Below are 56,316 nucleotides of genomic sequence, written 5' to 3'. Positions count from 1 at the left end.
GTATCTGAGTGGAAAGTGGAGTTGGTTGTAGCTGATGAGCATATAAAGCCGGCTGTCGCTGCGTTGCGAAAGGCTCACCCTTATGAAACGCCCGCCTATGAAGTATGGCAGTTGGCATCAATCTAAGGGCGCACTTTTATTCCGGCCGGCAGCAGGTGTTCGTGGCTGATGAAAAGGGCTCATGGACGTATTTCGATCAATGTTCCGTCTTTAACCAGTGTCCAGATTTCACGCATATCCGCATTGGTTAATGCAATGCAGCCATTAGTCCAATTCAGGGACGAGAAATACCATTCCGGATACTCCTCATCGATAGGGGTTCCATGAATCATGATCATGCTGCCCGGTGGCACGCCTGCTGCCTTGGCGCGTGCCAAATCCTGCGAGTTGGGATACGAGATGTGCATCGACAGGTTGAACTTGTCGCTCGTCTTGCGCCAGTCAATCCAGTAAAAGCCTTCCGGGGTACGTTGGTCGCCTTCGCGAAACTTGGGCCCTTTAGGGAATTTGCCCAGTGACACCCGGTAGGACTTGATGGTTTCTCCTTTACTGAGTAGCTCAAGTTTGTTCATCGACTTTATAACCAGCACTTTGTCGATCGTCCGACCATCGAGTGTGGTCGTTGTGCTGGCAAAGCAGAACGCAGAGAAAAACAGGCAACAGAAAGCAGTAAGCCAATACATCCGGCGCATTTGAAAAATAATCCCTAGCTAAACGACTGCAGAAGGCAGCCAAGGCGTGCTGCTGTTCACTCTTATATATCAGCTGGAACTAGCGTTCCAGCATGGGTGCGATGCCTTCATGATGCACAGAATAGTGACCCGTCCGGCGGTCGGCAAAAAAGCATTCTAGGGTACGCGCGATGGTCGGAAAAGCGAGTGACGACCAAGGGATATCTGCTTCGTCAAAGAGCGCTGTGTCCAGGCTTTCTTCGCCTATGCCGAACGCTCCATCCAGGAGCTCCCCACGAAACAGCATGTATACCTGATTGATATGGGGCAGGTCGAATAAAGTATAAAGCTTGAGGTTGCCAACCTGAGCGCAGGCTTCCTCCAGTGTCTCACGCGCTGCAGCCTGTTCAATCGTTTCGCCGTTCTCCATGAAGCCGGCTGGTAATGTCCAGTAGCCTCGACGGGGCTCAATGGCTCGGCGGCACAAGAGCACTTTGTTCTCCCAGACGGGCAGACAGCCGGCCACGATACGAGGATTTTGATAGTGGACTGTATGACACTGCGTACAGACGTAGCGAGGGCGCGTATCCCCCTCAGGGATGCGTTGAACCAGCGTGCCGCCGCAGTAGTTACAGAATTTCATGAAGCCTCCTCGTAGTCCTGTCATCTTGCGTGGAGCTGAGGCAGCAAGCAAGGGGTTGGGCAAGCTGGATATTCCATGCCATGATGCCTTAAGAGTAAGCGTGTGGAGAAAGCATCGTGGATGAGTTGCTCCATCGATTGCGGCACTATAGACCGCGTCACCTGGAGACTGATCGTACACACCCCGAAGCCGCCGTGTTATTGCCAATTATCCGAGGCGATGATCCTGAGCTGGTTCTGACGTTGCGTGCCAGCAATCTGTCGACGCATGGGGGGGAAGTCGCCTTGCCGGGCGGCCGGCGTGATCCGGAAGACCCGGACCTCGTTCATACTGCCTTGCGTGAGGCCTATGAAGAGATTGGCTTGCCACCAGGGTTGGTAGAGGTAGTGGGGCCCTTGAGTCCTTTGATTTCCCGTTATGGAATCAAGGTGACGCCCTACGTAGGCATTATTCCCGATTATGTTGAGTACACTCCGAACGATGCTGAAATCTCGGCCGTTTTCACTGTGCCGCTCAGCTTTTTGTGTGAAGTGCCGCCTGAGGTGACACCTAGAATCGATGAGCAAGGCCGTTTGTGCTATGTCCCTAGCTATCAGTATGGCGAATATCGAATCTGGGGGCTGACGGCCGTTATCATCGTGGAGTTGGTTAATCTTCTCTACGATGCAGGTATTTCTCTCTATGAGCCGCCTTATCCTGTTGAAGAGTGATGTGTTGATGCACTTCTGCGATCAGGCCCAGTAGAATCCTGGTGACAATAAGCTATCAGGCCGGTGCCTGTACGGGATGGCAGCCTTGGACATGATCGAAAACGAAAAGCCGGTTCGCTCCCCCTGCGTTCAGGTCTGTGTGCTGGATGAAGCTGACATTTGCACAGGGTGTCAGCGTACCGTTCAAGAAATATCCCAGTGGGGGCGCATGACCAATGCCGAGCGGCATGAGGTCCTGCGGTTGTGTGAGGAACGTGCCTGCGCCGCCGGGCAGTATTTCTAAGGGTGCGTTAGAGCGTAGTCCAATGTGCTTCGCTGCTATCAATAGCCCGGCTAACCAACGACCTGTATACCAGAGGAACCTGCATGACCCAGATTGGAACTCCATTGTCACCTACGGCCACTCGCGTTTTGTTGTGTGGTTCTGGTGAGCTTGGTAAAGAAGTTGTCATCGAGCTACAGCGTTTGGGTGTGGAGGTCATTGCCGTTGACCGTTATGCCAATGCTCCGGCCATGCAGGTTGCTCATCGCAGCCATGTTATCAATATGCTGGATGGCGCAGCGCTTCGTGCTGTTATCGAGCAGGAAAAGCCCCATTACATCGTTCCTGAGATCGAGGCAATTGCTACGGCCACGCTCGTTGAGCTTGAGAGCGAGGGGTATACCGTTGTCCCTACTGCGCGTGCTGCACAGCTGACGATGAACCGGGAAGGCATTCGCCGCCTGGCGGCAGAAGAGTTGGGTTTGCCCACGTCGCCGTATCACTTTGCGGATACCTTCGAAGAATATGCTGCTGCAGTTGAATCCGTAGGGATGCCATGCGTAGTGAAGCCGATCATGAGCTCGTCGGGCAAAGGCCAGAGTGTTATCAAGACCCGCGACGATATTCAGGCTGCCTGGGACTATGCTCAAGAAGGTGGCCGAGCAGGTAAGGGGCGAGTGATCGTTGAGGGCTTTGTTGACTTTGATTACGAAATTACCCTGCTGACAGTTCGTCATGTCAACGGAACATCGTTCTGCGAGCCGGTTGGTCATCGTCAGGTTAAGGGTGATTATCACGAGTCTTGGCAACCTCAGGCAATGAGCCCTAAGGCACTTGCTGAGTCTGAGCGTGTTGCCAAGGCGGTCACCGAGGCGTTAGGCGGTCGTGGCCTGTTTGGCGTTGAGCTGTTTGTCAAAGGCGACCAGGTCTGGTTCAGTGAAGTGTCTCCTCGTCCCCACGACACAGGCCTGGTAACGCTTATTTCCCAGGACCTTTCAGAATTTGCACTTCATGCGCGCGCTATCTTGGGCTTGCCGATACCGGTTATTTGTCAGTTTGGCCCTTCGGCGTCCGCCGTATTGCTTATTGAAGGCCATTCTACTCAGACAAGCTTTGGCAATCTGGGCGCAGCGTTAAGTGAGCCGGATACTGCTTTACGTTTGTTTGGAAAGCCTGAAGTGGCTGGGCAGCGCCGGATGGGCGTGGCGCTGGCACGAGACGAGTCGGTTGAGGCTGCCCGTGAAAAAGCAACTAAGGCAGCGCAGGCTATCAGCGTAACGCTTTAATCTGCTAGGTGAATAGCCCTGCGTAAGGCAGGGCTATCACTGTATTACAGCTCTCTGTCTCGTGTTTCTTTAAGGCATAGCACTGCGATCAAACTGATCAGCGCTGCTACAGAAACATAACCGCCTACCCAGCTCAATCCGCCAGTATCGGCCAGCTTCTGCGCAATATAAGGCGCTACCGAAGCGCCTAGAATGCCGCCTAGGTTGTAGGCAGCCGAGGCGCCGGTGTATCTGACGTGCGTAGGAAAAATCTCAGGCAGTAACGCGCCCATAGGCGCGAAAGTCATGCCCATGAGAAAAAGCTCTAGTGCCAGAAAGAGGGCGATGCTACCTGTCGAGCCATGTGTAAGCAGCGGCTCCATGGCAAAGCCTGATAGCAGGGCAGCCAAAGCACTGATGGCCAGAACCGGCTTGCGACCGTAACGATCAGCCAGCCAGGCGGAGAGCGGGGTGGCAAGCGTCATGAACAGCACGGCAAAGCAGAGAAGCCCTAGAAAGCCCTCCCGACTAAAACCTAATGTCTTGACGCCATAACTCAATGAAAACACTGTCGAGATGTAGAAAAGTGCATAGCACACTACCATGGCTAAGGCGCCTAGAAGCATAGGGTGCCAATGTTTGGTGATCGCCTCGGTCAGGGGCAGGCGAAGCTTTTCGTGCCGCTCCATAGCTTTGGCAAAAACCGGAGTTTCAGTGAGCTTGAGCCGGACATACAGGCCAACCATTACCAAGGCAGCGCTCAAGATAAAAGGAATCCGCCAGCCCCAAGCCTTGAACTGTTCGTCTGTTAGGAGGACAGCTAACGCAAGGAACAGCCCATTAGCGGCCAGGAAACCAATGGACGGGCCTAGCTGAGGAAACATGCCAAACCATGCGCGCCTGTGTTTGGGGGCATTTTCCGTCGCTAGCAGCGCCGCGCCGCCCCACTCTCCGCCTAGTCCAAGTCCTTGAGCAAACCTAAGAACGCATAGTAGTACAGGCGCCCAGCCGCCGATGGTGGCGTAGCCAGGCAACAAGCCAATCAGTGTCGTTGAAACACCCATGAGTAACAGTGAAGCCACCAGGGTGGACTTGCGACCAATGCGGTCACCGAAATGGCCAAACAGCGCCGAGCCAAGAGGGCGAGCCAGGAAGGCTATGCCAAAGGTGATAAAGGCACTGAGTGTTTGCGCAATTGCAGAGGTTTGTGGGAAGAACACTGGGCCGATGACAAGCGCAGCGGCAGTGGCATACACATAAAAATCATAGAACTCGATGGCTGTACCGATAAAGCTCGCTGTTGCGATACGGGCCGTAGAGTTTGCTGGAGCAGCAGGCGAAGCCGGTGCCGCCTCATAGGTTGCAGTAGCAGTCATTGGATTTCCCAGGCGCTGTCGTTTTTGTACGGCCTGACTCGTACGCTTGGCCTGGGTAAGGCACAGGTGCGTAATCATCCAGTGCGGATGCGAATCGTTGGCCTGTTATGACGCGACCCTATCGGCGAAGGGGTAACCGCTGATCGAGACGTTTAGCTGGGTAAGCAATTGGATTATGGACAAGCCTTGCCGTTTCCAGCAAGGCTTGTGAATGACTAGAGCGCCTGAAGGCTAGGCTCAGATATGAAGAATAAATTCACGGACCAGCTTACTGCCGAAGTACGCAAGCATAAGCAGGCAGAAGCCAGCCAGTGTCCAGCGGATGGCTTTATGCCCTCGCCACCCCATGCGATGGCGTCCCCATAGCAAAACGCCAAACAGCACCCATGCCACACAAGACAGTACCGTCTTGTGTACCAGATGCTGAGCAAACATGTCTTCGAGGAAAAGCCAGCCGGAGATTAGAGAAAAAGACAATACGGCCCAGCCCGCCCAGAGAAAACCAAATAACAGACTTTCCATGGTTTGCAGAGGAGGGAAGCTTCGAATGAGCCCGGATGGATGCTTATTCTTGAGTTGCCTGTCTTGGATCAATAGCAGTAACGACTGGAAAACAGCCAGCGTTAACAGACCATAGGCAACAATCGAGAGCAGGACATGAGTTAATATGCCGGGCGTAATATCGATTGGCTGAACAGTGCCCGATGGTAATACGTTAGCCAGAAGCGTTGTAATGGCGCCCAGCGGATAAATCAGTACAAGTAACGTCTGCAACGGCATGCGGATGCAGCCAAGCAGAATCAGGAGAATGGCTACCGCTGCAATCAGGCTCGACGCATCGAAAAAGTCCAGCGAAAGATTGCTTGGTAGAATCAGCTTAATGAATAAGGCCGCGCCATGGGCGAGCAAAGCCAGCACGCCCAACGAGACCAATAGGGTGTTATTAGGGCGTTTGCGCGTGGTCAGACACACACTTTGATAGGCCGTGGCGACACTATAGAGAAGGGCAGCCGTCAGGCTGGGCAACAGGGATGACATAAATCCTTGAGTCACTGAGCCGAAAGCGGATGAGTTTGGCACAGATACCAGTGTTCAAGGAAGACTGTAGACGATGCCAGCCGACGCCCTCTTCGTTATACTTCACAACCTGCCGCCAGTTTTGGACGCATTTGCATGTTTGAAAACCTGACAGATAGACTTTCACAAAGCCTTCGCCACATTACTGGCAAGGCAAAACTGACCGAAGACAACATCAAGGATACGCTGCGTGAAGTGCGCATGGCGCTCCTTGAGGCGGACGTGGCTTTGCCTGTCGTCAAGGATTTCGTCAACAAGGTCAGAGATCGCGCCGTAGGCACTGAAGTCTCCAAGAGCCTGACGCCTGGCCAGGCTTTCGTGAAAATCGTTCGGGCCGAGCTTGAAGAGCTGATGGGGGCTGCGAATGAAGATCTGGCTCTCAATGTCTCTCCGCCAGCTGTTATTCTCATGGCGGGTTTGCAGGGCGCGGGCAAGACCACTACGGCAGGCAAGCTGGCGCGCTTCCTGAAAGAGCGCAAGAAGAAAAGCGTCCTTGTTGTTTCCGCTGACGTTTATCGTCCGGCAGCGATCAAACAATTGGAAACGTTGGCCCATGATGTTGGGGTCACTTTTTACCCTTCCGATATCAGCCAGAAGCCTGTAGCGATCGCCGAAGCTGCTGTGCGCGAAGCCAAACTCAAGTTTATCGACGTTGTGATCGTGGATACCGCCGGTCGTCTTCATGTCGATGCGGAAATGATGGCTGAAATTCAGCAGGTGCATGCTGCTATCAAGCCTGCCGAAACGCTCTTCGTAGTAGACGCCATGACCGGCCAGGACGCGGCCAATACCGCTAAAGCCTTTAATGATGCGCTTCCCTTGACCGGTGTAGTGCTTACCAAAGTCGATGGTGATGCTCGTGGCGGCGCGGCATTGTCTGTGCGTGCTATTACCGGCAAGCCGATCAAGTTCCTGGGTATGGGGGAGAAGAGCGAGGCGCTGGATCCCTTCCATCCGGATCGCATTGCTTCCCGGATTCTGGGTATGGGCGACGTGCTCAGCCTTATCGAGCAAGCTGAACAGAATCTAGATAAGGAAAAAGCTGAAAAGCTTGCCAAGAAGCTCAAAAAAGGCAAAGGCTTTGATCTGGAAGACTTTCGTGACCAGCTGCGCCAGATGAAAAGCATGGGTGGTCTTGGTTCCCTTATGGATAAGCTGCCTACCATGATGGGCGGTGTCAATTTGTCCCAAATGGGAAATGCGCAGGGAGCAGCTGAAAAACAATTCAAGCAGATGGAGGCCATTATTGACTCCATGACGCCGGGCGAGCGCCGTGATCCAGACATGATCAGCGGCTCGCGCAAGCGTCGAATCGCCATGGGTTCTGGAACCCAGGTACAGGATGTAGGGCGCCTCATCAAGCAGCATAAACAAATGCAAAAAATGATGAAAAAGGTGACCTCCAAAGGCGGCTTGTCAAAGCTCATGCGCGGCATGGGTGGCATGTTCCCAGGAGGAATGCCCAAGCTATAAACCCCCAAGTTGCTGCCGTTGGGCGAACAGCCCTGCATAGGATAGGGAAAAAGAGTTTGCAATCGCTCGGATTATCCTTAGAATATGCGGCCTTTCGGGCCTGAGGCCCAGCGTGCGTAACATTTGTAAAGCACCGACTACAGGAACAAAGTTCACATGTTAACCATCCGTCTTGCCCGTGGTGGCTCTAAGAAGCGCCCCTTCTATCACCTGACTGTGACCAACAGCCGTAACGCCCGTGATGGCCGTTTCGTTGAGCGCATCGGTTTCTTCAATCCGGTTGCTTCCGGTAATGAAATTCGCCTGTCTGTTGACTCCGAGCGCGCTAGCTACTGGCTGAGCCACGGTGCACAGCCTTCTGAGCGTGTTGCTCAGTTGCTCAAGGACTCTGCTAAGGCAACCGCCTGAAGTCTATGAGTCAGACGCCTGCGCCTGAAGAGGACTTGGTTGTCCTCGGTAAGATTGTCTCGGTGTACGGCGTGCATGGCGAAGTGAAGGTCTATTCCTTCACCGACCCCTTGGACAATCTACTGGACTACAGTCATTGGACCCTGCGTCGTGATGGCGAAATCCGCAAAGTGAGTTTGGTAAAGGGCCGCCTCCATGGCAAAGTCCTGACTGCCAAGCTTAGAGGTTTGGATGATCGCGAAGAGGCACGAGCCCTGGCAGGGTTCGAGATTTGTGTGCCTCGCCATGAGCTTCCAGGCCTGGACGAAGGTGAATACTACTGGTACCAGCTCGAAGGGCTGAAAGTGATCAACCAGGAAGGGCAATTGCTCGGTGTGGTGGATCATCTGCTTGAGACTGGTTCCAACGATGTCATGGTGATTAAGCCATGTGTCGGTAGCCTGGATGATCGTGAGCGCTTGTTGCCCTATGTTTTGGAGCAATTCGTTAAATCGATCGATCTGGCTGTAGGTGAGATGCGAGTCGACTGGGACGCGGATTTTTAAATCATGCGTGTTGACGTTATCAGCATCTTTCCTGAGGTATTCGCAGCCGTCCGTGATTTTGGTATCACCGGTCGTGCGGTAAAGCAAGGGTTGCTACAACTCCACTGTTTGAATCCACGGGACTATACCGAAGATCGGCATCAGACTGTCGATGATCGTCCTTTCGGGGGCGGTCCTGGCATGGTGATGAAGATCCAGCCATTGGAGCGGGCATTGCATGATGCGCGCAACAAAGCTGAAGGTCAGGTAAAGGTGATTTACCTTTCTCCCCAGGGGCGGCAATTGACGCAGCAAGGGGTGAAAGAGCTAGCGAAAGAAGAGCACGTCATTCTGATCGCTGGTCGTTACGAAGGCATTGATGAGCGCTTTATTGAGGCGCATGTCGATGAAGAATGGTCGATTGGTGACTATGTGTTGTCTGGCGGCGAGCTGCCGGCAATGGTCCTGATTGATGCGGTAACGAGACTACTGCCTGGAGCGTTAGGGCATGTAGATTCCGCCGAGCAGGATTCCTTTACGGATGGTCTGCTTGATTGTCCTCATTACACTCGACCTGAAGTGTATGAAGGGCAGCGGGTACCTGATGTGTTGCTCAGTGGTAATCACGAGCATATCCGGCGTTGGCGTTTGCAGCAGTCCCTCGGAAGGACCTACGAACGGCGCGCTGATCTTCTGGAAAGACGCTCGCTTTCTGGAGAAGAGCAAAAGCTGTTGGCGGAATACCTTCGCCAACGGGACGATAGTTAACGTATCGATGGCAGGTCTGACGGCTTGTCTTAGGAGCACACTAGCATGACCAACAAGATTATTGCACAGCTTGAAGCTGAACAAATGAACAAGGAAATCCCGGCTTTCGCGCCTGGTGATACCGTGATTGTCCAAGTAAAAGTAAAGGAAGGCGACCGTCAGCGTCTGCAGGCCTTTGAAGGCGTTGTAATTGGCAAGCGTAACCGCGGCCTGAACAGTGCTTTCACCGTTCGCAAGATTTCCAACGGTGTAGGTGTAGAGCGTACCTTCCAAACTTACAGCCCCATTATTGACAGCATCAGCGTCAAGCGTCGCGGTGATGTTCGTAAAGCCAAGCTGTACTACCTGCGCGAACTGTCTGGCAAGGCAGCACGTATCAAGGAAAAGCTGGCTTAATTCAGCGATTTCACAAAAAAGCAGCCCTCGGGCTGCTTTTTTGTTGCGTGTATGAAAAGCAGTAGGCGTGATTCAAGCGAGTTGTTAGATGTCTATGTCCCTGAGAGAGCAAGAAATCGCACGTCGAACAGAGCTATCTGAAACACGTGTAGCCAAGGCGGTGTTTCCTCCTGATACGAATCATCATCACACATTGTTTGGCGGGCAAGCCCTGGCATGGATGGATGAGGTATCTTTCATTACCGCAACACGGTTCTGCCGTTTGCCGCTGGTAACGGTATCAACTGACCGTATCGACTTTAATCATGCTATTCCTGGGGGCTCTATCGTTGAGCTGATCGGGCGGGTAATAAAGGTAGGTAATACCAGTATTAAGGTAGGTGTCGAGGTTTACCTCGAGAGTATGTATAACGAAGGCCGTGAGTTGGCTATTAGCGGTGCGTTTAGCTTTGTTGCAATTGACGAAGAAAAACGACCAGTTTCTGTTCTGCCTGACTTTCCTCAACATACTTGAGTTGTAGCATTGCCAATGCGTAATCATCCTTACATCAATAGATTTTTGGATGCCTTATGGCTTGAGAAAGGGCTGTCCGAGCATACGCGTGACGCCTATTCCAATGACCTGGGCCAGTTCAATGTTTGGTTGACGGAGCGGGGCGTTTCTCTTGAAAACGCTGGTCGGGAGATGATCCTGGATCATCTGGCGTGGCGGCTGGACAAGGGCTATAAGGCCCGCTCGACGGCACGTTTTCTTTCAAGCGTTCGTGGCTTTTACCGGTATGCCGTTCGTGAAGGCCTTATAGACACTGATCCTACGCTTCAGGTAGATATGCCCCGTCTTGGAGCCCCCTTGCCCAAAAGTTTATCGGAAGCAGATGTCGAGGCATTGCTGGCTGCGCCGGACCCTGAAGATCCGCTGGGTTTACGTGATCGGACCATGCTGGAAGTGCTATACGCGACGGGCCTTCGAGTTAGCGAGCTGGTTGGGCTTACGCTTCAACAGGTTAACCTGCGGCAAGGCTCTATGCGTGTGTTTGGTAAGGGCAATAAGGAGCGACTCATTCCTCTGGGTGAGGAGGCCATTAATTGGGTGGAGCGCTATCTTAGGGAGGCACGTGGTCTGTTGCAGAACGGTATGGCATCGGATGTGTTGTTTCCAAGCCTGCGAGGGACGGAAATGACTCGGCAGACCTTCTGGCACAGGATCAAGCTGCATGCGCAAACGGCCTGCATTGACAAGCCTCTGTCGCCACATACGCTGCGCCATGCCTTTGCAACCCATCTGCTTAATCATGGTGCCGACTTGCGTACCGTACAGATGCTCCTGGGGCATTCAAGCCTTTCAACGACACAAATTTATACGCATGTTGCCCGGGCTCGCTTGCAGGCCTTACATGCCGAACATCATCCTCGCGGTTAAATGCGATGTCGGCCTCTGTGGTAGGCTGGCAGCTATTGTTTACAGGAGTTATTCATGCGCATTACTCGTTTTGTGCTGGCGGTTTGCATGGGGCTTGCCAGTACCTTTGCAATGGCTGAATCCGAGCAGGCTATCCGTAAGACCCTGAGTGCATTACAGCCAGATCTTGGCATTGAGTCGATTGCAAAAAGCCCTTTTGAGGGCCTTTATGAGGTCCAGCTCAAAGGCGGTCGTGTCCTCTATGCCAGTGCAGATGGGCAGTACATTGTTCAGGGTTATCTGTATCAGTACAAAGACGGTAACGCCGTTAATCTGACCGAGCAGGCTGAGAATGCTTCGGTGGCCAGGCAGATCAATGGCTTGGACAAGCAGCAAATGGTGGTTTTCCCGGCAGTAGGCGAGACGAAGACTCACATTACGGTCTTTACAGATACCACCTGTCCCTATTGCCAGAAACTACACGCCGAAGTGCCAAAATTGAACAAGCAGGGCGTCGAGGTTCGTTACCTGGCATTCCCGCGCCAAGGATTGGACTCGGCAGGATACAAGCAGCTCGAAGCGGTGTGGTGCTCCAAGGACCGGGCTGAGGCAATGGAGCATATGTTCGAGGGCAAGGAGATCAAGGCAGCGTCCTGTGATGACCCCATAGCCAAGCAGTTTACGTTGGGACAGCAGATTGGTATTCAGGGTACACCTGCCATTATTCTCGCCAATGGTCATGTGATCCCGGGTTATCAGCCGGCTTCTGAGCTAGTAAATGACGCACTGGCAGCCGCTAAATAGGTATAGTGCAATCATGACGGCCGAGCTTAGCTCGGCCGTTTAGTCTTGACGAAAAGCCTGAGCGATACGTGGCAGCCAAGGAGCTTGCTTGAGGTAAACTCCGTTTCTAAGTTTTTATCAGCCCGGGTGTTCTACCGAGGCCTATAGCAGGGGAATAACGCGTGAAACCGGTAAAAGTGGGTATTTGCGGACTGGGTACCGTGGGTGGCGGTACTTTCAATGTGCTCAAACGAAACGCTGAAGAGATTGCGCGCCGTGCTGGCCGTGGTATTGAGGTGGCACAGATTGCTCAGCGTCGTCCTAATCCCAAGTGTGATACCGGTATTACCCCGATTACCGACGATGTATTCGCCGTAGTCGATAACCCTGAAATCGATGTGGTTGTCGAGCTGATCGGCGGCTATACGGTTGCGCGTGAACTGGTCATGCGAGCGATCAGTAATGGCAAGCATGTTGTTACGGCGAACAAGGCCTTGATTGCGGTGCATGGCAACGAGATTTTTGCCAAGGCTCGTGAAAAGGGGGTGATCGTTGCCTTCGAGGCTTCGGTCGCAGGTGGAATTCCTGTTATCAAGGCCGTACGCGAAGGTCTTGCCGCTAACCGTATTAATTGGGTGGCAGGTATCATCAACGGTACCGGCAACTTCATTCTGACTGAAATGCGCGAGAAGGGTCGAGCCTTCGAAGATGTACTTAAAGAAGCTCAGGCGCTTGGCTATGCCGAAGCGGATCCTACCTTTGATGTTGAGGGTATCGACGCGGCTCATAAGCTGACCATTCTCGCATCCATCGCCTTTGGTATTCCGCTGCAATTTGATAAGGCCTATACCGAGGGCATTACTACGCTGACCACGGCCGATGTAGGTTATGCCGAAGCGTTGGGTTATCGCATCAAGCACTTAGGCATAGCGCGCAGCACTGAAAAAGGTATTGAGTTACGTGTTCACCCTACGCTGATTCCAGCTGATCGGCTGATTGCCAACGTAAATGGTGTGATGAACGCTGTAATGGTCAACGGTGATGCCGTGGGCTCAACGCTATTCTATGGTGCTGGCGCCGGCATGGAGCCAACGGCTTCATCTGTAGTGGCTGATCTGGTCGATGTGGTACGTGCCATGACCTCGGATCCGGAAAACCGTGTCCCACACTTGGCTTTCCAGCCAGATGCCTTGTCCGACCACCCGGTATTACCGATCGAGGCATGTGAGAGTGCCTACTATCTGCGTATCCAGGCCAAGGACCACCCAGGGGTCTTGGCGCAGGTGGCAAGCATCCTGTCGGAGCGTGGTATCAATATAGAGTCCATCATGCAGAAAGAGGCCGAAGAGCACGACGGCTTGATTCCCATGATTTTGTTGACGCACCGGGTACACGAACAGCATATGAACGAAGCTATTAAGGCGCTTGAGTCGCTTGAGGGCGTCGTAGGAGCCGTTGTTCGTATTCGTGTTGAACATCTGAACTGATCCAGGCCAGCCGGATGATGGATTCGGCCATTAGCTGCTCTACTTGAAGGTTAAATCAATGCGTTATATCAGCACCCGCGGCAATGCACCTGCGTTGAACTTCGAAGATGTTTTGCTGGCCGGCCTGGCCAGCGATGGTGGTCTTTATGTACCGGAAAATCTGCCGCGGTTTACTCAGGAGGAAATTGCTTCCTGGGCTGGGCTGCCTTATCACGAGCTGGCGTTTCGCATCATGCGCCCGTTCGTCGAAGGCAGTATCAGCGATGCCGATTTCAAGAAGATTCTTGAGGAAACGTACGGTAACTTCGCTCACAGTGCGATTGCGCCGCTGCGTCAGCTTAATGCCAATGAATGGGTAATGGAGCTGTTCCATGGCCCAACCCTGGCATTCAAGGATTTTGCCCTGCAGCTCTTAGGACGTCTGTTGGATCACATCCTGCTCAAGCGGGGCGAGCGTGTGGTGATCATAGGCGCTACTTCAGGCGATACGGGATCTGCTGCTATTGAAGGCTGCCGCCGCTGTGAGAATGTAGATATCTTTATCTTGCATCCTCATCAGCGTGTATCCGAAGTGCAGCGGCGCCAGATGACAACCATCCTTGGCGAGAACATTCATAACATCGCCGTTGAAGGCAATTTTGATGATTGTCAGGAGATGGTGAAGGCAAGCTTTGCTGATCAGAGCTTTCTCAAGGGCACACGGCTGGTTGCTGTAAACTCGATCAATTGGGCGCGTATTATGGCCCAGATCGTTTACTACTTTCATGCAGCCCTGCAACTAGGCGCACCGGCGCGCTCCGTTGCCTTCTCGGTCCCGACCGGTAATTTCGGCGATATATTCGCAGGATACCTGGCTCGCAATATGGGCTTACCTGTCAGTCAGCTTGTTGTCGCGACCAACCGCAACGACATCCTGCACCGCTTCATGAGCGGCAATCAATACTTCAAAGATACATTGCACGCCTCGCTGTCGCCTTCCATGGACATCATGGTGTCGTCCAATTTCGAGCGCCTGTTATTCGACCTGCATGGACGTAACGGTGCGACATTGGCCGAGCTGATGAGCACTTTCAAGGCGACGGGCAAGCTGTCTGTTGAGGATGATCGTTGGGTCGAAGCACGTAAGTTGTTCGACTCGCTGGCAGTAAGTGATGAGGATACCTGCGCAACCATTGCAGATGTCTTCAAGCGTACGGGTGAGGTTCTTGACCCGCATACAGCGATCGGTGTTAAAGCGGCGCGCGAGTGCCGTCGTAGCCTATCGACGCCGATGGTCATCCTGGGGACGGCGCATCCTGTCAAGTTTCCAGATGCGGTTGAGAAAGCAGGTGTTGGCAAGGCGCTAGAGCTTCCCGCTCACCTAAGCGATCTGTTTCAGCGTGAGGAGCGCTGCACTGTGCTTCCTAATGCTATCGAGGCCGTGCAGTCTTTTGTGGCTCAACATGGTAACCGTGGCAAGCCGCTTTAACTAAGGTGCAAAGGTGGATATTGTTCTGATATCCACCTCATTCTTGTCCATGAGTTGAATCATCAATCCTGTTCCCTGCCTGTCAGGCTAGACGGCTGTTGCAAGTCGTTTCGCGGTACACTGGTCAGCTTTCCCCCTGAGCAGACCTTTATGGCCCAGCAAGCCACGCCTTACAAAGTTGAACTTAACCTGACTGATCTGGATCGCAGCGTTTACGAAAACATGCGCTTCACTGTTGCGCGCCATCCCTCCGAGACTGAAGAGCGCCTGGCTGTACGTATCTTGGGATATGCCTTGTGGTATGGCGAGCAGCTCGGCTTTGGGCGCGGCCTTTCCGATGTTGATGAGCCTGCACTCTGGGAAAAGAGCCTGGATGATCGCGTACTGCATTGGATTGAGGTAGGCCAGCCTGATGCTGATCGGCTAGTTTGGTGCTCTCGCCGTGCAGAGCGAGTCAGCTTGCTCGCCTATGGCAATTTGCGTGTCTGGCAGAGCAAAGTAGTCGACGCGGTCAAAATGCTTAAAAACCTGAATATTGCTGCAGTGCCCGTTGAGCCACTGGCTGCATTGGCTACTGACTTGCCACGCTCGATCAGCTGGAGCGTGATGATCAGTGAAGGAACCGTTTTCGTGACCGATGACCGGGGTCAGCACGAGCTTCATCTCGACTGGTTAATGGGTGAGCGTTAAATTCATCCGGAAGCGCTTTAAAAGCCGTAGGCGCAGACTCATCTTGAATCTAGTCATGGCTTTGGCCGAATGTTCGGCCTGTTGTCTCTTTCTGTTGTAACACTTGAGTAATCGATGCGTATCGAACTTCGTTCCCTGCCGGATGAGTTGCCTGATCTGGGCGATCTTCCACCGCTATTGACCCGTCTTTATGCCGCACGTGGCGTAAAAAGCGCTGATGAGCTTGAGAAAGGGCTGGCGCGCTTGCATCCGTATCGCTTGTTCAAAGGGATGGATGACGCTATAGGGCTGCTGGTCGATGCATTGGCCAAGCGTCAACGCATTCTGGTGGTGGGTGACTTTGATGCTGATGGCGCAACGGCTACTAGCGTTGCAGTTCTTGCCCTGCGTAGCCTGGGCGCCGCCTGGGTCGACTACCTTGTTCCGAACCGCTTCGAGTATGGCTATGGGCTGACGCCTGAAATCGTTGCGGTAGCGCAGGAGCGTCAGCCGGATTTGCTCGTAACCGTAGATAACGGTATTTCCAGCATAGACGGTGTTGAGGCTGCCAAGGCGGCAGGAATGCGCGTACTGGTGACCGATCACCATTTGCCAGGGCATGAGCTGCCTGCAGCCCATGCCATTGTCAACCCTAACCAGCCTGCCTGTGGGTTTCCCAGCAAATGCATTGCCGGGGTAGGTGTCATCTTTTATGTGATGCTTGCACTGCGGACGCGTTTGCGTGAGGAGGGCTGGTTTGATGCACTAAACATCAAAGAGCCTAATCTGGCCGAGCTGTTGGATCTGGTCGCGTTGGGCAGCGTGGCCGATGTGGTGCCGCTGGATGCCAATAATCGCATTCTGGTGCATCAGGGGCTAGCCCGCATACGTGCAGGACGGGCCCGTCCAGGTCTTAGGGCGTTGCTGGAAGTGGCTGGACGGCAGCCTGGCAAGATTACTTCTACCGATCTGGGCTTCATTCTGGGACCTCGTCTCAATGCAGCAGGGCGGTTGGATGACATGTCGCTTGGAATTGAGTGCCTGCTGTGCGAAGACGAGTCTCTTGCTCGGGACATGGCCATGCAGCTGGATCAGCTCAACAAGGATCGAAAGCTGATTGAGCAGGGGATGCAGCGAGAGGCGTTGGCACAGCTCAAAGAGTTACCCAAGGATGATTTGCCGTTCGGGTTATGTCTGTTTGATCCCGAATGGCACCAGGGTGTTATTGGCATTCTGGCGTCTCGCCTCAAGGAGCGCTACCACCGTCCTACACTGGCTTTTGCCGATGCAGGCGATGGGATGCTCAAGGGCTCGGCGCGCTCGGTTCCCGGGTTCCATGTCCGTGATGCACTGGATGCGGTAGCTGCGCGTCATCCTGGGCTGATTACTAAGTTTGGCGGGCACGCCATGGCCGCAGGACTCTCATTGCCCCAGGAAAACTTTGGCGCTTTTGCTGTTGCTTTCGATGCTGAAGTCAGGCGGCATCTGGTTGAAGATGATCTGACGGGGCGTCTACAGTCCGACGGTTCATTGGAGACAGAGGATTTTCAGCTGGAGATTGCTCGGGCACTCAAGCATGCCGGCCCTTGGGGGCAGCATTTCCCCGAACCGATGTTCCATGGTGTGTTCGAGGTTGTTCAGCAGCGCATTGTGGGTGAGCGGCATTTGAAGCTGGTGCTTAAAAGCGAGTGTGGTCGCGTCCAACTGGATGGCATCGCGTTCAATATCAACCGCGAAGTCTGGCCGAATCCACAGATTCGCTGGGTCGAAGCGGCCTATCGACTGGATGTAAACGAGTTTCGCGGGCAGGAAAGCGTCCAGCTTCTCGTGGTTCACCTGACACCCAAGTGAAAATAATGGGCGCAATAAAATAGTTGCATTGCTATCGAAATGATCATTCCGGCAAAGTAAGGCTCTAATGGATTCAAGTCCTTGTGCCGAGAGCGATCATGAGCAAACTTTTTGAGCCTTTAACCCTTCGCCAGCTGACGCTTCCGAACCGCGTTGTCGTTTCTCCCATGTGCCAGTATTCAAGCGAAGACGGCTTCGCCAATGATTGGCATCTAGTCCATTTGGGCAGCCGTGCGGTAGGTGGCGCAGGCCTGGTTATCAGCGAAGCTATTGCAGTAACGCCTGACGGCCGCATTACTCCGCAGGATCTGGGCTTATGGAAAGATGAGCAAATCGAGCCATTGCGCCGTATCACGCAGTTCATTCAGTCTCAGGGCGCCGTGCCGGGTATTCAGATTGCCCATGCGGGCCGTAAGGCCAGTACGTGGCGGCCGTGGGCGGGCAGGCACGGTAGTGTTCCTATAGCCGAGGGTGGCTGGGTTCCTGTTGCTCCGTCAGCCATTGCCTTTGATCCTCAGCACACACGGCCTACCGAGCTGGATGCTGATGGCATTGCCGACATCACCAAAGCCTTTGTGGCTACGGCCGAACGCGCGCTGGCTGCCGGGTTCAAGGTTGCGGAAATCCATGCCGCTCACGGTTATTTGCTGCACCAGTTCCTCTCGCCGATTTCCAACCAGCGCAGCGATCTATACGGCGGCAACTTTGATAACCGCATTCGCTTCCTTCTAGAGGTTACACAGGCTATTCGAGCTATCTGGCCGGATGAGTTGCCTGTTTTTGTTCGATTGTCGGCAACTGACTGGGTCGAGGATGGTTGGAACATAGATGAAACGGTAGAGCTCGCCAAACGTTTGAAGCCACTGGGTGTCGATTTAGTTGACGTATCATCTGGTGGTACAGCGGCAAACGCTGAAATTCCAGTTGGGCCGGGTTATCAGACTCAATTTGCGGAACGGGTTCGTAAAGAAGCTGATATTGCCAGTGGTGCTGTTGGGATGATTACCGATGCAGCCCAAGCTGAGCATATTATTCGTACCGGTCAGGCTGATGTAGTGCTGCTGGCTCGCGAGCTCCTGCGTGATCCACATTGGCCGCTGCAGGCCGCCGAGGCATTGCGCGACAAGGTTTCCTGGCCGGCTCAGTATGTTCGAGCGGCGCACCGGGATACCCCGATCCGCAAGCCATTGTCTTTCGACTGATCATAACCAAGGCGGGCATCCTGTCATGCTCGCCTTATCCTCTTTAGAGTCTTCTGGCGCCTTCGCAATATCTCGCAGCAGAAGAGCATTTTGCCGCATGAACCATCTGCTTTCGCATCTTGCCTTATAGGTATCTGCCATTATCTGGAGAGAAATGATGCAAACACGTGGCTTGCTGGATCAATTACTCAAGACAGGTCAGGACATGCTTGCCAAACAGGGCGGCTTGTCTGGCGCACTTGGAAAGCTTAACCAAGGCAATACGAAGCCTCAGACACGTTCGTCAAACAATCCTTTGGGCGGTGTACTCTCAAATGCGGGTGGTGGAGCACTTGCCGCCAGCGTGCTGGGCATGCTTTTACGCAACAAGGGTGCCGGCCGTATGGGCGGCGGAAGGATGGCCAAGTACGGTGGCTTGGCCGCACTAGGTACACTAGCCTATCAAGCTTATACCAGCTGGCAAAAGAGTCAGGCTAATGCGCCCCAAGCCGAACCGCAGACAGTGGATCGCGCTCCGGAAGGAAAGGTTGAGCAGCACAGTCAGGCCATTCTAAAGGCACTCATCGCGGCAGCTAAAGCAGATGGGCATATTGATGATCAGGAGCGCAAGCTCATCAATGATGAGATGAGCGCGCACGCTGATGATCCCGAGCTACAAAACTGGTTGCGTCAGGAGATCAACAAGCCACTGGATCCTGCCGAGATTGCTGCCAGTGCCAAGACGCCGGAAATGGCTGCAGAAATCTATCTTGCAAGCCTGCTGATGGCGGATGATCAGCAGGTGATGGAAAAGGCCTATCTAAACGAGCTGGCACGTCACCTGAACCTGGATCCTACGCTCAGGGCTGAACTGGAAAGCAAAGCCAAAGGCTGATTATGTGCTCAGGCCGTCCTGTTCGGCGGCCTGGTTACTTAAGAAGGGCGCTTGCATAGATGCAACCCTCAACCAACTCGCAGGCATAGTTCGATAGCGTTCTCGCCGTGACATCCAGCAGTGCCGAATGAGGCCCTTCTGCGCTAAAAACAGGTGCTGATAAAGGATCACGATTTCCTAGGCAAGTAGTAGGGGAGAGCAGCAACACCAATTCCTGTCTTAGCGGCCCTTTGCTGAGCGAGCCTAGCTATCTGCGGATGCCGTCACCGTCTGAGTGAATATCAGATAATCCATACAACCCGTCGAGCGATGTTGTGCGAGCTCCTCACGCAAGCGAGGTGGCGATGTCTTTCTAGGTACACAACGCTTACATAGAGCTAATTGGTTCGCGCGATGGCCAGACACTCGCTGGGGCACTCAGTTGTAATAGCAATATCTGCCTTGCCCAGTCGCGCTGTTAGAAAGCCTGTGTCTAAGCTCTCGATGAGGCCAAGCCGAGCCCGATTGGCGTAGTGGGGCGGTATCTGTGTAATGGCTTGCAGCGATGCTTTCTAGGCTCCTGCAAACTATTTGCAAGGGGCGAATGATTTGGGACGAACAAACACTGGCAAAGGCTGCCGGATCGGGGCCGTTTACAGTATACTCGCGGGCTTTTCCACGTTTTCCGCGAGTGATTGCCAGCCATGGAAATCAACCCGATTCTGAACAGTATCAAAGACCTTACCGGACGCACCCAGACCATTCGGGGGTATCTTTGACTACGATCTGAAAAAAGATCGTTTGACTGAAGTTGAGCGCGAGCTCGAAGATCCAAATGTCTGGAACAAGCCTGAGTATGCTCAGAGCCTTGGCAAAGAGCGCGCCCAGCTGGCTCAAGTGGTCGAAACCCTTGACGAGCTTTCCGGCGGCCTGGCCGATGCGGGCGACCTGCTGGAGATGGCGGCCGAAGAAAACGATGAGGGTGCCGTCAATGACGTTGCCACTGAAGTCGATCGTCTCCGTGAGATCCTCGAAAAGCTTGAGTTCCGCCGCATGTTCAGTGGCGAGATGGATCAGAACAATGCCTATCTTGACATCCAGGCCGGTTCTGGCGGTACCGAGGCTCAGGACTGGGCTAACATGCTGCTGCGCATGTACTTGCGCTGGGCTGACAAGCATGGCTTCGACACGACTATCATGGAACTGTCTGAAGGTGAAGTCGCGGGTATCAAGGGCGCAACCATTCATGTGAAGGGCGAGTATGCGTTCGGCTGGCTCAAGACCGAGATCGGTGTACACCGTCTGGTCCGTAAGAGCCCGTTTGATTCAGGTAACCGTCGCCATACATCCTTCACGGCCGTCTTCGTTTCCCCAGAAATTGATGACAATATCGAGATCGAGATCAATCCGGCCGACCTCCGTATCGATACCTACCGCTCCTCCGGTGCGGGCGGTCAGCACGTTAACACCACCGACTCGGCGGTGCGTATTACCCACGTGCCAACCAACACCGTGGTAAGTTGCCAGAACGAGCGTTCCCAGCACGCCAACAAGGACACCGCCATGAAGATGTTGCGGGCCAAGTTGTACGAGCAGGAAATGCAGAAGCGTACGGCCGCTTCCCAGGCGCTGGAAGACTCCAAGTCCGATATCGGTTGGGGCCACCAGATCCGTTCTTATGTTCTCGACCAGTCGAGGATCAAGGATCTACGCACCGGCATCGAGAATAGCAACTGCGATGCGGTATTGGACGGCGACCTGGACGAGTTTATCGAGGCCAGCCTCAAGCAAGGCCTGTAACACTACCTTAAACGCCCTCTCTAACAAGAGAGGGCCGATCCCGTGATGGAAATATCCAGACCATGAGCGAACAACCTTTAGACCAACATGCCCAAGAGCAGGAACACAACAAGCTGATTGCCCAGCGCAAGGAAAAGCTTGCTAACCTGCGCGCCGAACAGCGCATTGCCTTCCCGAATGATTTCCGCCGCGATAACTACTGCGCGGATTTGCAGAAAGCCTATGAAGGCAAAAGCAAGGAAGAGCTGGCCGAAGCGGGCATCAAGGTCAAGATTGCTGGCCGCATTATGCTCAACCGCGGGTCGTTCATGGTCCTGCAGGACATGACCGGCAGGCTTCAGGTCTATGTGGACCGCAAGAAGCTACCAGCGGAAACACTGGAAGCCATCAAAACCTGGGATCTGGGCGACATAATCGCGGCTGAGGGCACACTGGCCCGTTCCGGCAAGGGCGACCTGTATGTGGATATGGACAATGTCCGTCTGCTGACCAAGTCCCTGCGCCCGCTGCCTGATAAGCACCACGGCTTGACTGATACCGAGATGCGTTACCGCCAGCGCTACGTCGACCTGATCGTCAACGATGAGGTCCGTCATACCTTCCGTGTACGTTCCCAGGTCATCGCTCATATCCGCCAGTTTCTGCGTGATCGCGATTTCCTCGAAGTTGAAACGCCCATGCTGCAGACCATTCCGGGTGGTGCAGCGGCCAAACCGTTCGAGACGCACCACAATGCGCTGGACATCGACATGTTCCTGCGTATCGCTCCAGAGCTTTATCTGAAGCGCCTCGTAGTGGGTGGCTTCGAGCGTGTATTCGAGATCAACCGCAACTTCCGTAACGAAGGTGTATCGACTCGGCATAACCCCGAATTCACCATGCTTGAGTTCTACCAGGCGTATGCCGACTACGAAGATAACATGGACCTGACTGAGGAGCTGTTCCGTGAGCTGGCCATGGCCGTTCTAGGAACTACCGATGTGCCATACCAGGGCAAGGTCTTCCACTTTGGCGAGCCGTTTACACGCCTGTCCGTGTTTGACTCGATCCTGAAGTACAACCCGGAAATCAGCGCTGATGATCTACGTGACCTCGAAAAGGCACGTGCCATCGCCAAGAAGGCCGGTGCAGACGTCAAGGGCTTCGAAGGGCTTGGCAAGCTACAGACCATGATTTTCGAAGAGCTGGTTGAGCACAAGCTGGAGCAGCCTACGTTCATTACCCAGTATCCGTTCGAAGTCTCTCCGCTGGCCCGTCGTAATGATGACGATCCGAGCGTCACTGATCGCTTCGAGCTGTTCATTGGTGGCCGTGAAATTGCCAACGCCTATTCCGAGCTTAATGATGCGGAAGACCAGGCCGAGCGGTTCCATGCACAGGTGGCTGACAAGGATGCCGGTGATGATGAAGCGATGCATTTCGATGCCGACTTTGTGACTGCGCTGGAATATGGCATGCCGCCAACGGCAGGTGAGGGCATTGGTATCGACCGTTTGGTCATGCTGTTGACTGACTCCCCATCGATTCGTGACGTAATTCTCTTCCCGCACATGCGCCCGCTGTAAGCATTTGCTGTGAAAAAAGAACCGCCTTTAGGGCGGTTCTTTTGTTTCTGGTGTGCCGGTATTTATCGAACCACCGTTTGCCCAGGCAGTCGATACGCTATCCTGCATATGTCAGGGTTTGTCTTCCCTGTAATGAGGTGGGCATGAATTCACGCAAAGTGAAAAACCAGTATCAAGAGACGATTCGTACGCTTTCCGACCGTATCGTGGCGGCTCAGGCTCCCATCCGGATTCTTGATGCGGTGAAGTGGGATGATGACGTCAAGCAGGGCTTTCTTAACGGTGAAGGCAAGGCACTACCCACAGTAGACCGGGCATACTATGAGCAGCGGCCGCTGGGGTTTGACCCGGATGAGGTAAAAGCCGAGTTTCAAAGTATCGAGCGGGAGGTCACCCGGCACCTTGGTCAGTTTAGCCCGGTCGGGCAAATCATGCGGCGTATGTGCCGTGAGTACCGCATGGTTGTGCGGATGCTGCAAGCACGAGGGACGCGAGATTTTGGCCTGATCTCCCAAGAGCTCTATGGCGCTGCGACTGATGCGTTTCATGCCGGTGACCCGACCCTGGCGGATCTGGGCATGATGATGTCGGACTACCTGAACAACATCGATAAGCGCAGTGATCTGAAAGATGAACCCAAGACGCTAACGGCCAAAGAAGCTGCGCCCATGTTGCAGCAGCGTCTGAATGCAGTGTTTGGGGAGGATGAGGGCACCATCCGCGTGTTCGAGTCCGATGGAATTGTGGCTGATGCCGCTGCGGGGGCGGATTACATCAAGATCCGCGCGGATGCAATGTTCAACGAACGTGATATTCGTGCGTTGGAAGTCCATGAAGGACTGGTTCATGTCGGGACGACACTGAATGGACAAAATCAGCCGATCTGCACCTTCCTTTCCAAAGGGCCGCCATCATCTACCGTTACGCAGGAAGGACTAGCCATTCTGATGGAGGTCATTGCCTTTACCTCCTACCCCTCTCGCCTGCGCAAGCTGACCAATCGGACCCGAGCCATTCATATGGCTGAAGAGGGTGCCGACTTTCTGGACGTCTTTCGTTTCTATGAAGAGCAGGGCTACAGCCTGGAAGACGGTTATCAGAATGCCAGCCGTGTCTTCCGGGGCTCTACGCCTTCCCAGTTGCCATTCACCAAGGATCTGTCCTATCTCAAGGGCTTTATTCTGATCTACAACTATATCCAGCTTGCAGTACGCAAAGGCAAGGTCGAGCAAATTCCTCTGTTGTTCTGTGGCAAGACGACCCTTGAGGACATGCGCATCCTGAGTCAGCTGGTTGAAGAGGGACTGGTTGCTCCGCCTAAATATTTACCGCCGCAGTTTCAGGATCTCAATGCCTTATCGGCTTGGATGTGTTTCTCTAACTTCCTGAACCATCTCAGTCTGGATCGAATCGAAGCGGACTACGCCAATATTATTTGACCATGCCGGCGCTCTATGTCGGTTTACAGGAGTGAAGTCATGCCCAGTCATGAGATTGATTACCGCATCCTAGGCGAGTCCATGCAGGCGGTGGAAATCGGGCTTGACCCTGGTGAGACTGTGATCGCCGAAGCTGGCGCCATGACCTATATAGAAGAAGACATCGACTTCACTGCACGGATGGGTGATGGGTCCGGCGGCGTGCTAGGCAAGCTATGGAGCGCAGGCAAGCGCGTGATGGGAGGCGAGTCCCTGTTCATGACGCACTTTACCAATGAAGGTAAGCGCAAACGTCATGTGGCGTTTGCTGCGCCTTATCCAGGGCATGTTGTGCCCGTCGACTTGTCTGCCATTGGCGGTACGCTTTTCTGTCAGCGCGATGCCTTTCTTTGTGCTGCATTGGGGACGCGCGTAGGGGTCGCTTTTACCCGTCGATTGGGTGCCGGTTTTTTTGGTGGCGAGGGTTTCATTCTGGAAAAGCTGGAAGGCGATGGTCTGGCCTTCATGCACGCGGGCGGCACTGTCATCCGCAAGGAACTCAAGGGAGAGACCTTGCGGCTTGATACAGGATGCCTGGTCGGTTTTACCGAAGGAATCGACTACAGCATCGGATTGGCGGGTGGATTGCGAAGTATGCTTTTTGGAGGAGAGGGATTGGTGCTGACAACCTTGAAAGGACACGGCTCCGTCTGGGTCCAGACTCTCCCTTTTTCACGGCTCGCTGAACGTGTGTACGAGGCGACAACCAAGGCAAAGGGGGAAAAGAGTAGCGAGTAGTCTGTGAATGGCTAACAGAGGTTTGAATGAAAATCCATGTATGGCAAGGAGACATTACTGCGCTGGACGTTGATGTCATTGTTAACGCCGCGAATGAAAAGTTGCTGGGCGGCAGTGGCGTCGACGGTGCCATTCATCAGGCGGCGGGCCCTGATCTTCTTGCCTATTGCCAGCGGTTAGGAGGCTGCCCGACCGGGGAGGCCAAGCTTACACCAGGCTTTAATCTCCAGTCTCGCTTCATCATTCATACCGTGGGACCACTCTGGAAAGGGGGTGAGGCAGGCGAAGCCGAGCAGCTGGCGAGTTGTTATCGAAACACGTTGGCGCTGGCTGAGAGTATCGATGCCCGCACTATTGCCTTCCCAGCCATTAGCTGCGGCGCGTATGAATATCCTGCTGAGCAGGCTGCCTGTATCGCCGTATCGGTTTTGCACGAGCCCAGGCCCGAGGGCAGCTCAATCTGTGAGGTCATATTGGTGGCCTATTCGAGTGAAATGGCTAGCGTCTTGGCTGATGCCAAGGCAGGTCGATAGATAACCAGAACCAATAAAAAGCCCGGTATTAACCGGGCTTTTTGGGTTTGGCACCTATTACATGCGTGGTGCAACCGGGTTTGCGTCGTTGGAAATGGTCACTTCCACACGGCGGTTCATGGCACGATCGGCAGCGGTGGAGTTACTAGCCACCGGGAAGGATTTGCCATAACCACGGGTCACGATGCGGGTAGGCGAAATGCCCATGCTGACCAATGCAGTTTTGATGGCATTGGCCCGGCGCTCGGACAGCTGCTGGTTGTAAGAGTCAGAGCCTGTGCTATCGGTATAGCCTTCAACAATGACCTGACGCTCAGGGTTCTGCTGCAGGAACGTAGCCAGTTGCTGAACATTCGTCATGCCGGCTGGCTTGAGCGTTGCCTGGTTCAGATCAAACAGTACGTTACCAAACGTCACTACTGTGCCGCGTTCGGTCTGCTTGGCATTCAGCTGGCCTTGTAGCTGCTTGAGCTGAGCGGTACGAGCGTCCAGACGAGCCTGGGTACGCTGAGCGTCAACACCTTGCAGCTGCTGTTCAGTCATACGCAGCTTGACGGTCTGCATAGCCAGCTGAATACGCTGGTTAGCGAGGTAGGCCAGCTGATCGACTTTTTCCTCTTTATTGCCTTCTCGGTAGGCCTTGCTCGCCTTGTCTACCCACTCACCTGCATCTTTGGTTTCCAAAGCGGCTAGCTGGGATGCCTGAGGCTGTGCCTGCAGCGCTGCATAGTCAGCTTGGGCCTTTTCAAGGTTTGGGTTCGGTGGGGTGGAACAGGCAGCCAGGGCAATGCTCAAGGCAGATACGGCAGGGATAAGAAACTGTTTACGCATAACATTCATCCTTTAGGCATGAGACGGGAATGAGGGATGGGTCTTACTGCTGGCGTTGATTCTGCTTTTGCTGCAGTTCGCCGTTGATCATCCCTTCCTCGCGGATCTGCTGAATGCTCTTTTGAGCGTCCTGAAGGGCTGCCTCAGCCTTGGCTGCTTGAGTCTTACGGGTTGCTAGGCGCGCATCCCACTCAGCCTGTTCAGCCAAACGCTTGGCCTTTTCATAGTCCTTATTGCTTATCGCTGTTTGAGCCTGGGTCCACTTGTCTTGGGCGGACTTGGTTTCCAGCGGAGCGTACTGGTTACCGCCACCGCTTACAGCTTCATTGACTGCAGATTGAGTAACAGCCATCTGCGCACTAGGCGGATCGCCAGCGCAACCGGTCAATACCAATGCACTGCCTAATGCCAGTGCAGCGAGTTTCAACCCATAGGCCTTTTGTATCGATTTTTTGGCAGTCGATGTATTCATAGGGCTCAGCTCCATTAATAGTCCAAACAGCTAAAGTGTTCCCTGGCTGACAGGGTAGCCGAGGCCTTTTCCTACCTTCGCTAGTTATCGGATCGAAGGTTATTGACAAAAAGCCTCTGATTTACTGGCTAAACGTATGGACCGTCACAGGTCACGAAATGTTCATCCCTTGTCTAAAAATCCATAGCAGGCTAAGCGGTAAATTCATGTTTTTAAGCCGTAACAGCTTGTTCTGGCTAGGGTTATCAAGGCTTTGCCAATCATTTGGGAGAATCGGTTTTGCTGAGTGCATTCAAATGCTTTTTTGATAGCTCCAGAAAACGTGGCGTGGGGCCGGCATCTTCATAGAGCGGGTCACCTAACTCATCTGTGGCTATGACTTTCTGGCCTTTGACATAAGGAAAGTTGGCTTCGAGCTCTTCTAGCGCTGCACCTACCAACTCAGCCAAAAGCTCTTCCACGCTGCGCTTGGGATACATTTCATGGAGCGCATGCAACCGTGCCGCAGATTCAAGGTCCAGAACCAAGTTGTATTGCGTATGAGCCATACGACCTGTGGCGTTCTGCTCCCACTCCTGTACGAGCTCGCTGATCTTCATGAGAATCTCCTTCGCTTAACCGTTTCGTTGCCGTTCTACAAAAGCTAGACAGCAGAGTGTCGTATGAGGTCCCTGGCGCAGGTGTGCTAGAACAAGAAGTAGAGAACAACGAAAGAGGGATAAACATGGTCGTCGAGATTGATGTACGCCTGCGGGAAGATGTTCATCAACTGGGGGAGCTGCTAGGGCAGACCATTTCTGATCAGTACGGCCCCGCCTTTCTGGAAAAAATCGAGCGTATTCGTAAGGGTGCCAAGGCCTCACGCGGGGGCTCTACACGTGGCGAAAGGCAGTTATCCGAAACGCTCAACGCACTGGACGAGTCAGAATTGCTACCGGTTGCCAGAGCCTTCAACCATTTTCTGAACCTGGCCAATATTGCCGAGGAGTACCACCGTATTCGTCGGCGTAGTGCTGAAGAACCAGCACCTTTAGAAGATCGCGTGCTGGAAGAGGTACTGTCCCGACTCAAGCAAGCTGGGCACACCGGGCAGAAGCTTGCCGATCAGCTGTCTCAGCTCAATATCGAACTGGTTCTGACTGCGCATCCTACAGAGGTCGCTCGTAGGACATTGATCCAAAAGTACGAAGAAATTACCGAGCAACTGGCAGCTCAGGATCATGACGATTTAACGAAGGCTGAGCGGCAAGAGGTTCAGCAGCGATTGCGCCGTCTTATTGCCGAAGCCTGGCATACGGAAGAGATCCGCCGGCAGCGTCCTACGCCTGTTGACGAGGCCAAATGGGGGTTTGCAGTGATTGAAAACTCCCTTTGGCATGCTGTTCCCCGTCTGCTCCGACAGGTGGATGAAACCGTACAAAAAGCAACCGGAAGCCGTTTGCCCTTATTGGCAACGCCTATTCGTTTTGCGTCCTGGATGGGAGGGGACCGTGACGGCAACCCAAACGTAACAGCGGCAATAACACGGGAAGTGTTATTGCTGGCTCGATGGATGGCGGCCGATCTGTATATGCGTGACGTCGACCGCCTTGCCTCAGAACTCTCTATGCAGCGTGCTTCTGCTGAGCTCATGGCAGAGGTAGGTGATACACCGGAGCCTTATCGTGTTTTGCTCAAGCGATTACGCGAGCGACTCAAGGCTACTCGTGATTGGGCAGCCCGAGCCGTAAACGAGCCTCATGTACCTACTGTGGGTGTGCTGGAGCATAACGAAGAGCTGTTGAATCCTCTCAAGCTCTGCTATGAGTCGCTTCATGCCTGTGGCATGGGCGTTATTGCGGACGGGTCGCTATTAGACGCCTTACGCCGTGCCACTACCTTCGGGCTTTTCTTGGTTCGGTTGGATATTCGGCAGGACTCGACTCGTCATGCTTCAGCCATGAATGAGATTACAGAGTACCTGGGCATGGGTAGTTATGCTCAATGGGATGAAGCGAGGCGGTTAGCGTTTTTGGAAGCAGAGCTTTCCAGCCGCAGGCCCCTGCTGGCGCCGGATTATACGCCTTCGGCAGATACCGCCGAGGTACTCGCAACCTGCCGCGTGATTGCAGAGGCCCCTGCAGCGGCGCTGGGCTCATATGTCATCTCGATGGCAGGTGCAGCCTCCGATATCCTGGCAGTTCAGTTGTTGCTCAAGGAAGCTGGTGTACGCCGGCCCATACGGGTCGTTCCCCTGTTTGAGACATTGGACGATCTCGATCATGCCGGGCAAGTCATTGAAAGTTTGCTGGTGTTGCCAGGCTACCGCGAGCGACTTCAAGGCCCTCAGGAGGTCATGATTGGCTATTCTGACTCCGCTAAAGATGCCGGGACCTTGGCGGCAGCCTGGGCGCAATACCGCGCTCAGGAGGCATTGGTTGAGATCTGCAGCCGACAAGGAGTAGAGCTCATTTTGTTCCATGGCCGAGGGGGTACGGTAGGGCGTGGTGGCGGCCCTGCCCATGAAGCAATTCTTTCGCAGCCGCCGGGTTCGGTCAGCGGGCACTTCCGGGTAACGGAGCAGGGCGAGATGATTCGCTTCAAATTCGGACAGCCTGATATTGCACGGCAAAATCTCAATCTTTATCTGGCTGCTGTTCTAGAGGCTACGCTGCAACCACCTCCTGTGCCTGAGCCGGAGTGGCGAGCTGACATGGACCGCCTGGCGGCTGACAGCCTTAAAGCTTATCGCGGCGTAGTACGAGAGCATCCGCAATTCGTCGACTATTTCCGCAGGGCCACGCCCGAGCAGGAGCTTGGTCGCCTCCCATTGGGCAGTCGCCCGGCAAAGCGGCGTGAGGGTGGGGTAGAAAGCTTACGTGCCATCCCCTGGATCTTTGCCTGGACACAAACGCGTTTGATGTTACCGGCATGGCTCGGGTGGGAAACAGCCTTGACTCGTGCCTTGGAGAGGGGGGATGAGGCGCGGTTACAACACATGCGTGAGCGCTGGCCGTTCTTTCGTACTCGAATCGATATGCTGGAAATGGTCCTGGCAAAGGCCGATGGAGATATTGCGCAGCTGTACGATGAGCAATTGGTGCCAGAGCAATGGCGAGCATTAGGGCAGGAGCTCCGCGACCTGTTGTCGCAGGCGGAGCGCTCCGTGCTGCGTTTGACGGGGCAGGGTGAGCTGTTGGCACACAACCCTCAAACGCGTGCCTTTATTGCTGTCCGTAATATTTATCTAGACCCGCTACACCTGCTCCAGATCGAATTGCTGGAGCGTTCCCGGCAGGCTGGAGAGGGCGCGCCGAGTCCCTTGGATCAGGCCTTGCTAGTCAGTGTGGCAGGCATTGCAGCAGGCCTTCGCAACACGGGTTAAGCAGGGATCCTGTTATCCAAAAGTGTCCTGTCTGCTCCTCTTAGCGGAGCGGCAGGACCACTAGCCAGGCAATCCCTCCATTTCATCTGGAAAGTACGAATAAATCCCTGCGACTTTTAGTGGCTTGTGCCCCCTCGTGATGCTGTGTATTTTGAATCCCCTTGACCGTTAAACGGCCAGATAAAACATCGAGACAGCCTGGAATTAGCAATGGCTCTATTTAGCGAGCCACTCCAAGGCAAGTCCTGGATACCATCATTTAAGGAGCGACGTGCATGCGCGTGATACTGCTAGGGGCGCCCGGTGCCGGTAAAGGTACCCAGGCTCGGTTCATTACCGAGAAGTTTGGCATTCCGCAAATTTCCACTGGGGACATGCTGCGTGCCGCCGTCAAAGCCGGGACTCCGCTAGGTCAGCAGGTCAAAGGCGTCATGGACAGTGGTGGCCTGGTCTCTGACGAGATCATTATCGCTCTGATTTCTGAGCGCATTCTGGAAACCGATTGCTCCAACGGTTTTCTGTTTGATGGTTTTCCCCGCACCATCCCTCAGGCTGAAGCACTGAAGAATGCTGGCGTGACCATTGATCACGTGCTTGAAATTGCCGTAGACGATGAAGAGATCGTCAAGCGCATGTCGGGTCGCCGTGTGCATCCGGCCTCAGGTCGTGTGTATCACACGCTTTACAATCCGCCGAAAGTTGACGGCAAGGATGACGAAACCGGAGAAGATCTGGTTCAGCGTGAGGACGATAAGGAAGAAACCGTACGTAAGCGTCTGGATCTTTACCATTCCCAGACCAAGCCGCTGGTGGATTTCTATCAGAAACTGGCTAACGCTGAAGGCACGCCCAAGTGCAGCCGGGTTGAGGGCGTTGGGTCCGTTGAATCCATTACGGCCAAGGTGCTCGAGGCGCTTAAGTAAACGCGCTTCTGCCTGCTATCAAAACGGCCCTTTTCAGGGCCGTTTTTGTATCCAGTGATTAAGCACGATTAAGCCAAAAGGTTACTAAGCCACATAAGAATAGTTGAACTCTCCTTTCCCAGGCTGTGTCGTAATTATGTACACAATGAAATTAGGAGAACGCTATGAGCAGCACAACAGATAAGATTAAAGGCACTGCAAATGAAGTAGCGGGCAAAGCCAAGCAAGGTGTAGGTGACGCAACGGATAACCAGCATCTTAAAAACGAAGGCGATGCCCAAGAGATCAAGGGCAAGGGCCAGAAAGTAGTCGGCGACGTCAAAGATGGCGTTAAGAAAGCCGGCAACTTGTAAGTCATAGAGATTTGATCAACGGCCATCTTCGGATGGCCGTTGTCGTTTCTGGAACTTATACTGGCAGACTTTGCTGTTCTGTCTGGATAACCACTGATGCCTACGCTGTTGGCCATTGATACTGCTACCGAAGCCTGTTCTGTTGCGCTCCTGCATGAGGGAAGCGTCATGTGCCGCTATGAGGTTATTCCTCGAATGCATGCGCAGAAAGTGCTGCCTATGATTCAGGAACTCATGGCTGAGTCGGAGATTGCATTGTCAGCGGTGGATGCCATTGCATTTGGTCGCGGCCCTGGTGCATTTACAGGCGTACGAATTGCAATCGGTGTTGTTCAAGGCTTGGCGTTTGGCCTGGATCGCCCCGTACTGCCCGTTTCCAATTTGGCTGCGCTGGCGCAGCGGGCTTACCGGGAACGTGGTGTGAATCAGGTGGCGGCTGCTATTGATGCACGTATGGACGAAGTGTATTGGGGCTGTTATCGCCTGGAGCAAGAGGTCATGCAGTTAACAGGAGCTGAAGCGGTGCTTCCTCCTGAACAGGTTTATCTGCCGGAAACAGCTACCGGGGAATGGTTTGGCGCAGGCACAGGTTGGAGTTATGTTGGCCGAATGGTAGTACCTGTTACAGAGACCGACAGTAATCTTTTGCCTCATGCTAAAGATATCCTGACACTGGCGGTACCGGCTTGGACTCGCGGGGACGCCGTTCCAGCAGAGGAGGCGCAACCTGTCTATTTGCGTGATCAAGTTGCCACGCCTAAGCAGTCACGTTGAGCTAGCCTCGACAGCAGTAATCGACAAGCGGTAAAACCCTGCGGTGCTAGCGAGGTCAACTAGACAGACTGTTGATTTCATAGCCCGTGTGGTACTAGGGATTGTTTGCTAGAAGCGGACAATCCCATACAGTGTTGATACTGGCAAAAGGGCATTAATCATGCGTATCGATAGCTATACCTCTTCTTATTCGCTTGATCGTCCCGGTCGTAATCGGGCGGACAGCTCATATCATGAGATACAACATGAAGAAGAGGTCCGCCGTGAGCAACCTGTTGCAGGCAATACCTCTTCGCAGGGATTGGGCAATGCGCCGCTGATCCGTCGGGTCGAGTCGGCCCAGCCAGGCGATGAGATTACAAGCGATGCTCAGTTATTGACTGCTCGAGAGTACGTTCTCTATGAACAGTCAATCAGCGCCCGTAGCGCGCGTGCTATTGCCAGTTATGACAGTATTGCCATGCTGCCACGAGATACTGGAGCTGCTCAGGTAGTAGGCCTGGACTTATACGTCTAAATCCAATGCTGCCTTACTATATTGGCTGCCCGTCGTGGAGTGATCCTCACTGGCGTGGCTCGCTCTATCCGGCTTCCACACGTGCTTCGGAATTTCTTCCACGCTATGCTCAAGTGTTTAATGCTGTAGAAGGAAACACAACCTTCTATGCTGAGCCCTCCCTTGAGACGGTGGCGCGCTGGGCCGAGTTAATGCCTGATCACTTCCGTTTCTGCGCCAAGTTTCCCCGTGAAGTCAGTCATGATGGTGATTTGAGGGCCTGCCTGTCACAGGCTCATTCCTTCATGCAGTTGCTGTCTCCTTTGGGAACGCGTGTCAGTCCGTATTGGCTTCAGTTCCCTTCCAGTTTTGGCCCAAGGCGATTAACAGAACTGGCTGATTTCCTCGATGCGCTACCGTCCTCTGGGCGTGTTGCTGTAGAGGTACGGCACGACGATTTTTTCAGCAAAGGCATGGCTGAGCGTGAGCTCAATAATTTGCTGATGGAAAGAAATGTAGAGCGTATTGGGTTGGATTCACGTGCATTGTTTAGCAGCGCGCCTGTATCCGAGGTCATTCGAGACGCACAGGCAAAAAAGCCTCGCGTCCCTGTTCGTGTCCCTGCTTTTACCGGCTCGCCGCAGATTCGCTTCATTGGCCGTCTGGAACTTGAAGCTAACGACACCTATCTAGAGCCTTGGGTGAACAAATTTGCAGAATGGATCAAAGAGGGGCGTACTCCTTATATTTTCCTGCATACACCTGACAATCGGCATGCACCTGAGCTAGCCATGCGTTTTCACGCGCAGCTTCAAGAGCGCCTGCCGGAACTGCCACCACTGCCAGTCATGGCTGAGCCTGTCGAGCAACTAGGTTTGCTTTAGTGGGTCATGACCTTTAACCGTCAGGACAGGTATGCGTTACGTATTCGCTCTACTGTGCTTGGCCGCTATTACCGCCGGGATTGGCTTGGCTTATGACTGGATTCGTGTTCCCACCCAGTGGAATCCGTTCAAGCCGCTTGATATAAGGCAGCCGCCTAATCTTCTGACGCGCTACAAGTTAATGAGATTGCAGCACGATCCTGAGCTTTGCGCTCAGGCGCTGCAGACCTCACCCTTACGCTATGCGCAGATGCCTGCCAATGCAGGTAGCAAGCAGTGTCCCTTGGAAAATGTAGTTAGGGTCCAGCGCTCCGATGTAGCCTTTAGCGGCAGCTTTCTGGCAACTTGCCCTTTGGCTACAGCCTATGCCTTGTTCGAGCTGCACACGCTGCAGCCAGCGGCAGAAGCAGTCTTCGGTCAGCGTGTCGCCAGTGTCGAACATTTTGGAAGTTTCGCCTGCCGCAACATTTACAACCGTACCAATGCCCGTCGTAGCGAGCATGCCACAGCCAATGCTTTAGACCTTGCAGGTTTTCGCCTGGAAAACGGACAGCGCATTACGGTCGCTCGTGATTGGAAAGGGGATGACAACAAGGCCCGCTTTTTACGTTTACTCCGAGAGGGCGCCTGTAAATCCTTCAATACGACACTGTCTCCTGATTACAACAGGGCGCACTATGATCACTTTCATCTTGATATGGGCGGTTTCCATGTCTGCCGCTAAACGTGCCTATCTGCCAGCGCTCTGGCAGAATGCCGTTTTTGCCCGTCCATCTTTCTTGCCATGACTATCGATCCCAGTACTGCTGCCGTTTCTATCCAATCCCTCAATGCTTTATGGCAGGATCAGGCACATGCCCTAGGCTTGCAGTTAAATTTGCCGGTCTCCCAGGAGCCTGAAACCGACTTTGCGCTTCAGTTGGGTGATTCAGGGCTTCAACTGGTTCAGCGTGGTCCCGATGCGCCGGGGCCTGTACGGGTCGATCTTCTAGAGGGCGCAGCGGCTCACCGTCGGCGCTTTGGAGGCGGCAGTGGGCAAATGATTGCCAAAGCAGTCGGTGTTGGAACAGGTATCCGTCCTAGTGTTCTGGACGCTACGGCTGGTCTGGGCCGTGATGCGTTCGTACTTGCCACACTGGGTTGCACGGTCAGATTGGTTGAGCGCCAACCTTTGATTGCAGCTTTGCTTGAAGATGGCCTTCGCCGTGCTGCATACGATGAGGAGGTTGGTGCTATCGTGGCACGCATGACACTTCTCAAAGGAAATGCCATTGAGCTGATGCAACAGATGAGCGAGGCGCCTCAGGTTATTTACCTTGATCCCATGTTTCCTCATCGCGATAAGTCTGCCTTGGTAAAAAAAGAGATGCGTATCTTTCGCCCACTGGTAGGTGATGATCCCGATGCACCCGCCCTGCTTGAGGCAGCTCTTAGACTTGCCACTCATCGCGTGGTGGTTAAGCGTCCGCGCAAGGCACCTCCCATTGAAGGTGCCAAACCTAGCTATAGTCTGGATGGCAAGTCCAGCCGGTATGACATCTATCCTAAAAAAGCATTGGGTAAAGACTAGTTAGCCACTCGGCGTAACCATAGTCGGTAGACCGGCTGCGCAAGAAAGAGGACCAGTAGTAAGCGCAGCACCTGCATGGCTGTTACTAATGGCACCATTAAGTGCAGTGCCTCGGCCGTGAGGCTCATCTCAGCGATGCCGCCCGGTACCATCCCTAGCAGCAGCGAGCGAGCGTCGAGTTCTGTCAGCCAGCCCAGCCCGGCTGCAATGGGAGCAGCAATGAGGATAGCCATAAGTGTAGCCAGGACTGTGCGTGCCATGAAGGCTGGCGCCTGGCGAAAGAAGGGGCGATCAAAATAACAACCTAATGAACTCCCGATTAGCCATTGACCAACATCACCTGCGCCTGCAGGCAAACCGATATTTAGATTAAATGTCACGCTGGTAGCAATGCTAACCAGCAGGGCACCCAACTGCCATGCATTAGGCAGTCGCAGCTTTTGAAAGATGAACGCCAAGCCTGCGCCAACCAACATAATGGGCAGTAACCAGAAATAATTGACTTCAACAGCATGCAGAGCGACAGGAGACTCGCCTGCAAATAGATATTTATAGGCTGCCGGCACACTGAGTAGAACAAAAACCATCCTCAAGCTTTGGGCGGCGGCTACCCGGGCCAGGATGGCGTCGTTTCGCTTGGCCAGATTAACCATTTCATTTGCGCCGCCTGGCATGCTGGCAAAAAAGGCAGTAGCGCGATCTTCACCACTGCGTCGCAATAAAACGATGCCTATCACGCTGGCGGTTACAGTTAAAACAGTACCCAATACGATAACCAGAGCATGCGTTGCAATCTGTTCGACAATGGCCTGGTTGAAGTGAAGGCCGATACCTGTAGCAATTACCCATTGGCCTCCCTTGCGGGCATGAGGCATCTCCTGGGTTAGCCAGCCGCAACAGCGGATGGCTATGACGCCCAGGAGCGAGCCAATCATCCAGGGTAGAGGCCAGTGCGCAAGGCTGGCCAGGTATCCGCCCAATGCTCCGGCCAGGGGAGTCACCCACCACAACCGGAGCGAAGCGGCTAACGTGTGATAAGAGCGCTTCACTGTATCGCTTTTGCCTCTGTCACACGTTGGCCATATGGGCTTTACGGCGAAGAGAGCGACGACGCCAGATTCGAATCATGGGCAGGATCAGCATAACGATGGCTAGCAGCCATACCACCTGGCTAATGCCACTGGACCAGAGAATGTCCATGCTGCCGTTGGAGATTGACAGTGCCCGCCGCAGGTTCTGCTCCATCAAGCCGCCCAGGATGAAACCCAACAGTAAGGGTGACAGTGGGAAATCCAGCTTGCGTAGGATGTATCCAAGGATCCCGATAATGACCATGAGGATCAGGTCAAACGTCGTGGCATGTACAGCATAAACGCCGATTGACGTGATGATGGCGATGATAGGTACCAGCGCCCAGTTTGGTACGGCCAGGATCTTGGTAAAGACCTTGATCATCGGTACGTTCAGAATGAGCAGCATCACGTTCGCGATGAACAACGAAGCAATCAAACCCCAGACGAGCGTAGGTTCATTTTGGAACAGAAGCGGGCCAGGGGTAATGTTGTACAGCGTGAGGGCGCCAATCATGACCGCGGTAGTACCCGATCCTGGAACACCCAGGGTTAGCATGGGAATCATGGCGCCACAGCAGGATGCGCCAATGGCCGTTTCCGGTGCAGCAAGACCACGCAGGTCTCCCTTACCAAACTCTCCCTTTTCACCTGCCATGCGTTTTTCTGTCATGTAGGCGAGGGCACTGGCAAGTGTTGCTCCGGCACCGGGCAGTACGCCCATGACAAAGCCGCTTACCGCACAGCGCAGGTTGGTTAGAAATACCGACTTGGCTTCACGAAAGTTGAACAACATGCGGCCTGTGGCTTTAACCGCATCCTGGCCGTGATGGGTCTTCTCGAGCAGTAATAACACTTCGCTTACCGAGAACAGACCCAAGACCAGTACAACGAATTGAATACCGTCAGCCAGGTGAATGCTGTCGAACGTAAAACGATAAACGCCACTGTTGGCATCAATGCCTATAGCAGCCAGGAAAAGGCCAAGCAGCGAGGCGACAAGGGTCTTGATGGGTTTGTCTCCCGCCATGCCGGCCAGACAAACGATCGCAAATACCATCAGGGCGAAGTATTCGGCAGGGCCAAAGGCAATCGCCCATTTGGCAAGCAGCGGAGCAAAAAGCACCATGCCGCATGTGGCAATAAAAGCGCCAATAAAGGAGCTCCATGCTGACAGGGATAAAGCAACGCCAGCCAAGCCTTTTCGGGCTAACGGATAACCGTCCAGAGTGGTCATGAGCGTTGAGGCTTCACCAGGAATGTTCAGCAGGATCGACGAGATACGGCCGCCATATTCACAACCAAGGTAAACCGCAGCCAAAAGAATCAAGGCTGACTCAGGGGGTAGGCCTAGTGCAAAGGCTACCGGAATCAACAAGGCGACCCCGTTGATAGGGCCGAGGCCAGGGAGCAGACCAACCACGGTTCCGATCAGTGTGCCGACCAATGCAATAATAAGGTTGGTAGGTGTCAAGGCGACACCGAAGCCTTGGGCAAGAAAATTCAGGGTTTCCATCTCAAATCTCCAGGCCGTCTAGGATGCCCAATGGCAGCGGGACGTCCAGAATGCGATCGAACAGGATGTATAGGCAGATAGACATGACAATGCTGGTTACAAGGCTGGGCAACCAGCGCCCACCGTAGAGTCGAGCAAATAAAAAACCTGCAACGATGCTGCTGGGCACAAAGCCGAACGGCTCGAATAGCAGCGCATAAGCCAGGAGCAGAAGAATGCAGCTGACTACCTTGCGCGCAGTGGGCGCATCCATGGGCTTTTCGTCATGAGCGTGGTCGATCGGCGTCGGCTTGATCAAAAGATAGGCCAACCCTGCTGACATCAATCCCAGCATCAACATTGGATAGGCACGTGGGCCAACCGGCTCGTAGGAAAAGGGCGCTTGGTAATCCAAGGCAAGGTACATCATGACCAGGCCGGCAATTAGCCAGACACCCAGAAAGAGGCGTTGAAAAAGCATGGCATTTCCCTCGGACGCTCCGCTCAGGCGGAGCGTCAGGTAGCGTTATTGGATCAGGCCAAACTCTTTGGCCATGCCACGGTACTTGGCGACTTCTTTTTGTACGTAGGCATCCAGTTCGCTGCCAGTCATGGCGAAAGGGAAAAGCTCGCGCTGATCGCGTAACTTGGCGAAGTCATCAGAGGCCAGCAGCTTGTCGAAGGAGGCCTTCCACCAGTTGTAGTCTTCATCACTGACTTTTGGGCCAAGGTAGTAACCGCGAACTACCGGCCATACGATGTCATACCCTTGTTCGCGAGCTGTAGGGATATCAGCCATGGCAGACTCATTCAGGCGGTTTTCGGAAAATACCGCAAGGATTCTCATGTCACCGCTTTCAATGTGCGGCATGGAGTCGGAAATATCCGTACTGCCCACCTGAATGTGGCCACCCAACAAGGCCGTTGCGATTTCACCGCCCCCTTCTAATGAGACGTAACGCAGGTCGCGTGGATTGATGCCAGCTGCTTTGGCAACAAGGGCTGTCTGCATCCAATCCTGACTACCAACGGTTCCGCCCGAACCAATGACAACTTTGCTCGGATCCTTTTTCAGGGCTTCGACCAGATCACCAAGAGTTTTGTAAGGGGAGTCGCTCTTCACTGCGATGGCGCCGTAACTTGTTCCTACTGCTGCCAGCCATCTGACTGCTTTTTCATCGAAGCGACCAAACTTGCCTTGCGCCAGATTGAGCAAGGAGCCGCTTGAGAAGGCAACGATTGTTCCTCCGTCCTTTGGTCGTTGCGCGACGACTGTGTTGTAAGCCACCGCGCCTACGCCGCCAGGCATGTAGGTCACACGCATGGGCTTCTCTAGCAGCTTGGCATTTACCAGGGCGCTCTGAGCAAGTTTGCATGTCAGGTCGAAGCCGCCACCAGGCGAGGCCGGCGCAATACATTCGGGACGTTTTGGCTCTGCCATCAGTTGAGTAGAGAGCAGGGCGCATACAGCAGTAACTGCTAGGGGACGTAAGGATAAAGCCATGATTATCTCCTTTTGTTTTTATAGTGCAGAACTACAGCAGGACGAACTGATGCCGTTCCTGAAACAGAGTTGCTTCAGTTAAAAGCGGATACGTAAATAGAAAGAGCGCTTGAACGTTGATGTAAATGCGCAGGTAGGGAAGTTTCTGGCAAGGCAGGGCAAGGCAGGGCAAGGCAGGGCAAGGACGCCGACTGGTCTGCATGATCTAAGTCCGTTTTGTTGTTTTTGTAGCGGCCTTTCACAGGTAGAAGGCCTTATTAGATTGATCGTAGTGGTACAAGCTTTCACGAAGCTTTCAATCTGAAAGCTTCTAGACCATTTATCTGTTGCTCTGGGTACACTGAGACGATCTAACAAGAATCTGGAGAATCGAGTGCGTATCTTGCTCGTCGAAGATCATTTGTCGCTGGCTGAAAGCGTGGCACAAGCGCTGAAAGGGGAAGGCTGGACCGTTGACGTCATTAATGACGGAATTGCGGCTGATCTGGCGCTGGCCAGTGAGGAATACGCATTGGCCATTCTGGATGTTGGATTGCCACGAATGGATGGATTCGAAATTCTGGCCCGTCTTCGAGAGCGCGGTAATCGCTTGCCAGTATTAATGCTGACGGCACGTGGAGAAGTAAAGGATCGGGTTCAGGGGCTTAACTTGGGGGCTGATGATTACCTCGCCAAACCATTTGAACTTACTGAGCTTGAAGCCCGAGTCAAGGCGCTGCTTCGGCGTAGCGTACTGGGAGGCGAGCGTCAGCAACGTTGTGGCCCTCTGGTTTATGATCTTAATACTCGACGCTTTACACTTGATAATGAACCGCTAACCCTGACCTCTCGCGAGCAAGCGGTACTCGGCATCCTGATTGCCCGGCCGGGGCGTGTCATGAGCAAGGAGCAATTGGCTTCTCAGGTTTTTGGCCTGGATGAGGAGGCCAGCCCCGAGGCGATCGAAATCTATATACACCGACTGCGCAAGAAGCTCGAGACCAGCGCTGTTCGCATTATAACCTTCAGGGGCCTGGGCTACTTACTGGAGTTTTCAGGTGCTTGAGCGGGAAGAAACCCTATCGGCAAGACAAGACAGTTCTGAGGCCAACAGCAGTATCGTCATTGATGGAAGCCTTCGGGGACGGCTGTTGGGACGCCTGGCTGCTCTGCTTGCCCTGCTGTTAATCGTTAGTAGTCTTAGTGCCTACATCAATGGCCGGCAGGTAGCCGACACAGCCTATGATCGAACCCTCTTGGCGTCAGCGAGAACCATTGCAGCCGGGTTGTCCGCCGCTGATGGTACCTTGAGGGCTGATATCCCTTACGTTGCGCTGGATACCTTTGCTTATGACAGTGCAGGCCGAATTTATTATCAGGTGCTTGACATCGAGGGACGTCTGACGTCCGGTTACGAAAATCTTCCGGCGCCGCCACCTGATGCGCCACTAACTCAGGATTATCCTGCCTTGGCGCGTTTTTATGACAGCCATTACCGAGGTCAAGGGGTAAGGGTTGTAAGCCTGATGCAGCCTGTCAGCGAGACCAATATGAATGGTATGGCTGAGATACGGGTTGCGGAGACAGAGCAAGCCCGTGAAAACATGGCACGTAGCCTACTGATCGATACCTTATTGCGGCTCTGCCTTCTTTCCATCGGTGCCTTGCTATTGGTCTGGTGGGTTGTGAGCGTAGCGCTTCAACCACTTGAGCGGTTAAGGGCTGCGGTGGAAGAGCGTCAGGCGGATGATCTGCGACCGTTACCCAAAGTTGTAATTCAGCGTGAGTTATTTCCTCTGGTAGGTGCGTTAAATCAATTTACCGTCAGGCTACGAGCGCTTTTTGAGCGACAGGCTCAATTCATTGCTGACGCTGCGCACGAATTACGTACCCCGCTGGCCGCTCTGAAAGCCCGCCTGGAATTAGGCGTACGGGAACAGGACCCGCAACAGTGGCGTGCGACACTCCTGGATGCTCAGCGCAATACGGACCGTTTGGCCCACCTTGCTAACCAGCTTTTGTCCTTGGCCAGGATTGAAAGCGGGGCGCAAGCAATTGCTGAAGGCGGAGCAGAGCGTATCGAGTTAGGCGCATTGGCCAGAGATCTTGGGCTTGCGCTTGCTCCGCTGGCCTATAAACGAGGTGTTTCGCTGGAGTTAGAGGCGGAAACTGAAGTGTGGGTAAAAGGAGAGCCAACTCTGCTTAATGAGCTGTTATCGAATCTCATCGATAATGCACTGGTCCATACGTCTGAGAACGGTACGGTCATTATCCGGGTGCTGACGCCCTGTATCCTTGAGGTTGAAGACGACGGTCCCGGTATTCCTGCTGATGCTCGGGCCCATGTATTCGAACGCTTTCATCGGCTAGATCCTCAGCGAGGCGGTGCAGGGTTGGGATTGGCTATCGTGGGAGAGATCTGCCGCGCTCATCAGGCGAGTATCGCTTTACATGACGGCGCGGCAGGGGGGCTGCGTGTAAGGGTTACGTTCCCCGACGAGCGTGTGATCCCCAACATCGATTGGACAGCTTATTGAAGGAAGTGCTTTGACTGCTCCAGGGCTTCCCCTAAATCCTTATCCGCCTTAATGTCCACGGAAGGGTCCAGGCCTAACTTCTTGAAAGAATCAATGTGTGTCCAGTCCAGCTTGGTTAACGGGTGCTCTGTGCCGTTAAGGCTTTGCAGGTAAGCAACCTGAACAATGTCGGCGTAATCCACCTTGGGTAAGTTGCGCTCAAAGTTCAGATAATCCTCGGGTACATTGGCAATGGATTCCTGAAAATCCCAAGCTTGCAGAATGCGTTTTCCAATCTTGGGATGGATCTCTTCGATTACACGATCCAGTGTAAGCGAGTTGGCCAAGAGAGCACTGTGTTCTTCGGCATAGGTCAGGATGGGAAGCACACCAATCTGATGTACCAGACCCGCCAGCGTGGCTTGGTCAGGAGAGAGTCGAGTAAAGTGCTTACACAGGACATAACTGATCCCTGCAATCTCCGTACTTTTGGCCCATACCTCACGCATCTTGCGATCAACCGCGTCAGTAGTAGCCTGGAACATCTGCTCCATCGCAAGTCCGATGGCAAGATTGCAGGTGTAATTGATGCCCAGTCGATTGATGGCAGTATGAAGATCCGTAATTTCAGTACTGATCCTTAATAGCGGACTGTTTACTACTTTGATAATCCGCGCCGTCAATGCAGTATCGTTACCGATAAGCCTGCCCATGTCTGCGCTTGTAACATCCGGGTCTTCAGCTGCCTCACGAACACGCAAGGCCACTTCAGGCAGCGTTGGCAAAACCAGCTGATCGTTTTCAATGGCCTCATTGAGCTCTTGAGCTACCTGTTCGGCAAGCATGATCATTATTTGTCCCTCGAAAAGCATTCGTCTGATACGTCAGCGTTGTATTTCACGATCCGTATCGATTACATAAGGCAGATCCAAGAGCTCGCACAACGGGCCCTCGTTGGATGCGAGATGAATGCGACCGTCTTCTTTCGCATCGATTTGTAAAACTGCTAAAAGCTCTGTTTTACCATCGGCTTGCGCAGCCAATACCACTTCTCCCACGCTGCTGTTATGCACAGGAGAGAACAGCTCCGTACCAGGCGCTGGCGCCTCGGCATCTACAGTGAGTCGATATAACCGGCGTTTCAGTCGCCCAAGGTACTGCATACGCGCCACAATTTCCTGGCCGGTATAGCAGCCTTTTTTAAAGCTGACGCCATCCACTGCTTGAAGATTGATCATTTGAGGAATAAACAGCTCCTGTGTAGGCCCGAATACCTGGCCGATGCCGTTGCGCACCTGCCCAAGTAGCCAATGCTCCAGTGTAACTTCGGGGGCTACATTGCCTAGTTGCTGTTGTACCTGCTCGGCGAGGGCGTGAGGAGCCCAGATTTCAACATGCTGTCCGGGCAGCCGTATCGCTAGCATGCCATCAAAATGAACCACCCCATTGGTTTGTTCAGGAGGCGTTAGCGACGGGAATGCTTTCTGCACCGTCTCCATACTCGTGCCGAATCGCATCCACTCAGTACTTTCGTCTGCCAGGGTCGACTTGGAAAATACCGCGTATTTCTTCAGATCCGTTAGCTGTGGCTCCACCAGCTCCTTCGCCATCGCCAGCAGGTAACCTTCCTGAATCTGCACGATGCGAAAGCTCGAAACCATTCTTCCTTTAGGCGTACAGCGTGCGCCCAGGCTAGATGCTTCTGTGTTGAGGTAATTGATATTGCAAGTCACTTGTCCTTGCAAAAATTTTCCGGCGTCGGCTCCGCGAATCGCCAGAACGCCTTCATGAGTCAGTGAGCAAAAAAATAAGGAGTCAGCCATAGAGCATCATAGGCAAGAGAATGAACGCTCATCATAGAACGCAGGCGTGCTCTTGTCAGTTGCCATAACAACAAGATGCTTTCCTGCAGGGTAGAGCTGAGCAATTTGATGAACTCGCCTATAATGCGGCCAACTTTAAGGAGCCACCATGACAGATGAAACTGAACTCAAGCGACTTTTCTGGCACAGCCGCCGTGGCATGCTTGAGCTGGACGTGTTGCTGGTACCCTTCGTTCAGGAGGTTTACCCTTCGCTGAACCCACAGGATCAGGACCGCTTCAAGAAACTCCTGGAGTGTGAGGATCAGGATATGTTCGTCTGGTTCATGCAGCGAGGCGAGCCTGACGATCCCGACTTAAAATATATCGTTCGGATGATTCTGGATCGTGTCCAGCCGGATTGAGCCCTTTGAATGTCACTGGCAGCATTCTCGGCATTTGCTCTGTGTCTACTGTGCTGCTCTGTTATTAGCCGTGATTTCACTACTGTTAGCCAGCATCCCGGCATGGTTGGCTGTCATAGGCGCTCTCATTTGTGCCTGCCATGCCGCCTGGGTGATTCCAGGAGCCATATTGTTGCGCAAGCCAAATGAGCCGCGTCGCCTGAAGCACGATGAGACCGGTTGGCAGTTATGGTCTCCAAAGCAAGGGTGGCATCCTGTTCAGCTATGCAGAGACAGTGTGGCGCTGCCACTTATTATTGTGCTGCGATACAGACATATAAAAGGAAGGCGGACTCACGCAGTCTGTATTCCATCAGACGCCATGACGCCAGATGCTCACCGGCGTCTGCGTGTCAGACTCAAATTTGCGCAGCGACGTTGGGCGGCACCAGAATAGTGTCCTGCGCTTGATTGCTCAGCCTGGGGTAGTCCAGTGTGTAGTGCAGGCCTCGGCTCTCCTTGCGTTGCATAGCGGAGCGGACAATCAGTTCTGCTACTTGAGCGAGGTTTCTAAGCTCGATCAAGTCACGGCTCACTCTGTAATTGCTGTAGAAATCATCTATTTCTTTCATCAGAAGCTGTATGCGGTTATAGGCGCGCTGTAGTCGCTTGTCGGTCCGGACAATGCCTACATAGTTCCACATAAAGCGGCGCAACTCTTCCCAATTGTGCGTAATGATCACATCTTCATCCGAGTCGGTTACCTGGCTTGCGTCCCAGTCGGGAAGGGGAAGCGGATGTTTTGTCTTTGAGAGCTGGTGCTCAATATGTCCGGCAGCTGACCGTGCATAAACAAAACATTCAAGCAACGAATTGCTGGCCATTCGGTTGGCACCGTGGAGCCCAGTGAAACTCGTCTCCCCGATAGCATAAAGTCCAGGTAAATCAGTCCTTCCGTTTTCATCCACGCATACGCCGCCGCAGGTGTAGTGTGCAGCGGGGACGACCGGAATAGGCTCCTTGCAGATATCAAGGCCTAAGCTTAGGCATCGTTCATGTACGGTAGGAAAATGAGTAGTAATGAAGTCGACCGGTTTGTGACTGATATCGAGATGAACATAGGGAATGCCAAGCCGCTTCATCTCATGGTCGATAGCTCTAGCCACAATGTCACGTGGTGCCAGCTCGGCTCGCTCATCGAAGCGCGGCATGAATCGTTCACCATTAGGCAACTTCAGGAGTGCTCCTTCACCTCTCAAGGCTTCCGTAATCAGGAAGTTACGTGCTTGTGGATGATAAAGGCAGGTAGGGTGAAATTGGTTGAACTCCATATTGCCAATACGGCAGCCAGCGCGCCATGCCATGGCGATACCGTCCCCACAGGCGCTGTCCTGATTGCTGCTGTATAGATATACCTTGCTGGCTCCGCCAGTTGCCAGCACAGTGAAGCGTGCCCCGTGGGTATCAACCTCGCCAGTGCTGCGATCAAGCACATAAGCGCCTAAACAGCTGTTAGGCTCCAGGCCTATTTTGCGGCCCGTAATGAGATCGACTGCAACCTGTTGCGAAAGCAAATGAATATTGGGACGTTGTTTGGCAGCAGCCAGTAGCGTATCGAATATGGCAGCTCCAGTTGCATCTGCAGCATGGATGATTCGCCTATGACTATGTCCGCCTTCACGAGTCAAATGGAGCGGAAACTTTTTCTCTACGCCTCCTTCATGTCGGGTAAACGGAACGCCCATGTCAATGAGCCATTCCATGGCCTCACGGCTTCTTTCTACCGTGAAACGCACAGCCTGTTCATTGCATAATCCTGCCCCGGCTATCAGGGTATCTGTAACATGGGCGTCGACGGTATCGTCCTCATCCAGTACAGCGGCTACGCCCCCTTGCGCCCAGTAAGTTGACCCGTTAGATAGATCGCCCTTGCTAAGGACTGCTATTCGAAGATGCGAAGGCAAGGTCAGTGCCAGCGTAAGGCCAGCCGCTCCGCTGCCAATGATCAAAACATCATGATTGATGTGTTGGCCCATGTGTTGTCTCTTTTTGTTGGTTTGACTGTACGATTAACTCGCGTAATGGCAACGCTATTCTATGGAGGAAGGAACTTTATAGGGCCATGAGTCGTCCATGTGAGGATAATTTTCCACACGGACAGTAAAAAGTGGCCGAAAGAATGAATAGTGGAATGACTGCTAATAGTTATCAGCGGGTGTCGGCGGAAGACCGGCTTACCGATCAGCGAATCGAAGACAAGGTTCGCCCGATATCTGCCGTGGGGAGAACTTTTACGCAGCACCCTGGTCTATCCAAACAACAGGATGAGAAGGGTGAAGCGGGTCTCCTTCGGAATCAACAAGGAGCTCCCATGCAAACCCAGGAACAGGATCAGCAGCTTGTCGAGCGCGTACAGCGAGGCGATAAGCGTGCATTTGATCTCCTGGTGCTGAAATACCAGCACAAGATTTTAGGGTTGATTGTGCGCTTTGTGCACGACACCCAGGAAGCGCAGGACGTCGCGCAAGAGGCTTTCATCAAAGCCTATCGCGCTTTAGGAAATTTTCGCGGTGACAGTGCGTTTTATACCTGGCTGTATCGTATCGCGATAAACACAGCTAAGAATCATTTGGTTGCTCGCGGTCGTCGTCCACCAGACAGCGATGTAAGCGCAGAAGATGCCGAATTTTACGAAGGCGATCATGCTCTAAAAGATATCGAGTCGCCTGAGAGGTCGTTGCTTCGGGATGAGATTGAAAGCACCGTTCATCGTACTATTCAGCAATTACCAGAAGATTTACGAACTGCACTAACTTTGCGTGAATTTGAAGGTCTTAGTTATGAGGACATTGCAAACGTGATGCAGTGTCCAGTAGGTACAGTACGCTCGCGCATATTCCGTGCGCGGGAAGCCATCGATAAAGCCTTGCAACCTTTGTTGCGAGAAGCATGAGACAGCGGCGACAGCTATGAGAGAGGTTGATATGAATCGTGAAGCTCTGCTGGAATCACTGTCCGCTGTTATGGATAACGAAGCGGACGAATTGGAAGTCAGACGTATACTTGCTGCAACAAGCGAGGACCCTGAACTCCGTGCTACATGGTCCCGTTATGCAATGGCTCGCGCAGTCATTCGCAACGAGCCCATTATGCCAAAGCTTGATATTGCATCAGCAGTATCTGCTGCGTTGGCTAACGAAGAAGCGCCAGTGACTACTCCGGCTGCCTCTGTTAAGCCTAAAGTGAGCCGTTGGAGTGCAATTAGTCGAGTAGCTGTTGCTGCTTCTGTTACGGTAGCTGTGTTAGCAGGCGTGCGCTTGTATAACCAGGAAGATGCTACTCAGCAGATGGCACAGCAAGCACCGGCACCTATTAGCATACCGCAGGTGCAAAGCCCGGCAGTGTTGGCTAATTACAGTGAAGAAAGTGCTCAGAGCGCTGAGTCTAAAGCGGCTAATTCAGCAGCGGCTGACTCTCAGTTGCCTGGCTATATTCGTCAGCACGCACAGCAAGCTACTTTTAACAGCGTTGAAGGTTCCGCGCTTCCCTATGCACGTGGTGCTAACGCAGAAACTCGTTAATACCTGATAAGGAAGAGCATGCGGTTTGCTCCAGTTATATATGGAATAGGCGGCTTGTTGCTGATGACTCAATCAGCGCAAGCCGTCGAATCAATGGATTGGTTGAATAAGCTTTCAATCAGTGACAAGGTCAATTCCCAAGGTGCTTTTATTTATGAAAGCAATGGGCATTTGACCTCCCATCATATAGCCAGAAAAGTCGATTCAAATGGAGATGTTAAAGAACGTCTTTATCGACTTGACGGTACTCCTTATGAGGTAGTGCGCGATAATAATCGTATCGTTTGCAGTACCTCGGCAGATGATCAGGCTGATGTGGCAAAGACACTTGCCCCTAAATTAAAGCCTGAGCAGATCAATAAAGGCTATACAATCAAGCATCTCGGTGAGTCTCGTGTTGCAGACAACGCGACAGATGTTGTTGCCTTTATGCCTAAAGATCCCTATCGATACGCTTATGAGATGCAGTTAAGTAAATCGACCGGGCAAATGCTTAAGTCGACTACTTTTGATCAGAAAGGCAATGCTTTAGAAAGATTGCAGTACATTACTTATTCATCGCTTTCGTCAAGTGCTGAGGAACTTGCTTCCAAAGCAGATTGTGCTCCTAGAGTAGAGGCCGAAGAAATAAGTCATGTGGATCAGGCTACGTGGAGAGCCTCTTGGCTTCCCTCTGGCTTTGAGCGAATTCGATCATTGAAAAGTTGGCAAGCGGGTGGAGAAGGGAGGCCTGTACAGTACCTTCTGTATAGTGACGGCCTAAGTAACTTCTCAGTATTTGTTGACTCCGATAGCCAAACTGCTACAGCTGATAGCCGAAACCAGTTCGGTCCTACCAGTGTCGTATCCAAGCGTATCAATCCATCAGACAAAGATGTATTGATTACTGTTGTTGGTGAAATCCCAGCGGGTACAGCTGAACGCATCGCCTTATCTGTACGGCCAGACTAAGTCTATACCGCTAGGATAGACGTGTTTCCTGATACTCATAACTCGTATCAGGAAACATTCAGCTTTTCTATGTTATTTCGTCAAACGACTCTTTTGCGGCGGCTTGTTTGCTGCCGGAAGTAGAAATGTGATGGTTACTGTGCCATTGCTTGGTGAAAGCTAACTATTAGCACTATCTGTCTGTCCCCTGAAAGAACGGGAGCTGTATTTCATGCGAATGTTTAAACATTACCTGGTAGCCTTGATGGCGGCTTGGGCGCTAGGTGTATCGCTAGTAGCCCATGCGAATCTTCCTGATTTTACATCGTTGGTAGAATCGGCAAGCCCTGCTGTCGTTAATATCAGTACTCGCCAAAACCTGCCGACCCGCCGTGGCGGCACTATGTCCATGCCTGATCTTGAAGGACTGCCACCAGGTATTCGCGAATTTTTCGAGCGTAGTATTCCCCAGATGCCCCAGGGGCCAGATAGTCGTCAGCGTGAGGCTCAGTCTTTAGGATCTGGCTTTATTATTTCGGCTGATGGTTATGTGTTAACGAATAACCATGTGGTAGCTGATGCAGACGAGATTATTGTGCGTCTCTCTGATAGAAGTGATCACACTGCCAAGTTGATTGGCGCTGATCCGCGCACGGATGTGGCATTGTTAAAGATTGATGCCAAGGATCTTCCAATTGTTAAATTAGGTAACTCCGAAAAGCTCAAGGTGGGTGAGTGGGTATTGGCTATTGGCTCACCTTTCGGGTTCGATCATTCTGTAACGGCAGGGATTGTTAGCGCCAAAGGGCGTAGTTTGCCAAACGAGAATTATGTTCCTTTTATCCAAACTGATGTAGCTATCAATCCGGGTAATTCTGGCGGTCCGCTGTTTAACCTTAGTGGTGAGGTCGTCGGCATTAACTCTCAGATATTTACGCGTTCGGGTGGCTTTATGGGATTGTCTTTTGCCATTCCGATTGATGTTGCCATGAATGTGGCTAATCAGCTGCGTACAGAGGGTAAGGTTACCCGTGGTTGGTTGGGCGTTGTCATCCAAGAGGTAGATAAAGACCTAGCCGAGTCTTTCGGCTTAGAGAAGCCAGCAGGCGCTCTAATCGCCCAGGTTTTGGAGAACGGACCAGCAGCTAAAAGTGGTTTGAAGGTTGGAGATGTCATCCTTTCAGTGAACGGACAGCAGATCATTCAGTCGGCCGATCTTCCACATCTCATTGGCAATTTGAAGCCTGACAGTGCTGCTGAAATGAATATCGTACGTGAGGGTGCTCGCAAGACAGTATCGGTTAAAGTCGGCGATATGCCTGATGATGATTCCATTGCCGCATCAGGTCAGCCTGGTGCTGAACGTAGCAGCAATCGAATGGGGATCGCCGTTGCTGAGCTGACTGACGATCAGAAGAAAAGCCTTCAATTGCAAAGCGGTATAGTGATCAAGCAGGTAACGGACGGTCCGGCTGCCATGATTGGTCTGAGGCCGGGTGACGTGATTACTCATTTGAATAATCAGCCTGTTGTATCGGCGCGCCAGTTCCAGGATACAGTCAAGAAATTACCTGCTGACAAGTCCATTTCCATGCGTGTCATGCGTGACGGTCGAGCCAGTTTTATTACCTTTAGGCTGCCGAAGTAAGGCCGATAAGGCGAGGTAGAAATACCTCGCCTTATTACCTTATGTAAGTCCGTGCGTGACGGGTTTCCATACTATCGGGTAAACTCCCAGGCTATTTTTTCCAGCGGGCATTCCGCTGCTGGCCTTTCGAGTGTTGATCCGTGAGTGACCTCAGTCATATCCGTAACTTTTCCATCATTGCCCACATTGACCATGGCAAGTCGACGTTAGCCGACCGCTTTATTCAAATGTGCGGCGGCCTGTCCGACCGCGAAATGGAAGCCCAGGTACTGGACTCCATGGACCTCGAGCGCGAGCGCGGAATTACCATTAAGGCTCACAGTGTGACGCTGCACTACAAAGCCCAGGATGGTAAGACCTACCAGCTCAACTTCATTGATACTCCAGGACATGTCGATTTCACCTATGAGGTAAGCCGTTCCCTAGCTGCCTGTGAAGGTGCCCTACTGGTTGTTGATGCGGCCCAAGGGGTTGAGGCTCAATCGGTAGCTAACTGCTACACGGCCATTGAGCAGGGCCTCGAAGTGATGCCTGTGCTTAACAAAATGGACTTGCCTCAGTCCGAGCCTGAGCGCGTTAAGGCCGAGATTGAACACATTATTGGTATCGATGCCACTGATGCCGTGCCGTGTAGTGCCAAGAGCGGCATGGGTGTTATTGATGTGTTGGAGCGCTTGGTAAAAGTGATCCCTCCCCCGGAGGGCGAGATCGAGGCGCCTTTGCAGGCGCTCATCATTGACTCCTGGTTTGATAACTACTTGGGTGTAGTCTCTTTAGTGCGCGTTAAGCACGGACGCGTAAAGAAGGGCGACAAGATCTTGGTAAAATCTACTGGCAAGATACATCAGGTAGATAGCGTGGGTGTTTTTACACCCAAACATACTGAGATGAAGGACCTTAAGGCAGGCGAAGTAGGCTTTATCATTGCAGGCATCAAGGAAATCCTTGGCGCGCCAGTAGGTGACACACTGACGCTCTCAAATACACCTGATGTAGAAATGCTGCCTGGGTTCCAAAAGGTTAAGCCACAGGTTTATGCTGGCCTGTTCCCGGTCAGTTCGGATGATTTTGAAGACTTCCGTGAAGCGCTACAAAAGCTAACGCTTAACGATGCCTCATTGCAGTATGAGCCCGAAAGCTCGGAAGCGTTGGGCTTCGGCTTTCGCTGCGGTTTCTTGGGTATGCTCCATATGGAGATCATCCAGGAGCGTCTGGAGCGCGAGTATGATCTTGACCTGATTACGACCGCGCCCACTGTGGTGTTTGAAGTCGTAGTTAAGAGTGGCGAAACCGTATACGTCGACAATCCTTCAAAACTGCCTGATCTTGCTTCTATTGCAGAAATGCGTGAGCCGATTGTGCGTGCCAATATTCTTGTGCCTCAAGAGCACTTGGGCAACGTCATAACCCTGTGTATTGAAAAGCGGGGTGTACAGCGAGATATGCAGTTCCTTAGCAGCCAGGTCCAGGTTAGCTATGATCTGCCTATGAATGAAGTGGTCTTGGACTTTTTCGATCGCCTCAAGTCGGTTAGCCGTGGCTATGCTTCGCTGGACTACAGTTTCGATCGTTTTGAGACTGCTAACTTGGTCAAGCTTGATGTTCTTATCAACGGTGAAAAGGTCGATGCACTGGCATTGATTGTTCATCGTGATAAGGCCCATCACAAGGGCCGCGCTCTAACAGAAAAGATGAAAGAGCTGATTCCGCGCCAAATGTTTGATGTAGCAATTCAGGCGGCTATTGGTGGGCAAATTGTAGCGCGGACTACTGTTAAAGCATTACGTAAGAACGTATTGGCTAAGTGTTACGGTGGTGACGTTTCTCGTAAGCGCAAATTGCTGGAAAAGCAGAAAGCAGGTAAGAAGCGCATGAAGCAGGTGGGTAGTGTGGAAATTCCACAAGAGGCCTTCCTGGCTGTACTTAAGGTGGATAGCTGAGAATATGTCATTCAATTTTCCTTTGCTTTTGGTTATCGCTGTCGCAGTGTGTGGTGGTTTGGCACTGTTTGATCTTATCTTTCTGGCGCCGCGCCGCCGCACCAGAATTGCGACATACGAAGGGCAGGTTACCGAGCCCGATCCAGTTGCTTTGGATAACTTGAAAAAAGAGCCACTGCTGATTGAGTACGGTAAATCTTTCTTTCCTGTGCTTGCCATCGTTCTAATCTTGCGATCTTTTCTGGTAGAGCCTTTTCAGATTCCTTCGGGCTCAATGAAACCTACATTGGAAGTAGGCGACTTTATCCTCGTAAACAAATTCGCTTATGGGATTCGTTTGCCGGTGATCGATACCAAGGTTATTCCAGTTGGGGATCCGCAGCGTGGCGATGTCATGGTGTTTCGCTATCCCAGTGATCCATCCGTCAATTACATCAAGCGCGTCATTGGCTTGCCGGGTGACACCATTCGCTATACTCCTGATAAGCAGCTTTTTGTTAATGGCCAACTGGTTTCTAAACAGCTGATCGGAGAGGAGCCAGGCTCTTTAGGCAGTGCAAAGCTATATAAGGAAAAGTTAGGTCAGGTAGAGCACGTTATCCGTGAGGAAATGACGCGCTATAACTTGCCGGCTGATAGTCAGTGGTCGATACCGGCTGGTCACTACTTCATGATGGGTGACAACCGTGATAACTCTAATGACAGTCGCTATTGGAACGACCCGGGCATTCCTCACGAGCTGCTCGGCATGGTTCCTGACAAAAATATCGTGGGCAAAGCGTTTGCCGTCTGGATGAGCTGGCCGGATCCAAAAGTTAAGAATCTACCTAACTTTTCCCGTGTAGGGATCATTCATTAAAAAGGAATGCGTCATGTCTATGTCGCACAGGCAAAAAGGACTTTCCTTCATAGGCTGGCTGTTGATGCTGTGCATCATTGCCTTCTTGGCAAGCACAGCTTTCAAGCTAATTCCTCATTATCTGGATTATCAGGCGATGACCAAAATCATCACATCCATAGAGAATGAGAAAGCCATGAACATTCGCAGCGTGCCCGATGTGTATTCGTACGTAAGCAAGGGTATGCAGGTCAATAGCATTAACGATATTGAGCTTAATAAAGCCATGCAGGTAAAGACTGAGGACAATAGATTTCTCATCCACCTGAATTATGAAAAACGTGAGCCCTTGATTCGTAATATTGATCTAGTGGTTCATTTTGAACGCGACTACCGTATAAGTATCCCGTGAATTCACCCTTAGATCGTCTCGAGCGTCGGCTCGGTTACACCTTTAAAGACCAGGGCCAAATGGTTCTGGCTCTCACTCACCGCAGCTTCGCCAGCAAGAACAATGAGCGTCTTGAGTTTCTAGGAGACGCCATTCTCAATTTCGTAATTGGTGAAGCGCTCTATCAATACTTTCCTCAGGCTCGTGAAGGTCAGCTTTCTCGCTTGCGAGCAAGGCTAGTGAAAGGGGAAACGTTGGCTGTACTGGCTCGTAGCTTTGAGATTGGAGATTACCTCCGGTTGGGTTCGGGTGAACTAAAAAGTGGTGGTTTTCGCCGCGAGTCTATTTTGGCTGATGCAATGGAAGCGCTCATAGGCGCTATCTATTTGGATGCCGGAATGGAGGCAGCCAGGGACCGGATTATGGCTTGGCTTGGGCCGCAACTTCGTGAACTTACACCAGTCGATACTAATAAGGATCCTAAGACACGTCTTCAGGAATACTTGCAAGCTCGAGGATGTGAGTTGCCCAAATACGATGTCGTTGCGATCGAGGGTGAGCCTCATTGCCGCGTCTTTTTCGTTGAATGCGATATATCAATGCTGAGCGAAAAAACCAGTGGCCAAGGGCCTAGTCGTCGAATTGCTGAACAAATAGCTGCAACAGCCGCGTTAATTGCTTTAGGAGTAGAAAATGGCCATGACTGAACCGGTATCCCGTTGTGGTTACGTTGCTATCGTTGGGCGGCCCAACGTAGGCAAATCTACTCTGCTGAACCATATTTTAGGTCAGAAGCTAGCTATTACATCCCGGAAGCCTCAAACAACTCGTCACACATTGTTGGGCATCAAAACAGAAGGAGATGTTCAAGCGGTTTATGTCGATACACCAGGTATCCACAAAGAAAATCAAAAAGCACTTAATCGCTATATGAATAAAACTGCATCTGCGGCTCTCAAAGATGTGGATGTAGTGATTTTTGTAGTAGATCGTATGCGCTGGACAGAAGAGGACGAGTTCGTTCTTGAGCGGGTCCGTCATGTCAAATGCCCAGTTATTGTGGCGGTTAATAAAACCGACCGCATGGAGGACAAAGCGGAACTTCTCCCTCAATTGAAATGGCTTTCTGAGCAGTTGCCTGAGGCGGAAGTTATTCCTATCTCTGCTCAAAATGGTGTGAATCTTGAAGCGCTTGAAAAGCTAGTAGCAGAGCGTTTACCTGAAGAAGAGCATTTTTTTCCAGAAGATCAGCTGACTGATCGCAGCAGTCGATTCTTGGCTGCAGAGCTGGTAAGAGAAAAAATCATGCGCCAGTTGGGCGCTGAGCTACCTTACCAAGTCACCGTTGAAATTGAAGAGTTCAAACAACAGGGTAAGGTGCTGCATATACATGCACTGATTCTGGTAGAGCGTGACGGTCAGAAAAAAATACTGATCGGAAATGCTGGCGAGCGGATCAAGCGAATTGGACAGGATGCACGTAAGGACATGGAAGTACTGTTCGATTCAAAGGTCATGTTGAATCTATGGGTTAAAGTTAAGAGCGGTTGGTCAGATGATGAACGCGCGCTTCGCTCTTTAGGATATGCAGATCTTTGATGCAGGAACCTGAAAAGGTCTTTGTTCTTCATACTCGACCTTTTCGAGAGAGTAGTACGCTCGTAGACTTTTTTTCAATACGTGGAAGGTTTCGAGCGGTCTACCGAGGCGCTCGTGGAAAATCTGGTAGTGTTGTCCGTCTATTTCAGCTATTTGAAGGCCAATTTCGTGGGCGTACCGAGCTTAAGACGGTTCATCGAGTAGAGCCTTTGGCTCCACCCTTTCTCTTAAGCGGAGATGCCTTGTTCAGCGGCCTTTATCTCAATGAGCTAATAGTGCGTCTTTTGCTGCCTGAAGAGCCGCACCCTGCAATATTTCATCAGTATGCAAATACCTTGCTTGCCTTAAGCGCTGGTAAGGATGTAGAGCCGCCGCTAAGAAATTTCGAGTGGACGTTTCTGGACGAGCTGGGTTACGGCTTTTCATTAGAAGTAGATAGTCACGGAAACGCAATAGATCCAAAAAGCATCTACCGATTCGCTCCAGATGAAGGGCTTGAGTGCATTCCTTCATATCAGCCTGGCGCATTTCACGGAAGTGAATTGCTAGCGTTATCTGGAGCCGACTGGAGCGAAGCAGGTGTGCTTAAGTCAGCTAAGCGGCTAATGCGCCAAGCTTACGCTCCGCTACTCAGCGGCAAACCGCTTATTAGTCGTGAACTGTTTCTTAAGTGAGAATTTAAAGTGATGTCTGCTAATCGACCTTTATTAGGCGTAAACATCGATCATGTAGCAACGTTACGTCAGGCACGTGGGACACGTTATCCCGATCCTCTTAAGGCAGCGCTTGATGCTGAGGAGGCAGGGGCAGATGGAGTCACGCTGCACTTGCGTGAGGATCGTCGGCATATTCAAGAGCGTGATGTTCGTCTTTTCAAAGCTGCACTCCAGACGCGGATGAACCTTGAAATCGCTATGACGCCGTCCATGCTGGATTTTGCTTGTGAGATCAAGCCTGAACACGTCTGCCTTGTGCCCGAAAGGAGAGAGGAGCTGACAACCGAAGGCGGCCTGGATGTTCTAGCGCAGGAGCTTCGGGTAAAAGAAGCTATTAATAAGCTTGCATCCGTAGGCTGTCAGGTATCGCTTTTTATTGATGCTGATCAGCAGCAGATAGAAGCCGCTGCGAGAGTAGGGGCGCCTGCTATTGAGCTTCATACTGGGCGATATGCCGATGCTGTTAATGAGGATGGTTTATCCGTTGAGCTTGAGCGTATAAGAAAGGGAGTGGAAGCAGGAGTGTCTAGGGGATTGATAGTTAATGCTGGCCATGGATTGCATTACCATAATGTTGAGTCAATTGCCTTAATCCCAGGTATTAACGAGCTAAATATCGGTCATGCAATCGTTGCCCATGCCTTGTTTGTAGGCTTTAAGCAGGCGGTAGCTGAGATGAGGGCTTTGATTCAATTTGCCTACCTTCAAAATAAAACTTGACCTGCTGATTCATAGGCCTATAATGCGCCCACTTCCGCTGCAACGGAACGGCAAAAAGTCTTGTAAATCAATGACTTAGCTGTCTGGTAGTGTTCAGGTCCAGACCTGATGGTAGCGG

The 56,316-nt window shown here is 52.7% G+C and carries 60 protein-coding genes (1 of these 60 only partly in view); 46 read left to right on the top strand and 14 right to left on the bottom strand.

Annotation, left to right across the window (positions count from 1 at the left end):
• On the top strand, window positions 1-126 hold the end of the coding sequence (locus IEX86_RS00295) for a YqfO family protein (RefSeq protein ID WP_188864086.1). It extends 186 nt beyond the left edge of the window; the window shows 126 of its 312 coding nt (coding positions 187-312); the start codon falls outside the window, past its left edge; it ends in the stop codon at window positions 124-126.
• Window positions 127-179: 53 nt separating this feature from the next.
• On the opposite strand, the gene IEX86_RS00290 is transcribed toward IEX86_RS00295, so the two are convergent.
• Entirely contained in the window at window positions 180-683 is a 504-nt protein-coding gene (locus tag IEX86_RS00290) for a L,D-transpeptidase family protein (protein WP_188864740.1), read from the bottom strand.
• Between the two features lie 88 nt (window positions 684-771).
• Window positions 772-1,314 carry an NUDIX hydrolase gene (locus IEX86_RS00285; protein ID WP_188864085.1) on the bottom strand — a complete coding sequence of 181 codons (543 nt, stop codon included), beginning with the start codon at window positions 1,312-1,314 and terminating at the stop codon, window positions 772-774.
• A 113-nt stretch (window positions 1,315-1,427) separates the two neighbouring features.
• Here IEX86_RS00285 and IEX86_RS00280 point away from each other — a divergent pair, with 113 nt between their 5' ends.
• The 3 genes from IEX86_RS00280 (at window position 1,428) to purT (ending at window position 3,572) form a co-directional block, all read left to right on the top strand.
• Window positions 1,428-2,024, top strand: a complete 597-nt coding sequence (locus IEX86_RS00280) for a CoA pyrophosphatase (RefSeq protein ID WP_188864739.1) — start codon at window positions 1,428-1,430, stop codon at window positions 2,022-2,024.
• A gap of 91 nt (window positions 2,025-2,115) precedes the next feature.
• Window positions 2,116-2,307 (top strand): DUF1289 domain-containing protein, encoded by a 192-nt coding sequence (locus IEX86_RS00275; RefSeq protein WP_188864738.1) that lies wholly within the window; start codon window positions 2,116-2,118, stop codon window positions 2,305-2,307.
• 83 nt (window positions 2,308-2,390) lie between these two features.
• Entirely contained in the window at window positions 2,391-3,572 is a 1,182-nt protein-coding gene (gene purT, locus IEX86_RS00270) for a formate-dependent phosphoribosylglycinamide formyltransferase (protein ID WP_188864084.1), read from the top strand.
• A 44-nt stretch (window positions 3,573-3,616) separates the two neighbouring features.
• Here the strand turns inward: purT and IEX86_RS00265 are convergent, their stop codons facing one another.
• Window positions 3,617-4,927 carry an MFS transporter gene (locus IEX86_RS00265; RefSeq protein WP_188864083.1) on the bottom strand — a complete coding sequence of 437 codons (1,311 nt, stop codon included), beginning with the start codon at window positions 4,925-4,927 and terminating at the stop codon, window positions 3,617-3,619.
• 237 nt (window positions 4,928-5,164) lie between these two features.
• Window positions 5,165-5,965: a cytochrome C assembly family protein gene (locus IEX86_RS00260; RefSeq protein WP_188864082.1), complete on the bottom strand. Its 801-nt coding sequence runs from the start codon at window positions 5,963-5,965 to the stop codon at window positions 5,165-5,167.
• 135 nt (window positions 5,966-6,100) lie between these two features.
• Here IEX86_RS00260 and ffh point away from each other — a divergent pair, with 135 nt between their 5' ends.
• The 19 genes from ffh (at window position 6,101) to IEX86_RS00165 (ending at window position 25,399) form a co-directional block, all read left to right on the top strand.
• On the top strand, window positions 6,101-7,477 hold the full coding sequence (ffh, locus tag IEX86_RS00255; RefSeq protein WP_188864081.1) for a signal recognition particle protein: 1,377 nt from the start codon (window positions 6,101-6,103) through the stop codon (window positions 7,475-7,477).
• A 156-nt stretch (window positions 7,478-7,633) separates the two neighbouring features.
• Window positions 7,634-7,885, top strand: a complete 252-nt coding sequence (gene rpsP, locus IEX86_RS00250) for a 30S ribosomal protein S16 (protein WP_010797590.1) — start codon at window positions 7,634-7,636, stop codon at window positions 7,883-7,885.
• 5 nt (window positions 7,886-7,890) lie between these two features.
• Window positions 7,891-8,430, top strand: coding sequence for a ribosome maturation factor RimM (rimM, locus tag IEX86_RS00245; protein ID WP_188864080.1), 540 nt, complete (start codon window positions 7,891-7,893; stop codon window positions 8,428-8,430).
• A 3-nt stretch (window positions 8,431-8,433) separates the two neighbouring features.
• Window positions 8,434-9,177, top strand: coding sequence for a tRNA (guanosine(37)-N1)-methyltransferase TrmD (gene trmD, locus IEX86_RS00240; protein WP_188864079.1), 744 nt, complete (start codon window positions 8,434-8,436; stop codon window positions 9,175-9,177).
• Between the two features lie 45 nt (window positions 9,178-9,222).
• Window positions 9,223-9,573 (top strand): 50S ribosomal protein L19, encoded by a 351-nt coding sequence (rplS, locus tag IEX86_RS00235; RefSeq protein ID WP_188864078.1) that lies wholly within the window; start codon window positions 9,223-9,225, stop codon window positions 9,571-9,573.
• 94 nt (window positions 9,574-9,667) lie between these two features.
• A complete protein-coding gene (locus tag IEX86_RS00230) occupies window positions 9,668-10,087 on the top strand; it encodes an acyl-CoA thioesterase (protein ID WP_188864737.1) in 420 nt (139 codons plus the stop codon).
• A gap of 15 nt (window positions 10,088-10,102) precedes the next feature.
• Window positions 10,103-10,993, top strand: coding sequence for a site-specific tyrosine recombinase XerD (xerD, locus tag IEX86_RS00225; RefSeq protein WP_188864077.1), 891 nt, complete (start codon window positions 10,103-10,105; stop codon window positions 10,991-10,993).
• A gap of 54 nt (window positions 10,994-11,047) precedes the next feature.
• Window positions 11,048-11,776 (top strand): bifunctional protein-disulfide isomerase/oxidoreductase DsbC, encoded by a 729-nt coding sequence (gene dsbC / locus IEX86_RS00220; RefSeq protein WP_188864076.1) that lies wholly within the window; start codon window positions 11,048-11,050, stop codon window positions 11,774-11,776.
• A 161-nt stretch (window positions 11,777-11,937) separates the two neighbouring features.
• On the top strand, window positions 11,938-13,242 hold the full coding sequence (locus tag IEX86_RS00215; RefSeq protein ID WP_188864075.1) for a homoserine dehydrogenase: 1,305 nt from the start codon (window positions 11,938-11,940) through the stop codon (window positions 13,240-13,242).
• Window positions 13,243-13,300: 58 nt separating this feature from the next.
• Entirely contained in the window at window positions 13,301-14,710 is a 1,410-nt protein-coding gene (gene thrC / locus IEX86_RS00210) for a threonine synthase (RefSeq protein ID WP_188864074.1), read from the top strand.
• 150 nt (window positions 14,711-14,860) lie between these two features.
• Window positions 14,861-15,400, top strand: a complete 540-nt coding sequence (locus tag IEX86_RS00205) for a YaeQ family protein (RefSeq protein ID WP_188864073.1) — start codon at window positions 14,861-14,863, stop codon at window positions 15,398-15,400.
• Window positions 15,401-15,514: 114 nt separating this feature from the next.
• A complete protein-coding gene (recJ, locus tag IEX86_RS00200) occupies window positions 15,515-17,230 on the top strand; it encodes a single-stranded-DNA-specific exonuclease RecJ (protein ID WP_188864072.1) in 1,716 nt (571 codons plus the stop codon).
• A 98-nt stretch (window positions 17,231-17,328) separates the two neighbouring features.
• On the top strand, window positions 17,329-18,432 hold the full coding sequence (locus tag IEX86_RS00195; protein WP_188864071.1) for an NADH:flavin oxidoreductase/NADH oxidase: 1,104 nt from the start codon (window positions 17,329-17,331) through the stop codon (window positions 18,430-18,432).
• Between the two features lie 157 nt (window positions 18,433-18,589).
• Window positions 18,590-19,306: a tellurite resistance TerB family protein gene (locus IEX86_RS00190; protein WP_188864736.1), complete on the top strand. Its 717-nt coding sequence runs from the start codon at window positions 18,590-18,592 to the stop codon at window positions 19,304-19,306.
• A gap of 683 nt (window positions 19,307-19,989) precedes the next feature.
• Window positions 19,990-21,085 (top strand): peptide chain release factor 2 gene (gene prfB / locus IEX86_RS00185; RefSeq protein WP_188864070.1). Its coding sequence is split into 2 segments (ribosomal slippage): window positions 19,990-20,061 and window positions 20,063-21,085, totalling 1,095 coding nucleotides; the frame shifts between segments, so codons are not numbered across the junction.
• Between the two features lie 62 nt (window positions 21,086-21,147).
• Complete coding sequence (gene lysS, locus IEX86_RS00180; RefSeq protein WP_188864069.1) at window positions 21,148-22,650, top strand: lysine--tRNA ligase; 1,503 nt, start codon at window positions 21,148-21,150, stop codon at window positions 22,648-22,650.
• A 143-nt stretch (window positions 22,651-22,793) separates the two neighbouring features.
• A complete protein-coding gene (locus tag IEX86_RS00175) occupies window positions 22,794-24,089 on the top strand; it encodes a flavohemoglobin expression-modulating QEGLA motif protein (RefSeq protein ID WP_188864068.1) in 1,296 nt (431 codons plus the stop codon).
• A gap of 39 nt (window positions 24,090-24,128) precedes the next feature.
• The gene (locus IEX86_RS00170; RefSeq protein WP_188864067.1) at window positions 24,129-24,866 is read left to right on the top strand and encodes a TIGR00266 family protein; all 738 of its coding nucleotides are present in this window, start codon (window positions 24,129-24,131) and stop codon (window positions 24,864-24,866) included.
• Between the two features lie 26 nt (window positions 24,867-24,892).
• Window positions 24,893-25,399 carry an O-acetyl-ADP-ribose deacetylase gene (locus tag IEX86_RS00165; protein ID WP_188864066.1) on the top strand — a complete coding sequence of 169 codons (507 nt, stop codon included), beginning with the start codon at window positions 24,893-24,895 and terminating at the stop codon, window positions 25,397-25,399.
• A 57-nt stretch (window positions 25,400-25,456) separates the two neighbouring features.
• Here the strand turns inward: IEX86_RS00165 and lptF are convergent, their stop codons facing one another.
• From lptF to IEX86_RS00150, 3 genes are all read right to left on the bottom strand, one after another.
• Entirely contained in the window at window positions 25,457-26,230 is a 774-nt protein-coding gene (lptF, locus tag IEX86_RS00160) for a lipotoxin F family OmpA-related lipoprotein LptF (protein WP_188864065.1), read from the bottom strand.
• Between the two features lie 43 nt (window positions 26,231-26,273).
• Entirely contained in the window at window positions 26,274-26,717 is a 444-nt protein-coding gene (locus tag IEX86_RS00155) for a DUF4398 domain-containing protein (protein ID WP_188864064.1), read from the bottom strand.
• A 245-nt stretch (window positions 26,718-26,962) separates the two neighbouring features.
• Entirely contained in the window at window positions 26,963-27,301 is a 339-nt protein-coding gene (locus IEX86_RS00150; RefSeq protein WP_188864063.1) for a pilin assembly protein, read from the bottom strand.
• A gap of 125 nt (window positions 27,302-27,426) precedes the next feature.
• On the opposite strand from IEX86_RS00150, the gene ppc reads away from it, so the two are divergent.
• The 8 genes from ppc to IEX86_RS00110 all read left to right on the top strand — a co-directional run bounded on the left by ppc (window position 27,427) and on the right by IEX86_RS00110 (window position 35,066).
• Window positions 27,427-30,066, top strand: coding sequence for a phosphoenolpyruvate carboxylase (gene ppc / locus IEX86_RS00145; RefSeq protein WP_188864062.1), 2,640 nt, complete (start codon window positions 27,427-27,429; stop codon window positions 30,064-30,066).
• A gap of 275 nt (window positions 30,067-30,341) precedes the next feature.
• Window positions 30,342-30,989 carry an adenylate kinase gene (gene adk / locus IEX86_RS00140; RefSeq protein WP_188864061.1) on the top strand — a complete coding sequence of 216 codons (648 nt, stop codon included), beginning with the start codon at window positions 30,342-30,344 and terminating at the stop codon, window positions 30,987-30,989.
• Window positions 30,990-31,153: 164 nt separating this feature from the next.
• Window positions 31,154-31,342, top strand: coding sequence for a CsbD family protein (locus IEX86_RS00135; RefSeq protein ID WP_188864060.1), 189 nt, complete (start codon window positions 31,154-31,156; stop codon window positions 31,340-31,342).
• A 96-nt stretch (window positions 31,343-31,438) separates the two neighbouring features.
• Window positions 31,439-32,116, top strand: coding sequence for a tRNA (adenosine(37)-N6)-threonylcarbamoyltransferase complex dimerization subunit type 1 TsaB (tsaB, locus tag IEX86_RS00130; RefSeq protein ID WP_188864059.1), 678 nt, complete (start codon window positions 31,439-31,441; stop codon window positions 32,114-32,116).
• Between the two features lie 160 nt (window positions 32,117-32,276).
• Window positions 32,277-32,633, top strand: a complete 357-nt coding sequence (locus IEX86_RS00125) for a hypothetical protein (RefSeq protein WP_188864058.1) — start codon at window positions 32,277-32,279, stop codon at window positions 32,631-32,633.
• Between the two features lie 5 nt (window positions 32,634-32,638).
• The gene (locus IEX86_RS00120; RefSeq protein WP_188864057.1) at window positions 32,639-33,496 is read left to right on the top strand and encodes a DUF72 domain-containing protein; all 858 of its coding nucleotides are present in this window, start codon (window positions 32,639-32,641) and stop codon (window positions 33,494-33,496) included.
• 31 nt (window positions 33,497-33,527) lie between these two features.
• On the top strand, window positions 33,528-34,220 hold the full coding sequence (locus IEX86_RS00115) for an extensin-like domain-containing protein (protein WP_188864056.1): 693 nt from the start codon (window positions 33,528-33,530) through the stop codon (window positions 34,218-34,220).
• Window positions 34,221-34,280: 60 nt separating this feature from the next.
• Window positions 34,281-35,066 carry a class I SAM-dependent methyltransferase gene (locus tag IEX86_RS00110; RefSeq protein ID WP_188864055.1) on the top strand — a complete coding sequence of 262 codons (786 nt, stop codon included), beginning with the start codon at window positions 34,281-34,283 and terminating at the stop codon, window positions 35,064-35,066.
• On the opposite strand, the gene IEX86_RS00105 is transcribed toward IEX86_RS00110, so the two are convergent.
• The 4 genes from IEX86_RS00105 to IEX86_RS00090 are packed head-to-tail and all read right to left on the bottom strand — an operon-like array spanning window position 35,063 to window position 39,141.
• On the bottom strand, window positions 35,063-36,115 hold the full coding sequence (locus tag IEX86_RS00105) for an AbrB family transcriptional regulator (protein ID WP_229685221.1): 1,053 nt from the start codon (window positions 36,113-36,115) through the stop codon (window positions 35,063-35,065). The genes IEX86_RS00110 and IEX86_RS00105 overlap by 4 nt on opposite strands.
• A gap of 19 nt (window positions 36,116-36,134) precedes the next feature.
• Complete coding sequence (locus tag IEX86_RS00100) at window positions 36,135-37,652, bottom strand: tripartite tricarboxylate transporter permease (protein WP_188864054.1); 1,518 nt, start codon at window positions 37,650-37,652, stop codon at window positions 36,135-36,137.
• A 1-nt stretch (window position 37,653) separates the two neighbouring features.
• On the bottom strand, window positions 37,654-38,112 hold the full coding sequence (locus IEX86_RS00095) for a tripartite tricarboxylate transporter TctB family protein (RefSeq protein WP_188864053.1): 459 nt from the start codon (window positions 38,110-38,112) through the stop codon (window positions 37,654-37,656).
• Window positions 38,113-38,157: 45 nt separating this feature from the next.
• Window positions 38,158-39,141, bottom strand: a complete 984-nt coding sequence (locus IEX86_RS00090) for a Bug family tripartite tricarboxylate transporter substrate binding protein (RefSeq protein WP_188864734.1) — start codon at window positions 39,139-39,141, stop codon at window positions 38,158-38,160.
• Window positions 39,142-39,508: 367 nt separating this feature from the next.
• Here IEX86_RS00090 and tctD point away from each other — a divergent pair, with 367 nt between their 5' ends.
• Both tctD and tctE read left to right on the top strand, forming a co-directional pair.
• Window positions 39,509-40,180, top strand: a complete 672-nt coding sequence (tctD, locus tag IEX86_RS00085) for a two-component system response regulator TctD (protein ID WP_188864052.1) — start codon at window positions 39,509-39,511, stop codon at window positions 40,178-40,180.
• A gap of 52 nt (window positions 40,181-40,232) precedes the next feature.
• Complete coding sequence (gene tctE / locus IEX86_RS00080) at window positions 40,233-41,651, top strand: two-component system sensor histidine kinase TctE (protein ID WP_188864733.1); 1,419 nt, start codon at window positions 40,233-40,235, stop codon at window positions 41,649-41,651.
• On the opposite strand, the gene IEX86_RS00075 is transcribed toward tctE, so the two are convergent.
• Both IEX86_RS00075 and ygfZ read right to left on the bottom strand, forming a co-directional pair.
• Window positions 41,645-42,481 carry an HDOD domain-containing protein gene (locus IEX86_RS00075; RefSeq protein ID WP_188864051.1) on the bottom strand — a complete coding sequence of 279 codons (837 nt, stop codon included), beginning with the start codon at window positions 42,479-42,481 and terminating at the stop codon, window positions 41,645-41,647. The two genes, tctE and IEX86_RS00075, sit on opposite strands and share 7 nt — an antisense overlap.
• A 33-nt stretch (window positions 42,482-42,514) precedes the next feature.
• A complete protein-coding gene (gene ygfZ / locus IEX86_RS00070; RefSeq protein WP_188864050.1) occupies window positions 42,515-43,453 on the bottom strand; it encodes a CAF17-like 4Fe-4S cluster assembly/insertion protein YgfZ in 939 nt (312 codons plus the stop codon).
• A 148-nt stretch (window positions 43,454-43,601) separates the two neighbouring features.
• On the opposite strand from ygfZ, the gene IEX86_RS00065 reads away from it, so the two are divergent.
• Window positions 43,602-43,856: an FAD assembly factor SdhE gene (locus IEX86_RS00065; RefSeq protein WP_188864049.1), complete on the top strand. Its 255-nt coding sequence runs from the start codon at window positions 43,602-43,604 to the stop codon at window positions 43,854-43,856.
• On the top strand, window positions 43,840-44,292 hold the full coding sequence (locus IEX86_RS24910) for a protein YgfX (protein ID WP_229685220.1): 453 nt from the start codon (window positions 43,840-43,842) through the stop codon (window positions 44,290-44,292). Before IEX86_RS00065 ends, IEX86_RS24910 begins: the two co-directional genes overlap by 17 nt.
• Here the strand turns inward: IEX86_RS24910 and nadB are convergent.
• Entirely contained in the window at window positions 44,255-45,871 is a 1,617-nt protein-coding gene (gene nadB / locus IEX86_RS00060; protein WP_188864048.1) for an L-aspartate oxidase, read from the bottom strand. The genes IEX86_RS24910 and nadB overlap by 38 nt on opposite strands.
• A 335-nt stretch (window positions 45,872-46,206) precedes the next feature.
• Between nadB and rpoE the strand changes: the two genes are divergently transcribed.
• The 11 genes from rpoE (at window position 46,207) to pdxJ (ending at window position 56,198) form a co-directional block, all read left to right on the top strand.
• Window positions 46,207-46,788, top strand: a complete 582-nt coding sequence (rpoE, locus tag IEX86_RS00055; RefSeq protein ID WP_010797633.1) for an RNA polymerase sigma factor RpoE/AlgU — start codon at window positions 46,207-46,209, stop codon at window positions 46,786-46,788.
• A gap of 31 nt (window positions 46,789-46,819) precedes the next feature.
• Entirely contained in the window at window positions 46,820-47,416 is a 597-nt protein-coding gene (locus IEX86_RS00050; RefSeq protein ID WP_188864047.1) for a sigma-E factor negative regulatory protein, read from the top strand.
• A gap of 18 nt (window positions 47,417-47,434) precedes the next feature.
• Entirely contained in the window at window positions 47,435-48,367 is a 933-nt protein-coding gene (locus tag IEX86_RS00045; RefSeq protein WP_188864046.1) for a MucB/RseB C-terminal domain-containing protein, read from the top strand.
• 217 nt (window positions 48,368-48,584) lie between these two features.
• Window positions 48,585-49,994, top strand: coding sequence for a DegQ family serine endoprotease (locus IEX86_RS00040; RefSeq protein WP_373290384.1), 1,410 nt, complete (start codon window positions 48,585-48,587; stop codon window positions 49,992-49,994).
• A gap of 140 nt (window positions 49,995-50,134) precedes the next feature.
• Window positions 50,135-51,934, top strand: a complete 1,800-nt coding sequence (lepA, locus tag IEX86_RS00035; RefSeq protein WP_188864044.1) for a translation elongation factor 4 — start codon at window positions 50,135-50,137, stop codon at window positions 51,932-51,934.
• Window positions 51,935-51,938: 4 nt separating this feature from the next.
• On the top strand, window positions 51,939-52,793 hold the full coding sequence (lepB, locus tag IEX86_RS00030; protein WP_188864043.1) for a signal peptidase I: 855 nt from the start codon (window positions 51,939-51,941) through the stop codon (window positions 52,791-52,793).
• Window positions 52,794-52,806: 13 nt separating this feature from the next.
• Window positions 52,807-53,184 (top strand): DUF4845 domain-containing protein, encoded by a 378-nt coding sequence (locus IEX86_RS00025; protein ID WP_188864042.1) that lies wholly within the window; start codon window positions 52,807-52,809, stop codon window positions 53,182-53,184.
• A complete protein-coding gene (rnc, locus tag IEX86_RS00020) occupies window positions 53,181-53,870 on the top strand; it encodes a ribonuclease III (protein ID WP_188864041.1) in 690 nt (229 codons plus the stop codon). The genes IEX86_RS00025 and rnc overlap by 4 nt, the downstream gene beginning before the upstream one ends.
• A complete protein-coding gene (gene era / locus IEX86_RS00015) occupies window positions 53,857-54,762 on the top strand; it encodes a GTPase Era (RefSeq protein ID WP_188864040.1) in 906 nt (301 codons plus the stop codon). The genes rnc and era overlap by 14 nt, the downstream gene beginning before the upstream one ends.
• Window positions 54,762-55,436: a DNA repair protein RecO gene (gene recO / locus IEX86_RS00010; protein WP_188864039.1), complete on the top strand. Its 675-nt coding sequence runs from the start codon at window positions 54,762-54,764 to the stop codon at window positions 55,434-55,436. The genes era and recO overlap by 1 nt, the downstream gene beginning before the upstream one ends.
• Window positions 55,437-55,448: 12 nt before the next feature.
• On the top strand, window positions 55,449-56,198 hold the full coding sequence (gene pdxJ / locus IEX86_RS00005; protein WP_188864038.1) for a pyridoxine 5'-phosphate synthase: 750 nt from the start codon (window positions 55,449-55,451) through the stop codon (window positions 56,196-56,198).
• Window positions 56,199-56,316 lie beyond the last annotated feature (118 nt).

This window comes from Pseudomonas asuensis, from assembly GCF_014646755.1.
Lineage (GTDB): Bacteria > Pseudomonadota > Gammaproteobacteria > Pseudomonadales > Pseudomonadaceae > Chryseomonas > Chryseomonas asuensis.
Note: the sequence above shows the minus strand (reverse complement) of the source record. Positions and strands in the feature narration are given on the sequence as shown.

Bases quoted from the DNA above. Each gene is read 5' to 3' on its own strand.
- recJ (WP_188864072.1), top strand. From the start codon at position 15,515: ATGCGTATCGAACTTCGTTCCCTGCCGGATGAGTTGCCTGATCTGGGC.
- IEX86_RS00115 (WP_188864056.1), top strand. From the start codon at position 33,528: ATGCGTTACGTATTCGCTCTACTGTGCTTGGCCGCTATTACCGCCGGG.
- rimM (WP_188864080.1), top strand. From the start codon at position 7,891: ATGAGTCAGACGCCTGCGCCTGAAGAGGACTTGGTTGTCCTCGGTAAG.
- nadB (WP_188864048.1), bottom strand. From the start codon at position 45,871: ATGGGCCAACACATCAATCATGATGTTTTGATCATTGGCAGCGGAGCG.
- IEX86_RS00150 (WP_188864063.1), bottom strand. From the start codon at position 27,301: ATGAAGATCAGCGAGCTCGTACAGGAGTGGGAGCAGAACGCCACAGGT.
- purT (WP_188864084.1), top strand. From the start codon at position 2,391: ATGACCCAGATTGGAACTCCATTGTCACCTACGGCCACTCGCGTTTTG.
- IEX86_RS00125 (WP_188864058.1), top strand. From the start codon at position 32,277: ATGCGTATCGATAGCTATACCTCTTCTTATTCGCTTGATCGTCCCGGT.
- IEX86_RS00135 (WP_188864060.1), top strand. From the start codon at position 31,154: ATGAGCAGCACAACAGATAAGATTAAAGGCACTGCAAATGAAGTAGCG.
- lysS (WP_188864069.1), top strand. From the start codon at position 21,148: ATGAGCGAACAACCTTTAGACCAACATGCCCAAGAGCAGGAACACAAC.
- ppc (WP_188864062.1), top strand. From the start codon at position 27,427: ATGGTCGTCGAGATTGATGTACGCCTGCGGGAAGATGTTCATCAACTG.
- lepB (WP_188864043.1), top strand. From the start codon at position 51,939: ATGTCATTCAATTTTCCTTTGCTTTTGGTTATCGCTGTCGCAGTGTGT.
- IEX86_RS00260 (WP_188864082.1), bottom strand. From the start codon at position 5,965: ATGTCATCCCTGTTGCCCAGCCTGACGGCTGCCCTTCTCTATAGTGTC.
- xerD (WP_188864077.1), top strand. From the start codon at position 10,103: ATGCGTAATCATCCTTACATCAATAGATTTTTGGATGCCTTATGGCTT.
- ffh (WP_188864081.1), top strand. From the start codon at position 6,101: ATGTTTGAAAACCTGACAGATAGACTTTCACAAAGCCTTCGCCACATT.
- adk (WP_188864061.1), top strand. From the start codon at position 30,342: ATGCGCGTGATACTGCTAGGGGCGCCCGGTGCCGGTAAAGGTACCCAG.
- IEX86_RS00065 (WP_188864049.1), top strand. From the start codon at position 43,602: ATGACAGATGAAACTGAACTCAAGCGACTTTTCTGGCACAGCCGCCGT.
- IEX86_RS00285 (WP_188864085.1), bottom strand. From the start codon at position 1,314: ATGAAATTCTGTAACTACTGCGGCGGCACGCTGGTTCAACGCATCCCT.
- IEX86_RS00110 (WP_188864055.1), top strand. From the start codon at position 34,281: ATGACTATCGATCCCAGTACTGCTGCCGTTTCTATCCAATCCCTCAAT.
- IEX86_RS00265 (WP_188864083.1), bottom strand. From the start codon at position 4,927: ATGACTGCTACTGCAACCTATGAGGCGGCACCGGCTTCGCCTGCTGCT.
- IEX86_RS00165 (WP_188864066.1), top strand. From the start codon at position 24,893: ATGAAAATCCATGTATGGCAAGGAGACATTACTGCGCTGGACGTTGAT.
- IEX86_RS00230 (WP_188864737.1), top strand. From the start codon at position 9,668: ATGTCCCTGAGAGAGCAAGAAATCGCACGTCGAACAGAGCTATCTGAA.
- thrC (WP_188864074.1), top strand. From the start codon at position 13,301: ATGCGTTATATCAGCACCCGCGGCAATGCACCTGCGTTGAACTTCGAA.
- dsbC (WP_188864076.1), top strand. From the start codon at position 11,048: ATGCGCATTACTCGTTTTGTGCTGGCGGTTTGCATGGGGCTTGCCAGT.
- rpoE (WP_010797633.1), top strand. From the start codon at position 46,207: ATGCAAACCCAGGAACAGGATCAGCAGCTTGTCGAGCGCGTACAGCGA.
- IEX86_RS00155 (WP_188864064.1), bottom strand. From the start codon at position 26,717: ATGGAGCTGAGCCCTATGAATACATCGACTGCCAAAAAATCGATACAA.
- IEX86_RS00120 (WP_188864057.1), top strand. From the start codon at position 32,639: ATGCTGCCTTACTATATTGGCTGCCCGTCGTGGAGTGATCCTCACTGG.
- IEX86_RS00275 (WP_188864738.1), top strand. From the start codon at position 2,116: ATGATCGAAAACGAAAAGCCGGTTCGCTCCCCCTGCGTTCAGGTCTGT.
- era (WP_188864040.1), top strand. From the start codon at position 53,857: ATGGCCATGACTGAACCGGTATCCCGTTGTGGTTACGTTGCTATCGTT.
- IEX86_RS00095 (WP_188864053.1), bottom strand. From the start codon at position 38,112: ATGCTTTTTCAACGCCTCTTTCTGGGTGTCTGGCTAATTGCCGGCCTG.
- IEX86_RS00195 (WP_188864071.1), top strand. From the start codon at position 17,329: ATGAGCAAACTTTTTGAGCCTTTAACCCTTCGCCAGCTGACGCTTCCG.
- IEX86_RS00190 (WP_188864736.1), top strand. From the start codon at position 18,590: ATGCAAACACGTGGCTTGCTGGATCAATTACTCAAGACAGGTCAGGAC.
- IEX86_RS00175 (WP_188864068.1), top strand. From the start codon at position 22,794: ATGAATTCACGCAAAGTGAAAAACCAGTATCAAGAGACGATTCGTACG.
- recO (WP_188864039.1), top strand. From the start codon at position 54,762: ATGCAGGAACCTGAAAAGGTCTTTGTTCTTCATACTCGACCTTTTCGA.
- IEX86_RS00040 (WP_373290384.1), top strand. From the start codon at position 48,585: ATGTTTAAACATTACCTGGTAGCCTTGATGGCGGCTTGGGCGCTAGGT.
- tsaB (WP_188864059.1), top strand. From the start codon at position 31,439: ATGCCTACGCTGTTGGCCATTGATACTGCTACCGAAGCCTGTTCTGTT.
- ygfZ (WP_188864050.1), bottom strand. From the start codon at position 43,453: ATGGCTGACTCCTTATTTTTTTGCTCACTGACTCATGAAGGCGTTCTG.
- trmD (WP_188864079.1), top strand. From the start codon at position 8,434: ATGCGTGTTGACGTTATCAGCATCTTTCCTGAGGTATTCGCAGCCGTC.
- IEX86_RS00050 (WP_188864047.1), top strand. From the start codon at position 46,820: ATGAATCGTGAAGCTCTGCTGGAATCACTGTCCGCTGTTATGGATAAC.
- IEX86_RS00025 (WP_188864042.1), top strand. From the start codon at position 52,807: ATGTCTATGTCGCACAGGCAAAAAGGACTTTCCTTCATAGGCTGGCTG.
- IEX86_RS00100 (WP_188864054.1), bottom strand. From the start codon at position 37,652: ATGGAAACCCTGAATTTTCTTGCCCAAGGCTTCGGTGTCGCCTTGACA.
- lptF (WP_188864065.1), bottom strand. From the start codon at position 26,230: ATGCGTAAACAGTTTCTTATCCCTGCCGTATCTGCCTTGAGCATTGCC.
- IEX86_RS00075 (WP_188864051.1), bottom strand. From the start codon at position 42,481: ATGATCATGCTTGCCGAACAGGTAGCTCAAGAGCTCAATGAGGCCATT.
- IEX86_RS00205 (WP_188864073.1), top strand. From the start codon at position 14,861: ATGGCCCAGCAAGCCACGCCTTACAAAGTTGAACTTAACCTGACTGAT.
- IEX86_RS00290 (WP_188864740.1), bottom strand. From the start codon at position 683: ATGTATTGGCTTACTGCTTTCTGTTGCCTGTTTTTCTCTGCGTTCTGC.
- IEX86_RS00045 (WP_188864046.1), top strand. From the start codon at position 47,435: ATGCGGTTTGCTCCAGTTATATATGGAATAGGCGGCTTGTTGCTGATG.
- IEX86_RS00170 (WP_188864067.1), top strand. From the start codon at position 24,129: ATGCCCAGTCATGAGATTGATTACCGCATCCTAGGCGAGTCCATGCAG.
- rplS (WP_188864078.1), top strand. From the start codon at position 9,223: ATGACCAACAAGATTATTGCACAGCTTGAAGCTGAACAAATGAACAAG.
- rpsP (WP_010797590.1), top strand. From the start codon at position 7,634: ATGTTAACCATCCGTCTTGCCCGTGGTGGCTCTAAGAAGCGCCCCTTC.
- pdxJ (WP_188864038.1), top strand. From the start codon at position 55,449: ATGTCTGCTAATCGACCTTTATTAGGCGTAAACATCGATCATGTAGCA.